37 protein-coding genes and 1 pseudogene (1 of these 38 running past the window's edge) are annotated in these 42949 nt (G+C 44.5%); 20 read left to right on the top strand and 18 right to left on the bottom strand.

All coding sequences use genetic code 11. The features are described 5' to 3' along the window. The 8 genes and pseudogenes from R7E42_RS17500 to R7E42_RS17465 form a co-directional block, all read left to right on the top strand. Positions 1-96, top strand: a pseudogene (locus tag R7E42_RS17500) (3-oxoacyl-ACP synthase); the annotation flags it as partial. 107 nt (positions 97-203) lie between these two features. Then, complete coding sequence (gene pabC / locus R7E42_RS17495; protein ID WP_151515009.1) at positions 204-1019, top strand: aminodeoxychorismate lyase; 816 nt, start codon at positions 204-206, stop codon at positions 1017-1019. Beyond that, positions 1016-2032: an endolytic transglycosylase MltG gene (gene mltG, locus R7E42_RS17490; protein WP_151515008.1), complete on the top strand. Its 1017-nt coding sequence runs from the start codon at positions 1016-1018 to the stop codon at positions 2030-2032. The genes pabC and mltG overlap by 4 nt, the downstream gene beginning before the upstream one ends. After that, positions 2029-2661, top strand: coding sequence for a dTMP kinase (tmk, locus tag R7E42_RS17485; protein WP_005387350.1), 633 nt, complete (start codon positions 2029-2031; stop codon positions 2659-2661). The genes mltG and tmk overlap by 4 nt, the downstream gene beginning before the upstream one ends. 24 nt (positions 2662-2685) lie before the next feature. Further along, positions 2686-3648 (top strand): DNA polymerase III subunit delta', encoded by a 963-nt coding sequence (locus R7E42_RS17480; protein WP_318072881.1) that lies wholly within the window; start codon positions 2686-2688, stop codon positions 3646-3648. Then, the gene (locus R7E42_RS17475; RefSeq protein WP_005372957.1) at positions 3639-4406 is read left to right on the top strand and encodes a TatD family hydrolase; all 768 of its coding nucleotides are present in this window, start codon (positions 3639-3641) and stop codon (positions 4404-4406) included. Before R7E42_RS17480 ends, R7E42_RS17475 begins: the two co-directional genes overlap by 10 nt. Positions 4407-4850: 444 nt before the next feature. Continuing rightward, the gene (gene ptsG / locus R7E42_RS17470; RefSeq protein ID WP_005372959.1) at positions 4851-6281 is read left to right on the top strand and encodes a PTS glucose transporter subunit IIBC; all 1431 of its coding nucleotides are present in this window, start codon (positions 4851-4853) and stop codon (positions 6279-6281) included. 212 nt (positions 6282-6493) lie between these two features. After that, positions 6494-6895: a hypothetical protein gene (locus R7E42_RS17465; RefSeq protein WP_005372960.1), complete on the top strand. Its 402-nt coding sequence runs from the start codon at positions 6494-6496 to the stop codon at positions 6893-6895. A gap of 68 nt (positions 6896-6963) precedes the next feature. On the opposite strand, the gene R7E42_RS17460 is transcribed toward R7E42_RS17465, so the two are convergent. From R7E42_RS17460 to R7E42_RS17450, 3 genes are all read right to left on the bottom strand, one after another. After that, entirely contained in the window at positions 6964-7059 is a 96-nt protein-coding gene (locus R7E42_RS17460; RefSeq protein ID WP_005372963.1) for a MetS family NSS transporter small subunit, read from the bottom strand. After that, positions 7056-8522 carry a sodium-dependent transporter gene (locus R7E42_RS17455; RefSeq protein WP_005372966.1) on the bottom strand — a complete coding sequence of 489 codons (1467 nt, stop codon included), beginning with the start codon at positions 8520-8522 and terminating at the stop codon, positions 7056-7058. The genes R7E42_RS17460 and R7E42_RS17455 overlap by 4 nt, the downstream gene beginning before the upstream one ends. Positions 8523-9092: 570 nt before the next feature. After that, positions 9093-9683: an outer membrane protein gene (locus R7E42_RS17450; RefSeq protein ID WP_054577649.1), complete on the bottom strand. Its 591-nt coding sequence runs from the start codon at positions 9681-9683 to the stop codon at positions 9093-9095. Positions 9684-9810: 127 nt separating this feature from the next. On the opposite strand from R7E42_RS17450, the gene R7E42_RS17445 reads away from it, so the two are divergent. Continuing rightward, positions 9811-9903 (top strand): YnhF family membrane protein, encoded by a 93-nt coding sequence (locus R7E42_RS17445; protein WP_005372970.1) that lies wholly within the window; start codon positions 9811-9813, stop codon positions 9901-9903. Between the two features lie 44 nt (positions 9904-9947). Beyond that, positions 9948-11099 (top strand): patatin family protein, encoded by a 1152-nt coding sequence (locus R7E42_RS17440; RefSeq protein WP_318072880.1) that lies wholly within the window; start codon positions 9948-9950, stop codon positions 11097-11099. Positions 11100-11207: 108 nt separating this feature from the next. Here the strand turns inward: R7E42_RS17440 and pyk are convergent, their stop codons facing one another. After that, positions 11208-12650, bottom strand: coding sequence for a pyruvate kinase (pyk, locus tag R7E42_RS17435; RefSeq protein ID WP_318072879.1), 1443 nt, complete (start codon positions 12648-12650; stop codon positions 11208-11210). Between the two features lie 410 nt (positions 12651-13060). On the opposite strand from pyk, the gene R7E42_RS17430 reads away from it, so the two are divergent. Both R7E42_RS17430 and R7E42_RS17425 read left to right on the top strand, forming a co-directional pair. Further along, positions 13061-14278: an ROK family protein gene (locus R7E42_RS17430; RefSeq protein ID WP_213871732.1), complete on the top strand. Its 1218-nt coding sequence runs from the start codon at positions 13061-13063 to the stop codon at positions 14276-14278. A 363-nt stretch (positions 14279-14641) separates the two neighbouring features. Further along, positions 14642-15595 carry a chemotaxis protein CheV gene (locus R7E42_RS17425; protein WP_005372976.1) on the top strand — a complete coding sequence of 318 codons (954 nt, stop codon included), beginning with the start codon at positions 14642-14644 and terminating at the stop codon, positions 15593-15595. Between the two features lie 72 nt (positions 15596-15667). Here the strand turns inward: R7E42_RS17425 and R7E42_RS17420 are convergent, their stop codons facing one another. The 4 genes from R7E42_RS17420 to R7E42_RS17405 all read right to left on the bottom strand — a co-directional run bounded on the left by R7E42_RS17420 (position 15668) and on the right by R7E42_RS17405 (position 21746). After that, entirely contained in the window at positions 15668-18742 is a 3075-nt protein-coding gene (locus tag R7E42_RS17420) for an error-prone DNA polymerase (RefSeq protein WP_137282259.1), read from the bottom strand. Between the two features lie 27 nt (positions 18743-18769). Further along, entirely contained in the window at positions 18770-20173 is a 1404-nt protein-coding gene (locus R7E42_RS17415) for a Y-family DNA polymerase (protein ID WP_047103405.1), read from the bottom strand. Positions 20174-20177: 4 nt separating this feature from the next. After that, the gene (gene imuA, locus R7E42_RS17410; protein ID WP_017821660.1) at positions 20178-20870 is read right to left on the bottom strand and encodes a translesion DNA synthesis-associated protein ImuA; all 693 of its coding nucleotides are present in this window, start codon (positions 20868-20870) and stop codon (positions 20178-20180) included. Positions 20871-20999: 129 nt separating this feature from the next. Then, positions 21000-21746, bottom strand: coding sequence for a YciK family oxidoreductase (locus tag R7E42_RS17405; RefSeq protein ID WP_005385821.1), 747 nt, complete (start codon positions 21744-21746; stop codon positions 21000-21002). Between the two features lie 254 nt (positions 21747-22000). On the opposite strand from R7E42_RS17405, the gene sohB reads away from it, so the two are divergent. The 8 genes from sohB to R7E42_RS17365 all read left to right on the top strand — a co-directional run bounded on the left by sohB (position 22001) and on the right by R7E42_RS17365 (position 31122). Continuing rightward, entirely contained in the window at positions 22001-23062 is a 1062-nt protein-coding gene (gene sohB / locus R7E42_RS17400; protein ID WP_005385819.1) for a protease SohB, read from the top strand. A 208-nt stretch (positions 23063-23270) separates the two neighbouring features. Beyond that, on the top strand, positions 23271-23951 hold the full coding sequence (cmk, locus tag R7E42_RS17395) for a (d)CMP kinase (RefSeq protein ID WP_021033981.1): 681 nt from the start codon (positions 23271-23273) through the stop codon (positions 23949-23951). 110 nt (positions 23952-24061) lie between these two features. After that, positions 24062-25732 carry a 30S ribosomal protein S1 gene (gene rpsA / locus R7E42_RS17390; RefSeq protein ID WP_005385817.1) on the top strand — a complete coding sequence of 557 codons (1671 nt, stop codon included), beginning with the start codon at positions 24062-24064 and terminating at the stop codon, positions 25730-25732. 213 nt (positions 25733-25945) lie between these two features. Further along, a complete protein-coding gene (gene ihfB / locus R7E42_RS17385; protein WP_005385816.1) occupies positions 25946-26227 on the top strand; it encodes an integration host factor subunit beta in 282 nt (93 codons plus the stop codon). 281 nt (positions 26228-26508) lie between these two features. Beyond that, a complete protein-coding gene (locus R7E42_RS17380) occupies positions 26509-26805 on the top strand; it encodes a LapA family protein (protein ID WP_005376663.1) in 297 nt (98 codons plus the stop codon). Between the two features lie 18 nt (positions 26806-26823). Then, complete coding sequence (gene lapB / locus R7E42_RS17375; protein ID WP_005376665.1) at positions 26824-27999, top strand: lipopolysaccharide assembly protein LapB; 1176 nt, start codon at positions 26824-26826, stop codon at positions 27997-27999. Between the two features lie 84 nt (positions 28000-28083). Further along, positions 28084-28785 (top strand): orotidine-5'-phosphate decarboxylase, encoded by a 702-nt coding sequence (gene pyrF, locus R7E42_RS17370; RefSeq protein WP_005376667.1) that lies wholly within the window; start codon positions 28084-28086, stop codon positions 28783-28785. Between the two features lie 498 nt (positions 28786-29283). Then, on the top strand, positions 29284-31122 hold the full coding sequence (locus R7E42_RS17365; RefSeq protein ID WP_213960471.1) for an extracellular solute-binding protein: 1839 nt from the start codon (positions 29284-29286) through the stop codon (positions 31120-31122). A 60-nt stretch (positions 31123-31182) separates the two neighbouring features. On the opposite strand, the gene R7E42_RS17360 is transcribed toward R7E42_RS17365, so the two are convergent. The 10 genes from R7E42_RS17360 to dsrO all read right to left on the bottom strand — a co-directional run. Next, positions 31183-31422 (bottom strand): hypothetical protein, encoded by a 240-nt coding sequence (locus R7E42_RS17360; protein ID WP_005376679.1) that lies wholly within the window; start codon positions 31420-31422, stop codon positions 31183-31185. A 206-nt stretch (positions 31423-31628) separates the two neighbouring features. Next, positions 31629-32402 carry a hypothetical protein gene (locus tag R7E42_RS17355; protein ID WP_031778929.1) on the bottom strand — a complete coding sequence of 258 codons (774 nt, stop codon included), beginning with the start codon at positions 32400-32402 and terminating at the stop codon, positions 31629-31631. 102 nt (positions 32403-32504) lie between these two features. After that, complete coding sequence (locus R7E42_RS17350; protein ID WP_256902939.1) at positions 32505-33083, bottom strand: membrane integrity-associated transporter subunit PqiC; 579 nt, start codon at positions 33081-33083, stop codon at positions 32505-32507. Further along, entirely contained in the window at positions 33083-34729 is a 1647-nt protein-coding gene (gene pqiB, locus R7E42_RS17345) for an intermembrane transport protein PqiB (RefSeq protein ID WP_213970712.1), read from the bottom strand. The genes R7E42_RS17350 and pqiB overlap by 1 nt, the downstream gene beginning before the upstream one ends. Next, positions 34722-36053: a paraquat-inducible protein A gene (locus R7E42_RS17340; protein WP_318072878.1), complete on the bottom strand. Its 1332-nt coding sequence runs from the start codon at positions 36051-36053 to the stop codon at positions 34722-34724. Before R7E42_RS17340 ends, pqiB begins: the two co-directional genes overlap by 8 nt. A gap of 303 nt (positions 36054-36356) precedes the next feature. Beyond that, positions 36357-37409 (bottom strand): c-type cytochrome, encoded by a 1053-nt coding sequence (locus R7E42_RS17335; protein ID WP_005376684.1) that lies wholly within the window; start codon positions 37407-37409, stop codon positions 36357-36359. Between the two features lie 8 nt (positions 37410-37417). After that, a complete protein-coding gene (locus tag R7E42_RS17330; protein ID WP_390904734.1) occupies positions 37418-37981 on the bottom strand; it encodes a c-type cytochrome in 564 nt (187 codons plus the stop codon). A 277-nt stretch (positions 37982-38258) separates the two neighbouring features. Beyond that, a complete protein-coding gene (locus R7E42_RS17325; RefSeq protein WP_318072877.1) occupies positions 38259-41351 on the bottom strand; it encodes a tetrathionate reductase subunit A in 3093 nt (1030 codons plus the stop codon). A gap of 17 nt (positions 41352-41368) precedes the next feature. Next, entirely contained in the window at positions 41369-42499 is a 1131-nt protein-coding gene (nrfD, locus tag R7E42_RS17320) for an NrfD/PsrC family molybdoenzyme membrane anchor subunit (protein WP_285385586.1), read from the bottom strand. After that, positions 42496-42949 carry the 3' portion of a sulfate reduction electron transfer complex DsrMKJOP subunit DsrO gene (dsrO, locus tag R7E42_RS17315; protein WP_318072876.1) on the bottom strand. Its footprint extends 314 nt past the window's final position, so 454 of the gene's 768 nt are visible here — the last part of the coding sequence; its start codon lies off the right edge, out of view; the stop codon is at positions 42496-42498. The genes nrfD and dsrO overlap by 4 nt, the downstream gene beginning before the upstream one ends.

Genomic DNA, 42949 nt, shown 5'->3' with positions numbered 1-42949 from the left:
GCGCGCAAAGTTGAAGGTATGGAGTACGCTATCTGTAACTCGTTTGGCTTTGGTGGTACAAACGGTTCTTTGATCTTCAAGAAGTTCGCTGAGTAACACTATCTAACCTAATTTAGATAAGCGAAACTTGTATTCTAACGGCTCGATGCTTAGCATTGAGCCGTTTTGTTTTATTTGTTGTCTGCTAATTTGAAGGTACGTGAATGTTTTGGGTAAATGGAGTTCCGCAAACGCATGTAGAGCTAGGTGATCGCTCATTCCAATACGGTGATGGAGGCTTTACCACCATCCTGACCCAAAATGGAGAGTTGGTTTACTGGCAGGAACATACTGAGCGCATGAGTGCTTGCCTTGACGCTTTGAAGATCTCTTCACCTGACTGGAAAGTTGTGCATGATTGGGCAAGCAAAGCGGTTTTATCTGACGCACGAGCGGGGGTGAAGATTCACGTTAGCCGCGGTATTGGCGGGCGAGGGTATAGCCCTAATGGGATTGAAAGCCCTATCGTGACGATTTCCAATTTTGCGTTTCCTTCTCATTATTCATCTTGGCAAGAACAAGGCGTGGACTTGGGCGTTTGTAATACTCGTCTAGGGATTCAACCTTTACTTGCGGGACATAAGCACAACAACCGTTTAGAGCAGATTCTCGCCAAGGCTGAAATCGACAATACAGAGTTTGCAGATGCAATAACGTTAAATGTGCAAAACCATGTCATTGAAACTACAATGGCCAACCTTTTTTGGGTTAAAGGTAATAAAGTATTTACGCCGGAGCTGACCTTATCAGGCGTTACGGGCGTAATGCGTCGTAAGGTGCTTGAGTTACTTAAAGTAAGTCATATTGAAGTCATCGAGGGGCGTTTTATACTTCCAGATTTTCTGAGTGCTGATGAGGCTTTCATGTGTAACTCAATATTAGGTGTCGCACCTATTCGCAGCATAGTGACATCGACCTCTAAGACTATATTTCCGATAGGAAAATTGACTCAACGACTGCAAGGGAATTTAACTACGTGATTAAAAAACTGTTGGCTTTTGTTGTGCTGATCGCAGTGATAGGCGCAGCAGCTGTTTTTTATATAATTTCACAGGCTAAACAATACGTTGAAAAGCCTGTTCTATTGGAACAACCTCAGCTGTTTACTGTAGAAAGTGGTACAAGCTTTCATCATGTCATGCGCGCCTTAGTTGAAGATGAGGTGATTGAAACATCGGAGTACATCCGTTTAATTCCTCACTTATATCCAGAATTGTTGCAAGTGCGAGCGGGTACTTACCAACTTGAGCCTAGTATGTCACTTTCGCAAACATTGGAGCATCTGAATACTGGAAAAGAATACCAGTTTGCGATCACTTTTGTTGAAGGCAGCCGCTTTTCTGAATGGGTAGATCAACTAAAAAGTGCTCCTTATTTAAAGCATGATTTAACCGATCTTTCAGAAAAAGAAATGGCTGCGAAGCTCGGAATTGAGAGAGAAAAGCTAGAAGGGTTGTTTTTAGCAGAAACCTACCATTACACAGCGGGTGCGAGTGAAAGCCAGTTATTAAAACGAGCGCATCGAAAACTCAATAAAATACTCGACGCTAGCTGGGAAGCTCGTCAAGAAAAGCTGCCATTACAGGATAAATATGAAGCCTTGATTCTCGCGTCTATCATCGAGAAAGAGACGGCTATTGATTCTGAGCGTGAGCGCGTCGCTTCTGTGTTTATCAACCGATTGAACAAACGTATGCGGTTACAAACTGATCCGACAGTTATTTATGGTATGGGTGACGCCTACGATGGCAACATTCGTAAGAAAGATTTGCGTACGCCGACACCATATAACACCTATACCATCAATGGTTTGCCACCAACACCGATTGCGATGGCTGGTGAAGCTTCCATTGAAGCGGCTTTGAATCCAGAAAGCAGCAACTATTTATATTTTGTAGCAAGTGGAAAGGGCGGACATGTATTCTCGAAATCCCTTGCTGAGCACAACCGTGCTGTTCGTGCCTATTTAAGAGAACTAAGAAAGAACAAATGATGAAAGCAAACTTTATTGTCGTTGAAGGCCTAGAAGGCGCGGGTAAAAGCACTGCGATTAAAACCGTTTTAGATACGCTAAAAGCGGCCGGTATTGAGGATATCGTAAATACCCGTGAGCCAGGAGGCACACCGCTAGCAGAAAAAATGCGCGCTCTGGTGAAAGAAGAGCACGAAGGCGAAGAACTTAAGGACATGACGGAGTTGCTTCTTCTGTACGCTGCACGTGTTCAGTTGGTTGAGAACGTGATCAAACCAGCTTTGGAAAACGGTCAGTGGGTGGTTGGTGACCGACACGATATGTCGTCGCAAGCTTATCAAGGTGGTGGCCGTCAGATTGACGCATCGTTAATGAAAAATCTCCGGGATACAACGCTTGGTGATTTTAAACCTGCTCTCACTCTCTATATGGATATTGACCCTCGTGTTGGGCTTGAGCGTGCACGTGGGCGTGGTGAGTTAGATCGTATAGAGAAGATGGATATTAGTTTCTTCGAGCGTACACGTGAGCGTTATTTGGAGATTGCTCATGCCGATCCTTCCATCGTTATCATTAACGCAGAACAGACGATTGAAGGCGTGTCGCGTGATATTCGGGACGCTCTAAACGAGTGGCTAGCTCGTCAATAAGTGAAACGTAAATTTAGGTGACTCATGTTAAATGATTATCCATGGCTACAGCCAATATGGGATAACCTCAAAGTAGGGTTAGAGTCGGACAGAATACCAGGTGCGCTTTTATTACAAAGCGAGCAGGGCTTGGGCATCGAAAAACTTATCGAGTTTTTTAGCCAAGCACTTCTTTGCCAAAATTACGCGAGTGAAGCATGCGGTTTTTGTCATAGCTGCCAGCTAAATCAATCTCAAAACCACCCTGATTTACACTGGATCAAGCCAGAGAAAGAAGGAAAGGCGATAACGGTGGACCAAATTCGCGCTTGTAACCGTCTTGCTCAGGAATCATCTCAGCTTAATGGTTACCGCCTATTTGTAATAGAACCGGCGGACTCTATGAACGAGTCGGCATCGAATGCGCTGTTAAAGACGCTAGAAGAGCCTGGGGCAAAGTGCTTGTTTTTGCTCGCTACCCACAATCAGGAGCGTCTGCTCCCAACGATTCGTAGCCGTTGCCAACACTGGGTTGTTGCGCCTCCGTCAGCGGAACAAGCGATGCAATGGATGCACGAACAAGGGGCGAAGCAAGTTCCTGCTTATGCCTTAAAACTGAATATGGGCTCTCCAATAAAAACATTGGATGCGTTAAATAATGGTGAGCTCGAAGCTTACTTGGCTTTTGAACGCAGTTTTATTAAGGCAATGTCTTCGCCTGTTTCAGACGTTTCTGAGTGTGCTTCTTTAATCGCTAAACACTCAGAGCAATCACTAGACTGGGCATGGTATTTACTGACAGATGCTCAGAAAGCGCAGTTTGGTGTATCAGAAGCTCAAATGCTTCCGGGCGCGACAAAGTTTCAACCGGACAACTATAACGGTTTGTACTCATCAGCGAAGGCGCTGATGAACCTAAAAGCTCAGGTGCAAGCCTTTCCTGGCCTGAACCTTGAGCTACTATCAATGAATTGGTTAATTGAATCACGAGAGGCATTATGTTCGTAGATTCTCATTGTCATTTAGACAAATTGAATTACGACGATCTCCACATCAATGTGGAAGACGTTATTAACAAAGCTAAACAAGCAAACGTAACTGAACTACTTTCTGTTGGAGTAACGCTGGATTCTTTCCCGAAAATGATGGAAATGATCGAGCCTTATGACAATGTTTATGCTTCGTGCGGTGTGCACCCACTTGATGTTGAAAGCGACTTTTCGATGGACGTATTGCGCCACCATGCGTCGAATGCAAAAGTCGTCGCTATTGGCGAAACGGGTTTAGATTATCATTACAAGCCCGAAACGGCCGCGTTACAGAAAGAGCGCTTTGAGCAACACGTTGATCTTGCAGTGGAGCTCAACAAACCTTTAATTATCCATACCAGAAACGCACGTGCGGATACTCTAGATATTTTGCGTAAGGGTGGGGCAGAGAAATGTGGTGGTGTTATCCACTGTTTTACAGAAGATCTTCCATTTGCTGAAGCTGCACTGGAGCTGGGGTTTTATATTTCTATCTCGGGGATTGTTACTTTCCGTCAAGCTACAGAGTTAAAAGAAGTGGTGAAGACTCTACCTTTAGAGAAGCTTCTTATTGAGACAGATTCTCCTTACTTGGCTCCTGTCCCTCATCGTGGCAAAGAGAATCAACCCGCTTACGTTGTCGAAGTCGCTTCTTATATTGCGCAACTCAAATCGTGCTCTCTTTCTGAAGTGGCACAAAAAACCACCGAAAACTTCCGAAATCTTTTTTTGCGATGAAAAAATAATAAGAGCATAAAAAAGGAGCTTAGGCTCCTTTTTTGTTGATAAAAACAACAGATACGCTCACGAGTTTAATGTTTACTAAAAATGTTGATTTAATAACATTCAAAAATCACAAATGTAATTTTGTTACTAAAAATAACATTGAGGCGTATTTTATTTACGCCTTAAAATTAATTATATAAATAATTAATTCCTTATAAAACAGTAACATAAGTGCAATGCAAACCTTTTCATCGGCTGTTTTTGGGTGTGATCCAAGACTTGTTTTGAAACTAAATTTCGTAACTGTGTGGAAAGTTTGAGGGTCATCAATATATATTTAGAGCCGGAAAATATAATGCAGTTGTGGTTACATTTTCATTGGGTGCTAACCTTTAGGCTACGGGGGTGTGCCGTTAGTGCCCAAATAATACTTATAAATTTATCAGGAGCATAAACATGTTTAAGAACCTTTTTGCTAACCTGCAAAAAGTTGGTAAGGCTCTGATGCTTCCAGTATCAGTTTTACCAGTTGCAGGTATTTTATTAGGTGTGGGTGCTGCCCATCTAAGCTTTATTCCAGAGATCGTTTCTAATCTTATGGAACAAGCTGGTGGTTCAGTATTCGGCCAAATGGCACTTCTATTTGCAGTAGGTGTAGCTCTAGGCTTCACTAACAACGACGGTGTTGCAGGTCTTGCAGCTATCGTTGGTTACGGCATCATGACGGCAACGCTAGGTGTAATGGCGGGCGTTATGGGTGTTGAGAAAATCGATACAGGTGTACTAGGTGGTATCCTTGTCGGTGGTGTGGCTGCTTGGGCATTCAACCGTTTCTTCAAAATCCAACTTCCAGAGTACCTTGGCTTCTTCGCTGGTAAGCGCGCAGTGCCAATCATCACTGGTTTTGCTGCGATCATCCTAGGTGTTATCCTTTCTGTTATCTGGCCACCAATTGGCGGTGCAATTTCTGCATTCTCTGATTGGGCTGCACACCAAAACCCACAGCTAGCATTCGGTATCTACGGTGTTGTTGAGCGTTCTCTAATCCCATTCGGTCTACACCACGTATGGAACGTACCGTTCTTCTTCGAAGCAGGTTCTTGTGTTAACGCTGCCGGTGAAGCTCAAAATGGTGTACTAACTTGTTACCTAGTTGCTGATGAAGCATCTCGTGCTGCTGGTAATGGCTTCGGTCAGCTAGCGGGTGGTTACATGTTCAAGATGTTCGGTCTACCAGCTGCAGCAATCGCAATTGCTCATTGTGCTAAACCAGAAAACCGTGCAAAAGTAATGGGTATCATGGCGTCAGCTGCACTGACTTCATTCCTAACTGGTATTACTGAGCCAATCGAATTCTCATTCCTATTCGTTGCTCCACTACTATACGGTATCCACGCTCTACTAGCTGGTTCTGCATACATCGTTTCGAACACTCTAGGCTTTGTACACGGTACTTCTTTCTCTCACGGTCTGATCGACTTCCTAGTTCTATCTGGTAACGCTCAGAAGATGGTGCTAATGATTGCCGTTGGTCTAGTTTACGCAGTAATTTACTACGTAGTGTTCCGTGGTGTAATCACAGCGCTTGACCTAAAAACACCTGGCCGTGAAGATGAAACGGAAAGTGCAGCTGTAACTTCTGGCTCTGATATGGGCGGTGAACTGGTTGCAGCGTTTGGCGGTAAAGCTAACATTACTGGTCTAGATGCATGTATCACACGTCTACGTGTAGCAGTTGCAGATACAGCTGCTGTTGACCAAGACAAGCTAAAACAACTAGGCGCTGCTGGTGTTGTAGTTGTAGCTGGTGGTGTACAGGCTATCTTCGGTACTAAGTCTGATAACCTAAAAACTGAAATGGATGAGTGGATTCGTAACCACGGTTAATCGCAGTCATTCATAGTAATGCATAAAAGGAGGCTTCGGCCTCCTTTTTTAGTTCCTATTTTATTAACTGACAGTTCCTTTTTAGTGTGATCCTAAACTCATCTTTACTTTTGTCAGCTTTTTCATACATCGAGCTTACCCATTGTTGACATATTGATATGCCATTATGTTTGAATAGCGAATAATGTTTTTTTGAATAATTGATAACGTGTATGAAGAACAAATTCATTTTAGTTTTGGGACTAGTTTCTAGTACGGCAATGGCGGCAAGCGAACCAACGGATCTATCAGTTGGTATGGCTGTCGATCAACAATTAAGTGTTGTTGTAGAGTTAGATAACAAATATCGTGGCATTATCGGAAACGATGGTATGGCGTTTGATTACATCGCTAAGCGTGGAACATTCGATCAAAACATGCCTGTGACTTGGTATGTCGGCGTTGGTGGCTGGTATGAATGGGATGACGAGTTTGGTGTGAGAGTACCACTTGGTGTGAACTGGGATTTATCACGCGGCTGGGACCTTTATGGCCAAATACACCCAGAGCTAGATCTTTACAAAGGTGCTGACTTGCAACTTGGCGGCGCCGTTGGCATCAAGTACAGTTTCTAGAATTGAACTAATGTATGTATAAAAAAACGCCGGTAACTACCGGCGTTTTTTATGTGGAACTTAACGTTCTATTGTTTATCCATGGCTCGCTTGATGCAAACGGCAGCGCCGCCCCAAGTGATACCTAAACCAATAACCATCATAATAATTGCGCTGATTGTCATTTTGCTGTCTCCTTGCGGTTCACTGCGTTGATCACTAGACCAAAGATAAAGAGTGCGGCGATAAGTGCCCAGCCTAAAGTTAGATCATAGCCACCGTAGCCTTCAGTAATTAGGGCGTATAGCTTGGTCGCTAAGATAATGGCGAGCATGATTGGTGTAACGAAGCGTAAGCAGATCTCGAACCATTGACCAACAGAGAAATCAGAGCGCTCGTTAACGTAATTACGTACTTCTGGCACGCGCTTCAATAGCCACGCCATCAAGACAATCTCAACCAGACCACCAACCATGATGCCAACGTTGTTCGCAAAGTGGTCTACTAGATCGAGTAGCAGCAGACCGCCATTGGTAGCAAACGCCATAGAGACAACGAAGCCAATACCAATCACAACATTTGCAGCTTTTTTACGGCTCCACTTCAGCTTGTCGATAATGGCTGAAGTTACGGCTTCCATAATTGAAATATGCGAACTTAGACCAGCAACCACCAGTGCAAAGAAGAAAAGTGGACCAAGAATATATGGGGCAGGTAGTAGGTTAATTGCCGCAGGTAAAGTAACAAAAGCCAAGCCAACGCCTGCAGATACCACCTCTGTTAACGGCTTACCTTGCTCTTGAGCCATGTAACCCAATACTGAGAAGATCATGATGCCGGCTAGGATCGAGAAGCCACAGTTGATCAACACGGTCATAAACGCGTTATTCGTTATGTCCGACTTTTCTGGTAGGTAGCTAGAGTAAGCTAGCATGATGGCGAAGCCGATACTTAGCGTAAAGAAGATCTGACCATATGCCGCTGCCCATACTTTCACATCCCAAATTTTGCTGAAATCGGGTTCGAACATGTAGTTCACGCCATCTAGAGCTCCTGGCAAGAAAATCATACGTCCGATTAAGAAAATCACCATCAAGAATAGGATTGGCATCATAATTTTAGATGCTCGTTCAATTCCTGATTTCACGCCTTTGGCAATAGCGGTGTAAGTAATTGCCCAAGCAATTACCATGGATAAAGCAATCTTCCATTGAATACTGCCTAAGTCTGTTGGTGAGTTGTCACCTAGCTTTAGGTATTCACTAAAGAAAAATGCGTTGGTATCGGTTCCCCAACCTTGAGTGAACGACAACCCAAAGTAAGAAATCGACCAACCGATAACAGCCACATAGTAAACGGCAATAACTGCAGCCACACCAACTTGGAACCAGCCAAGCCATTCAAATTTAGAATGAATTTTCGCTAGTGTTTTTGGTGCCGAGCCTCGGTATTTTTGTCCCATACTGAACTCAAGGATCATAAATGGAATACCGGCAGTGATCATGGCAAAAATGTAAGGAATAAAAAATGCGCCGCCACCGTTTTCATAGGCCATGTATGGGAAACGCCAAATGTTTCCCAAACCGATAGCAGACCCAACTGCTGCTAATATGAATCCCGCCCGGGATCCCCATTGTTCTCGCTTCATATTTGACTCCTATAAGACTCCCTGAGGAATGAAGCTCTCTACGTAACACAGTAATAATTGCGCAAACAGTTGGAAGAAAGGACCGCTGTTATCCATCAGCTTTTCTATCCTTAATTCTAACTTCTTATAATTTTATAGAGCTATATTCTGGCTACTGTAAGAGAAAGTAGATTATTAATCTTAAAATTTTGATGTGTGTTTGATAAAACTGAAATATTTATCTGTTTTCACTGATCAGACTAACTTCTAATAATACTTAGCGCAATAGAATCTAAATGTTAATTCAGATGCGTTGTCTGGTTTTAATCTTGTTAAATTTGAGTTTGATTGTGGTTTTGTGTGGGTGGGTGGTTGTTTGTCTGGAATAAATGACTGGGATCTAATAATTGCTTTGGTGTTTAAGACTATTTTGATTAATTAGGGCGTACGGCTATCTTTTGTGCACCTATCTAGATGATGCTTCGTTACTTTGCCAAACAATGGTGTTTAGACGATATCCTTTAATCGGCTCTGTGCAGGACTCGTTCAGCGTTCTTTGTGACGAGCCCTACAGAGGAACATGCATAAAAATTAGAAGCGGAAACTAAAACCAACATTTGATTGGAATTGGTTCATCCAATCAGTATCGAACTTAATGATACAGTTTGAGCCGTCATTAGGTAGAGTACAGGCGCCAGATGTATCGTTATCAACGACCGTTCCTAACCATCTCAGTTGGGCTGTTAACGCAAAGTTCTTTGAAAATTCATATTCCAGCCCTGCAAAAGCGCTAGCCGAAAATCCGTATTTTTTGTCTACCCAATCCACATCGGCGTAAGAAGCCCCCAAGCCTACACCGATATAGGTTTGCCAATTTGCTGCGACAGGATAGTACATGCTGCTTTGGAAGTGCAGATAATGGATATCTGCCGAGTTGGACAGCTTTTCAAGTTCCGTCGATTGATTGGAGTAAAACAATCCGATCCTTCCTTTTTCTAAGGGAGTCTCGACTGAAAGAGCGTAATTCACTGCGGGGTCGAGATCGTATTTATTACCACTTTCATCCTCTACTTGGCCGCCTCCTGTATAGCCTATGTATGGCGTAACGATGATATTCGCTTGTGCATTGATAGCAGTACTCATCATCATGATTCCTACTAGCCAGCTGAGTTTTTGGTTCATGCCCTATCTCCTTATTATGACTAAGCTAATTGTGATGGGTTAGTCAAAATTGCGCGACTAAATTAAGCAAATCTTGAACATATTTCACACCAGTGTTATTAATTTGTTACATATTAAGGAGGTGTTTATGGAACACGATCTAAAATCCGCATTAATCATTGTGGTGACTGTTTTTGCAGTGCTTTTGTCATTTGGCATCATTGCTATTACAACAGCTTAAGATAACCACTTTTACCAAACGTTTTAACAAAATGGCGTGAGCCTATGATACGTAACAGCGGTATAATCACAGAAAGCCATGCAGAGCTTGATGTAAAAGTTTATGAGCACTTTAGGCATGGTAAAACTGCTTTAGTCACGCAAGGTGGAGGGCAGAGAGGGATTTTTACCGCTGGCGTTTTAGACGCCTTTTTACTTTCCAACTTCGATCCTTTCGATGAATTCTATGGCACCTCTGCCGGAGCACTCAACTTATGTTCTTACTTGTGTCGTCAACATGGCATGGGCAAAGCTTTTATTACCGAGCTGACAACGTCTCCTGAATTTTTTAATCTTTTTCGCTATATCCGAAAGCAGCAGTACTTAGGTTTAGAGTGGGCATTAGAACGGATTCAAGATTTCCCATACAAGCTTGACCTTGATTTAGGGCGCAGTGCATTGGGAAAACGAGGAGCGTTTGCTGCGGTAACGAATATAGAGACGCTATCAGATCAATATCTACCAATCTTGGATGACTCGTGGTTTAACACTATGCTAGCGACGTGTGCAATTCCCAAGTTGTACCACGGACCTGTCGACGTAAATGGCAATAAGTTTGTTGATGGCGGCGTGTCTGCCTCTATCCCTGTACAAGAAGCGTGGCGTCAGAATGCTCGCAACATTATTGTCATTCGCACAGAGCCGTTTTCAGAGATTGAAGCGAGAGCCCAAAGTGAAGTGGGGGATGTGCCTGTCGAATGGTATCGAGAGTCTATCAACTCAGTACAGCAATCATGGCAGCAAAAAGTGAATCAGTGGAAGCTGGATTGGGCGTCATTCTTCCAACAAAAAATTAATTCAGCACATCAATCGAAGCTTGCAGGGAAAATGCTGTTAAATGGAGGTCGTTGGTTGTTCGGTGCCGATAACTTGTATCGTTTAAGCCACCTGATTGGTGAGAATTTTGATTCAGGTTTAGCCGACATGCTGATGATTCATTATCAAACATTTGAGCTCACTCAGGCCTTTATATCTGCTCCACCTGACGACACTTTTATTTTACAAGTTGCGCCTAAAGAGGGGCTTCGTTCTTCTTCTTTGTTAAGTGACCAAGAGTCACTAGAGCATGACTATCAACTTGGGCTTCAAGCTGGGTTTAACCTAGTTCAACTCTATGACCAGCTGGATGTTGAAATTGATGGTAGAGAGAGAGCATAAACCTTCTTACGTTCACGATGTGCGCAATATACAAAGCATATAAATAAGGCTCCATTTTCGGAGCCTTATTTGCGGGTTCTTGTGGTTAACTCTGGTTAGGTATAACGACTACGCTTGTAGAATGCGCATGCAGTTGGTTGAGCCAACAACATCCATTACATCGCCTTGAGTAATAATGACTAAATCACCTTTGTGCAAGTACCCTTGCTCTTTAAGGCTAGTAATCGCTGCTTGAGCCGTTGGTAAACCCGCATCACTTTTTGACTCGAAATATACAGGTGTCACGCCTCGGTATAATGCTGCTCGATTTAGTGTCGATTCATTCCGTGATAAGGCAAATATTGGCAAGCCAGAGCTTAAGCGAGACATCATCAACGCAGTCCTGCCGGACTCAGTTAACGAGATCATCGCTTTAATTCCTTCCATGTGATTCGCAGAGTACATGGTTGCCATTGCGATGGTTTCTTCAGCGGTTTCGAAGGTTCTATCTAAGCGATAGGTTGATAGACTTGCCTCCGACATTTTTTCTGCCCCCACACATACTTCGGCCATGGATTTGACCGTTTCTACAGGATATTTACCTGCAGCAGTCTCTCCAGACAGCATCACCGCGTCAGTGCCGTCTAGAACCGCATTGGCCACATCCATCACTTCAGCACGCGTTGGCATTGGGCTAGTAATCATGGACTCCATCATTTGTGTCGCAGTAATCACGATACGGTTTAAACTGCGTGCGCGGCGAATCAGTTTTTTCTGGACACCTATGAGCTCAGGGTCACCGATTTCTACACCAAGGTCACCACGTGCAACCATCACTACATCGGATGCGAGAATAATGTCGTCAATAGACTCATTGGTCGCGACGGTTTCTGCTCGTTCGACTTTAGCCACTAACATGGCTTCAAGGCCTGCATCTCTGGCTAAGCGTCGAGCGTAATGCATGTCTTCGCCGTTACGCGGGAATGAAATAGCAAGGTAGTCTACTTGAATTGCTGCGGCGGTAAGAATGTCGGCTTTATCTTTCTCTGTGAGCGCATCCGCTGACAATCCGCCGCCTTTTTTGTTGATCCCTTTATTGTTGGACAGTGGACCACCGACAATCACACGGGTATGAACTTTATTACCCTCTACTGTAGTAACTTGCAGCTGAACGCGTCCATCATCGAGTAATAAAATGTCATTTGGTGAAACATCTTGCGGCAGTTCTTTATAATCTAACCCTACAGATTCTTGATTGCCTTCACCTTTTGGTAAATCACTATCTAATGTGAATTTATCGCCCACATTCAAAATGACTTGGCCGTCTTTAAACGTTGATACACGGATTTTAGGGCCTTGTAAGTCACCAAGAATTGCAACCTGACGCCCAAGTCTTGCTGCAATGGTACGGACTTTGTTCGCACGTTGAATGTGGTCTTCACTGGTTCCATGTGAAAAATTCATACGGACAACGTTTGCACCGGCTTTGATGATCTCCTCAAGTATATTGTCCTTATCCGTTGAAGGACCCAGCGTAGTGACAATTTTTGTTCGTCTTAATTTGGAAGTCATAGATTCTCCGATGAATGTGTGTGTAAAGGTAACTTGAACTCTATCCTTACTTTACGCAATCGCTCTCAAGGTTAGCCTCGTTGCTGAGCCCACACCTTAAAGCTACTTGAATATAAGTATATGCACAGAATGTTTATATTAAGAGTAACCCCGGTAAAACAGACAGATATTCGACAGGCAATGGCCTTATTGATAAAAATGCGCTGCTTTAAAGGCACTACTTCATAATTTAGTGAATAAAAATAAGTTATTTTTCAAACAATTTAACAGGAGTAGATTCTTCGTTATTTGATTGAATACACAAACAAACAGGTTTATACGTGATGCTTGTCACGGGGATTTATTAATTCACTTCACAATTAGTTCGCAAAGTAAAAAAATTGTCCCGTTATAGAATTTCGGAGTGCAAGATGTACATGGCTCAACCGGGCCATATTGATCATATCAAACAGGTCAATGCTGGTCGTGTATATAAACTAATTGACCTAAAAGGTCCTATTTCTCGAATTGATTTGTCCAAGCAGAGTGAGCTTGCTCCTGCTAGTATCACCAAAATCACTCGAGAATTAATTGAAGCGCACTTGATTCATGAAACGACAGTACAAGAAGCGACGAGTCGTGGTCGACCTGCTGTCGGTTTGCAGGTCAATAATGAAGGCTGGCAATTTTTGTCAATGCGTTTGGGGCGAGGTTATTTAACCATTGCTTTGCATGAGTTAGGCGGTGATGTACTGATCGATACTAAAATCGAGATACACGAGCTTGATCAAGACGATGTGCTTGAGCGCCTGCTTTACGAAATTGATGAATTCTTTCAGACTTACGCGGATCAACTTGATCGGGTTACCAGTATTGCCCTTACGCTGCCTGGTCTCGTGAACTCAGAGCAAGGTGTCGTTTTGCAGATGCCTCATTACAATGTCGAAAATCTTGCTCTTGGACCAGAGATATACAAAGCAACAGGCTTGCCAGTTTTCATTGCCAATGACACGCGAGCTTGGGCATTAGCAGAAAAGCTTTTTGGTCATTCTCAAGATAATGACAACTCCGTTCTTATCTCTATCCACCACGGTTTAGGTGCGGGCATCATTCTGGATGGGCGCGTTTTGCAAGGCCGTCACGGTAACATTGGTGAACTCGGGCATATTCAAATTGACCCAAATGGAAAACGTTGTCATTGCGGCAATATTGGCTGTTTGGAAACCGTTGCCAGTTCTCAAGCAATTCGTGAAGAAGTCGTAAAACGAATCGCTGATGGCGAAGACTCTATTCTTGCTAAACAAGAAGAAATGAGTATTGAGAGCATTTGTGAAGCCGCTGCAAACGGTGATCCTTTGGCCGTCGATGTGATTGAAAAACTTGGACGCTACTTAGGCTCTGCAATTGCTATTGTGATCAACTTATTTAACCCTGAGAAAATCTTGATCGGTGGTGTGATTAACCAAGCAAAAGATGTGCTTTATCCTGCGGTTCGTCGCTGTATCGAAGAGCAGAGTTTACCTGTTTATCACCAAGATCTTGAGCTGGTAGAGTCTCGTTTCTATAAGCAAGCCACAATGCCTGGTGCCGCGTTGATTAAGCAAGCGTTGTACGATGGTCAACTATTGATGAAGGTTGTGGAAGGTTAAGTACTTTTTAACATGATGATGTGCCTGGCTGTTGAGACTGCATTTGTAGGTGATTTAGGGTGAGACTTAACGGCTCACCCTTTTTGATCGCCTATTACTAGAAAGGGAATTTGAGTTATGTTGCATTGCTATATCTGCGCCATTCATGTAATTTCCTAAAAAGCTCAAGTAAATAAACAAAATGGCTTTCAATGTGCTGCGTGACTTTGCGTCTGATGCAAAGAGAAGTAATACGCTAAAACTGTTGTACTTTAAAGCTGTGCTCGAAAAGCCAAATATTTTAAGGTTATTTGGTTATATAACCTTGCTGTGTCTGTACTGATTTCGAGTAAAATAAGAATTATCCATAATTTAGGTAGTAGTATGTCCGGAGTGTTAAATACGGTTGACCAGCGTACAAACTTGGTTGGTGAAAATCGACTAGAGCTTCTGCTGTTCACTTTAAATAGTCGCCAATTATTTGCGATTAATGTGTTCAAAGTGAAAGAGGTCATCAAGCTTCCACCGTTAACCAAGCTCCCTGGATCGCACTACAATATTCGTGGGGTTGCTTCTCTACGAGGTGAAGCGGTACCAGTGATTGATTTACGAGGCGCAATTGGTTTTCCTGCTTTACGTGGTGAAGCGGAAGAAGAAAATTTGATCGTGACAGAGTACAACCGCACGGTGCAGGGCTTCTTAGTCGGTCCGGTTAAAAACATTATTAATACGGCATGGACTGAAATTCAGCCGCCTCCTTCCACGTCTGGTCGCTCGAATTACCTCACGGCTATCACGCAAATCAAAGAGGGGGATGCCTCTCAAATTGTCGAAATTATTGACGTTGAAAAAGTTTTAGCAGAGATCGTGCATTACGACGTGACTATTTCGGAGGACATTCTCGATCAAGAACTGGCCCAAGCAATGGTCGGGCGTAATGTTCTGATTGTGGATGATTCCTCTACAGCTCGTAATCAAGTTCGCGATACGCTTTCTCAATTGGGTATGAATATCATCGAGTGTCGTGACGGGCTAGAAGCGTTAACGGTTTTAAAACGTTGGTGTGATGAAGGTAAAGATGTAGAAAAAGAGCTGTTGATGATGATTACGGATGCTGAAATGCCTGAAATGGACGGTTATAAACTGACCCATGAAGTGCGCCAAGACCCACGTATGTCTAAGTTGTTTATCACATTGAACACTTCTCTGAGCGGTAGTTTTAATGAAGCCATGGTACAAAAAGTAGGCTGTGATCGCTTTATATCTAAATTCCAACCGGATCTGCTGGTTGAAGTTGCTCAAGACCGATTACGCCAGATGCTTTCTAAAAGTGCATGATTAGATCTAGTGAAATCAGAGGGTGCGCACCTCTCTCTGATTTTTAACATCTCTCTCCTTAATTCCTCTGTACTAATGGAAATCCCGAGATTTACTTTGTAGATTGTTCAAGTAGTGCGTGCAATCAATCAACTTACCAGCAATGACGTGCGTGACTTCTCCCTCTCTTTCAAGAATGCCTTTCACCATTAATACTTTAGCGCCTAAATACGCTTGCTTTTGGGCTCGTGCTGTCGCTTGCCAAACGACCACATTAATGTTGCCCGTGTCATCTTCTAACGTAAAAAATGTCACGCCAGCGGCGGTGCCTGGAGATTGTCTTCCTGTTACCACACCTACCACTGTGACCAGTGACTTATGCGGTTTCTCTGTCAGTTGCCTCATGCGGGTAAAGTGAGGGAGTTTGCCCGTTTCTTCTAATAATTTAATTGGATGGCGGCTAAGAGATAGTCCCGTGCTTGCGTAATCCTCAATTAAATTTTCATATTCAGAGGGTTGAGTCTGGTAGCTAACATTGGGTTCTTCGACCTTGTGAAACAATGGTAGGTCAGATAAGGAATCCATTGCTGCCCAGCGAGCGTTATAACGATTTCCCGATAAGGCCTGAAATGCATTGGCTGAAGCCAATAATTCAATGTCACTTCGGCTTCTTAATATCTGCTTTACTTCTTGAATCGATCGGTAACCATTAAGTGGTTTGCGCTCAATAAGCCTTTGTGCGCTTTCTGCGTTAAAGCCTTTCACCAAGCGAAAACCAAGTTGCACGCCGAGCCTGCCATTCGGACGTGAGACGAGATGATGCTGATATTTTGAATGATTGACGCACACCGGCAATACTTCGATGCCATGTCGGCGAGCATCTTGTACTAATTGCGATGGGCTATAAAATCCCATTGGTTGGCTGTTCAACAATGCAGTGTAAAATTCGGCTGGGTAATAATATTTTAACCATGCAGAACAATATGCCAGCACTGCGAAAGACGCTGAATGACTTTCAGGGAAGCCGTACTCACCAAAGCCGCAAATCTGATCGAAAATGCGCTCAGCAAACGCTAAGTCATAACCTCTCTCTTGCATACCATTGATCAGTTTTGGTCTGAATTTAGCGAGATCGCCATTCTTTTTCCATGATGCCATCGCTCGACGGAGTTGATCGGCCTCGCCGCCGCTAAACCCTGCGGCTACCATGGCTAGCTTGATGACTTGCTCTTGGAAAATAGGGACGCCCATAGTCCGCTCCAGAACGCTTTTTACTTCTTCCGATGGATAATTGACAGGCTCTTTGTGATCTCGTCGTTTTAAAAAAGGATGCACCATATCACCCTGAATAGGGCCTGGACGAACAATTGCAATTTGAATCACTAAGTCGTAATAACAAGCAGGCTTTAGGCGAGGAAGCATGCTCATTTGTGCACGAGATTCAATTTGGAATACGCCTATCGTGTCAGCTTTTTGGATCATGCGGTACACGTGTGGATCATCTTGTCGGCGAGTGATCTCGGAAATCGAGAGGGATCGCTGGTGATGTTTCTCGACCAGTTGAAAGCACTTTTTGATGGCGTTTAACATGCCGAGTGCGAGTACATCGACTTTTAGTAGCTTCAAGCTTTCTAAATCGTCTTTATCCCATTGAATGATAGTGCGATCTTCCATCGAGGCATTTTCAACAGGTACCAACTCATATAAAGGGCCAGATGAAATTACAAAGCCACCTACGTGCTGAGATAAATGGCGTGGGAAGCCAATGATCTCGTTGACCAATTGGATAAACTGCTGCCCTTTGAGAGATTCTGGTTGTAAGCCAAGTTCAATAATTTGAGCTTGCCAGCCTTGGCTGCGATCTCGGCGATTAACGTTCTTAATGAAAAAATCTAATTGGGTCTCTTCAATCCCTAGTGCTTTACCGACTTCACGCACGGCACTTTTAAAGCGATAGCTGATCACTGTTGCAGCAAGTGCTGCACGCTCACGACCATATTTTTTGTAAATATACTGGATAACTTCTTCACGGCGCTCGTGTTCAAAGTCCACATCAATATCCGGCGGTTCCTTACGTTCTTTACTGATAAATCGTTCGAATAAGACAGCGATTTGTCGAGGATCGACGGCGGTAATTTCCAGGCAATAACACACCACAGAGTTTGCAGCGGAACCTCGCCCTTGGTAAAGAATGCCTTGCTGTTTCGCGAACATTACGATGTCGTGAATAGTAAGGAAGTAGTAGTGGTATTTCAGCTCTTGAATAAGCGCCAGTTCATTCTCGATGGTTTGATTGACTTCTGCTGGCACGCCTTCAGGAAAACGCAGCTTTTTACCACGTTCGACCAACATACGTAAGTAAGAGTCGGGTGTATAACCATCTGGGATCAGCTCGGTAGGATATTCGTATTTTAAATCGGAGAGCTTAAACTCGCATAAATCGGCGATGTAAGTACTTTCTTCCAGCCATTCTGGTTTGTAAATCCGAATCAACTTTTTAAAAGGACGAAGCGCTCGCTCAGTATTCGAAATACGGTCAAAACCGAGTTTATCGACGCTACACCCATGCTTTATAGCAGTAAGTACATGCTGTAATGGCAAGCGTTCAACATCATGCATGAGAACGCCTCCGCAGGCAGTTATAGGTAATTGAAATTCATGTGCTAACTGCTCGCAGTGCGCAATGTACTCAGTATCGTTGTTACTCAAATGGCGCTGAATCGCTACCCACAAACGATTAGCGTGGTGTTGATTGAGCCAGCGCCCCCAATAGTGATCACTCTCTTGATGTGTGGGCAGCCACAATACCAAACAATGTCGAACCGACATCAAATCCCATTCGAACAGTTGATAGTTGCCTTTTTCACTGCGTCTCCTTGCGTTTGTGATGATACGACACAACTCGGCATAAGCCTTGCGACAAGGGCAAAGCAGTACGATTTGGCATTCATCATTTAACCAAAACATACTTCCAACGATTTGTTTGATATCGAGTTTATGTTGTTCGATGGTCGCATGGGCTTTGACAATGCCCGCGACTGAACATTCATCCGTTATAGCTAGAGCTTGATAGCGATAGAAAGCAGCTTGGAGTACCAGCTCTTCTGCATGAGAAGCTCCAGTCAAAAAAGAGAAGTTAGACTGACAAAATAGTTCCGCGTAACTCATAATGACCCAACAAAAATAACTGTCGATTTAACAAAAATAGCCATGAAGAAACCAGTGCTTGTGCTGATCGCGAAATATCCATAACCAGCGGCCTTGCTTGGTGTGTGCAATGTAGTAATCACGCATGATCTCATCACCATCCCACCACCCAGAAACTATTCGCTCAGGTCCGTGGACCAAAGAAACTTGCTCTTGCAATACAATGGGAGTCGGTAATTGCATTGCTGGGCGTAGTATGGATGGTATGGCGTGCCCCTTTTCATCCGGAGCATCAGCAGGGCGATACTGACTGGCCTTTTCTGGTCTAGGATCGCAAGCAATATTGGGTTTTAAAACGGCACTTTTCCCCAATTTAGCTTGCAGTAAAGAAAGCAACTCTAAAGCATTCATGTTTCCTTTCTGCCCAGCAAAGAGATCGCGTGATGCACTAAGAGGCTCACCTTGACGGATGACTTTTAACGTTAGCCCTGTGACTGGGCCATTAAGCGAGAGTGATTCTAAGCTTAAACTCGCTAACTGTTGCCAACGCTGACATAGGTAATCACCTTGCGCAGAAGTGAGTTGAAGGTGCTGCTCTTGTTTCTCACGCTGGTGGAGTGTTAAACACAGTTCAAAAGCGACCTTATCTCTTAATTTAAGAAAGGTTTCGAGTTGACGAAGTAATTTGGCCAACGGTTTTTCAATCCACTGAACGTTTTCGATCTCAAACAACAGCTCTAAATAAACTCGGAAGGATTCGGTAGGGTGATAAAGGTCGACAGGGTGTTTAAACTGCCCAGTCAGTCGACCAACGTAGTTCACCAAATCGATATCAAAGCGTCGTGCGATGTCTTGCAATGGCAGTTCAAGCAGGTTTTGCAATGTGGTGACGCCTACACGTTGTAACTTCTCTACGGTAGCGCTTGATAAATCTGCCAGTGTTAACGGTAATGGTGATAGGACTTTTTGTATGGTAGATTTGTCTTCACTGATGACGTTCGCTCCTGATATTGCCATCAATTTGGCAGCAAAAGGCGAAAAACCACATCCGAATTGAAAACTCAGTTTCAGCTCCGATAAGTGAGCTCTGACTTTATTCCAATAGTTTTCAAGCCCTTCATACAGAGCGAGCATTGGAGTAGCACGCAGTAAAATACCTTGGTTTGGCATCAACACAACGTCAGATGTGATCAAATACAACCACTGAGCTACCTCTTGTAATTTATTTAATTCGGTTTGTGGATGATAAGGATGCACTTGTAAATCTCGACACAAGGACGCAGCACTGCCTAAGCCCATACCAGGCTTAATGCCTTGTTGTTCGGCAATCTCGTTGTATTGAATAATCTGGCAACGTTGGCTTTCGACAATCACCACGGGTTGTTCTTGGTTATCACCAAAGAGTGCGTCTAGCTGCAGGCGAGGGAAGTGTAAGTAAATCCACAGAGACATATCACTAACCTTGGTTCGCCAGTGGGAAGTTGACCACAGTCGAGTGCACAGTTTCAGATGATGGTTTCACCAGTTGCGGGTAATGGTGTTGGAATCCGATACTAACGCTACCTCTATTCCAGCCTCCTTTCCTTTTCAGCACTTCAACATGAATCCCTTGCTCGTCGCCTTTCAGTTTTAAACTGAGTGACACAGGCAAAGACAAGCGGTTGATAGTATCTGTTTTAAGCATAAAGAGAGGGCAACTCCCTTGTTCACTTGCTACCTGTAAGCGTTTCACTTGATGTATTTCAAGCTCTTCTTGCCATAACAAAACATTACTGCATACCCCACTTTTCAGACATTGCTCTGCAGCCCAAAGAGCGTCTTTGGGGTGAGTTGGAGTAACGACCCACACTTGGTTTATATCCAACCCGATGTAGTGTAAAAACAGAGAATTCACTAGCGCAGGTGGTTGAATAAATGCGGTCACACCATTGGTCTGAGTGGCTTTTAAATAGGGAGCGAGCAAACGCAATTCACCAATACTACCAATAGATTCCATCTCCACTACGCCATGAGGTGGAAAGCCTCCGCCGAGCAAATCATCTAATTCAGAAAAACCGGAACTAGTCTGCAACTGCTGAGGATCTGCTTTCGTTAAATTTGCTTGCCAAACAAGGTGTTGGCTTTTTAAGTTCTGAATAATATCTTGCATAATAAATACCTGTATATATATACAGTATATTTCTGTGGGAGAAAGTCGCAAGATTTTTATGAAGAGAGAAATGAAAAAAGGCAGCGTTTGCTGCCTTTTCAATCGATTATGTGAGGTAACCTGAATGAGTTATTTACGCTTCGGTTGAGCGTCGATGCACTGACCGTTCACATCGGTAACCGCAGGATCCATTAAGTGCAAATATAGCGGCATGATATCCAGTGGCGTTTTGAGAGTATTCGCATCTTCACCCGGATATGCTTTTTCACGCATGCGAGTACGAGTGGCACCAGGGTTAATTGCGTTAACGCGGATCGGTGTATCATTCAGCTCGTCAGCCAAAACTTGCATCATGCCTTCTACGGCAAATTTAGAGATAGCATATGGCCCCCAGAATGCGCGGCCAGAGTGGCCGACGGTTGAAGAGGTAAAGATAATACGCCCAGCTTCTGATTTACGCATCACAGGCAGTAGTGCTTGAGTCATTAGCACTTCGGCTTTCACGTTGATCTGCATGATATCGTCGAAGTCTTCCTCTTTGATTTGATCAAATGGACACAGCGAACTCAAGACACCTGCGTTGTGTAATAGACCATCCAAGCGACCAAACTGTCCTTCGATTGTCTCTGCCATATCAATGTAATTCTGCTGAGTTGCACCCTTGAGATCCAATGGAATGATAGCTGCTTGTGGATAGCCAGCAGCTTCAATCTCATCATAGATAGATTCAAGGTTTTGCACATTTCTACCCAAGAGAATAACAGTTGCACCGTGCTCGGCATAAGAAAGCGCGGCTTGACGGCCGATGCCATTACCAGCGCCAGTAACAAGAATGACTTTACCTTTTAGAGCATCAGCTGAAACGGAGTAGTTCACGGCGATAAATCCTTATTATTGTAAGAGGGTCCATGATAGTTAATTGACGCTAAAAAACGCCTGTTTCTCAATGGAAAATCTTGGTAATCGTGACAAGATGGTTACAATACACCAATTCATGTGTTATACCAATTCCAGAACTTTCGTTAGGTATGCTATCAATCAGAACAAGTGGTTACAAACCGCGCTGCCTTCTCGCTGATGTTTCTGCGTAACATACTAACGTCATCTGAAATGAGATAAAGGAGCTCTCGTTGGAATTTTTATTAGATTATGGTCTGTTTCTGGCCAAAATTATCACGGTGGTTGCTGCGATAATTGTTCTGCTCATTATTGCAAAATCGGCTGGTGGCAAATCGGGTGCGGCGAAAGGGGAGTTAGAGATTACCAACCTTTCAGAGCAACACAAACAATCTGTTGAGCAGTTAGAGCATCATTTACATGACGATGCTTTCATCAAGGCTCGAGATAAAGCCGTCAAGAAAGAAGAAAAAGAGAAGAACAAATCTCGCGAGAAAGAAATCAAACAAGCGAGCAAAGACGGTTCATTAGATAGCAAGCGTGAACCACACCTATTTGTTCTTGATTTCAACGGTAGCATAGACGCAAAAGAAGTCGCGTCTCTACGTGAAGAAATCACCGCTATTTTGGCTGTCGCACGTGAAGGTGATGAAGTGTTACTTCGCTTAGAGTCTGGCGGTGGTATGGTTCATGGTTACGGCCTTGCCTCTTCTCAACTGGACCGAATCAAAGCTGCGGGTCTTCCTCTGACCATCTCTGTTGACAAAGTTGCGGCAAGTGGCGGTTACATGATGGCATGTGTAGCAGATAAGATTGTTTCTGCACCATTTGCAATTGTGGGGTCTATTGGCGTTATCGCACAAATTCCTAACTTCAACAAACTGTTGAAGAAACATGACATTGAGTACGAACAACTAACAGCGGGTGAATATAAACGCACGCTAACGATGTTCGGTGAGAATACCGATAAAGCGCGCGATAAGTTTAAGCAAGAACTTGAAGAAACACATGTCTTGTTTAAAGACTTCATCCGTGAGCGTCGTCCTAGTTTGGACCTAGACAAAGTAGCCACTGGTGAGCACTGGTTCGGTACACAAGCGAAAGAGCTTGGTTTGGTGGATGACATTAGTACATCTGATGATATCGTTGTTGCGGCATGCAAAGATAAAACCGTACTTTCTGTGCATTATGTGCAGAAGAAAAAGCTGGCAGACAAGCTAGCAGGTGTGGCGGGTAAAGTCGCTGATAGTGTGATTTTAAAGTTAGCTGAGCGTGGTCAAAAACCGATTGTTTAATCGAGCTTAAGTTCATGACATTTAAAACGGCGAGGGCAGAAGCTCTCGCCGTTTTTGTTGAACTTTATGTTTATTGATGAATCCAATTACGCATTAGGTGTAATGCTTTACACGACATTTTTCCTCGCTCCAAAGACTGATTACCCGTATAATGTGCGCCTCGAAAACCGAGCAAATTGCTGAAAAGAAACTATTGGTGGAGAAGAACATGTCCTCTCAAACTCCGGTTGTAACCGTAGATGGACCTAGTGGTGCAGGTAAAGGCACTTTATGTATGTTGCTGGCGAAAAAGTTGGGTTTCCAACTCTTAGATTCTGGCGCAATTTATCGTGTACTTGCACTCGCTGCGATTCACCACGGTGTCGACACCGAGTCAGAAGATGCTCTTGTCCCACTAGCAACCCACCTAGACGTTCAATTTATCGCGGAAGGTGACTTAGTTAAGGTCATTCTAGAAGGCGAAGACGTGTCAGGGGAGCTTCGTAAAGAAGAAACGGGTATGGCAGCATCTAAAGTTGCGGCTTTGCCACGTGTTCGTGAGGCATTACTACGTCGTCAGCGTGCATTTGAGACCGCTCCGGGTCTGGTTGCTGATGGTCGTGATATGGGCACAATTGTATTCCCGAGTGCGCAAGCAAAAATCTTCCTTGATGCGAGTGCTGAAGAGCGTGCAAATCGACGCCTTAAACAGTTGCAAGAGAAAGGGTTAGATGTTAGATTTGCTGACCTTTTAAGCGAGATCCAAGAGCGTGACGACCGAGATCGTAACCGCCCAGTGGCGCCATTACGCCCTGCTGAGGATGCGCTTGTGCTAGATTCTACGTCGATGACTATCGACGAAGTAGTAGAAAAGGCACTACAATATATCGAATCGAAGCTAGCTGAGTAATAATACTCGACTAGGCTAAGAGCGTTGGTCGCAAGGATGATGACTGGCGAATTTAATAACCCCATGCGGTAGGATACCCGTGGAAGTTTAATTTATTGAAGATTAATTAAATGACTGAATCTTTTGCTCAACTCTTTGAAGAGTTTCTAAACGAAACAGAATTCCAACAAGGCAGCATCGTTAAAGGTACTGTAGTAGCTATCGAGAACGGTTTCGTTCTTGTTGACGCTGGTCTTAAGTCTGAATCTGCTATCCCTGCTGAACAGTTCAAGAACGCTGCTGGCGAACTTGAAGTTGAAGTTGGCGCTGAAGTAGACGTAGCTCTAGACGCTGTTGAAGATGGTTTCGGTGAAACTCAACTTTCTCGTGAGAAAGCTAAGCGTCACGAAGCTTGGATCGTACTTGAGAAAGCTTACGAAGAAGCTGAAACTGTTGTTGGTATCATCAACGGTAAAGTTAAAGGCGGTTTCACTGTTGAACTAAACGGTATCCGTGCTTTCCTTCCTGGCTCTCTAGTAGACGTACGTCCAATCCGCGACACTGCTCACCTAGAAAACAAAGAGCTAGAGTTCAAAGTTATCAAACTTGACCAAAAACGTAACAACGTAGTTGTTTCACGTCGTGCAGTTATCGAATCAGAGAACAGCGTTGAGCGTGACGAGCTTCTAGAAACTCTACAAGAAGGTTCTGAAGTTAAAGGTATCGTTAAGAACCTTACTGACTACGGTGCGTTCGTTGACCTAGGTGGCGTTGACGGTCTTCTACATATCACTGATATGGCTTGGAAGCGCGTTAAGCACCCATCTGAAATCGTTAACGTTGGTGACGAGATCCAAGTTAAAGTTCTTAAGTTCGACCGTGAGCGTACTCGCGTATCACTAGGTCTTAAGCAACTAGGCGAAGATCCATGGGTAGCAATCGCTAAGCGTTACCCAGAAGGTCACAAACTAACTGGTCGCGTAACTAACCTAACTGACTACGGCTGCTTCGTTGAAATCGAAGAAGGCGTTGAAGGTCTAGTTCACGTTTCAGAAATGGATTGGACTAACAAGAACATCCACCCTTCTAAAGTTGTTAATGTTGGCGACGAAGTTGAGGTTATGGTTCTTGAAATCGACGAAGAACGTCGTCGTATCTCTCTAGGTCTGAAACAGTGTAAAGCTAACCCATGGCAGTCATTCGCTGAAGCACAAGCTAAAGGCGACAAAGTTACTGGTAAGATCAAGTCTATCACTGACTTCGGTATCTTCATCGGTCTAGAAGGCGGCATCGACGGTCTAGTTCACCTATCTGACATTTCTTGGAATGTTGCTGGCGAAGAAGCTGTACGTGAGTACAAGAAAGGCGACGAGATCTCTGCAGTTGTTCTAGCAGTAGACGCTGAGCGTGAGCGCATCTCTCTAGGCATCAAGCAAATGGAAAATGACCCATTCAATGCTTACGTTGCTGACAACAAGAAAGGTGTTCTAGTTAACGCTACTGTAACTGCTGTTGACGCTAAAGGCGCTACTGTTGAAATCGCAGAAGGCGTTGAAGGTTACATCCGTGCTTCTGAAGTATCACGCGATCGCGTAGAAGATGCTTCTCTAATCCTAAGCGCTGGTGATGTTGTTGAAGCGAAGTTCACAGGTGTAGACCGTAAGAACCGCGTAATCAACCTATCTATCAAAGCTAAAGACGAAGCTGACGAGCAAGAAGCAATGGCATCTATCAACAAGCAAGATGACAATGCATTCGGTAACGCAATGGCTGACGCTTTCAAAGCTGCTAAAGGCGAATAATATACTCGCTTAAGCAAAAAAGGAGCCGCAAGGCTCCTTTTTTATATTTGGTCATATTTAAGTAGTAATACTAATGACAGTAAACTATCTTAATAAAAGGCATTTCTTCATTGCGCATTTTGCATAAAATTTGTCTAGAATTGTCAGCAAGTGTTTGTTGGAATTAGTATTACTTACTATAATAAGTGATAAAGATACTCAAAGAGGGCAACTATGACTAAGTCTGAACTGATTGAAAGACTCTGCGCTGAGCAAACACACTTATCAGCGAAAGAGGTAGAGGATGCTGTAAAAGATATTTTAGAGCACATGGCCTCTACACTAGAGAGCGGTGACCGTATCGAGATCCGTGGCTTTGGTAGTTTTTCTCTTCATTACCGCGAGCCTCGCGTAGGTCGTAACCCTAAAACGGGCGATAAAGTGGAATTGGAAGGTAAATACGTTCCACATTTCAAACCTGGTAAAGAACTTCGTGAGCGTGTAAATATTGGTTAATGCACTCTTATTAGTTTGAAAAAAGCGGCATACGTTTGTGTATGCCGCTTTTTTGTAATGTATCCAAGTTAGTCATACATCCAAGATCGTTTACTAATCTAATTGTGGATTCAGCTGTTTTCTTTGCTGCTTTCTATACCCAAATAACTTTAACTTCTAAGCATGTCTACAAACTAAGCATCTTGAGGTTACTTGGGTATAGATTATTGCTAATATACGTAGTCTGAAGAAGCATTTTCCTGCATAATCTTACCGACTTACTCCTAGAAGGGTGATGTAACATGAAAATTATAAAAATCGTTGCTGTTTTAGCTCTCTTTTTAATTGCATTGGCGTTAGGTTCCCAAAACCAAGAGCTCGTGACTTTTAACTATCTTCTAGCAAAAGGAGAGTTCCACTTATCTACGCTATTAGGTGTAGTATTTGTGGTTGGCTTTGCTTTAGCGTGGGTTATCTTTGGTAGCATCCAACTGAAAACTCAGCTACAGGTCCGTCGTTTAAAGAAAAAACTGAAAAAGTACGAACCAACTGAATCAAACAACGCTGCTGATAAGCCAGCCATTGAAAAACAGGCATAAGGATAAGGCTTAACTTTAATGCTTGAACTACTCTTCTTGTTGTTGCCTATAGCTGCTGCGTATGGCTGGTATATGGGGCATCGCAGCGCTCAGCAAGACAAGCAGAAGCAATCTCATCAAATCTCTCGTCAGTATATGACGGGTCTTAATCTGCTGCTCTCTGACCAATCAGATAAGGCTGTCGATCACTTTATTGAATTGCTCCAAGTTGATAACGAGACCATCGATACTCACCTTGCGTTGGGTAACCTGTTCCGGTCTCGTGGTGAAGTCGACCGCGCAATCAGAATTCACCAAAATCTTATTTCTCGTTCAGGCTTAACACTGGACCAAAAGAACCTCGCCCTTCAACAGTTAGCGAAAGACTACATGGTCTCTGGTTTTCTTGATCGTGCAGAGAAAATCTTCGAACAGTTAGTCGAAGAGCCAGATTACAAAGAGGCGGCTCTTCAACAATTAGTGACCATTTATCAGCAAACACGAGAATGGGAAAAGGCGATTTATTACGCGAACCAATTGGCTAAGTTAGGTAATAAACGCTCAAGGATGCGTGCAAATATTGCCCATTTTTGGTGTGAAATAGCCATGCTCGACCAAGCTGATGGGAATACTAATAAGGCAATACAGCATTTTAAAAAAGCGTTAGCGGAAGACCCGAAGTGTGTTCGAGCAAGTATTGCTTTGGGACGAATTTACCTAGAGTCTGAAGACTATAAGCACACCATCAAATATCTGACGGGGGTACTTGAGCAAGATAAAGACTTTATCAGTGATGTCTTGCCAACTATTGCAGAATGCTATCATCATCTGGGTCAGGAAGATGAACTTGTCGAGTTTCTGAGAGCTTGTATTGATAAGAAAGCAGGCGTATCAGCCGAGTTGATGTTGGCTCAATTAGTTGCTCATCACGAGAACGTTGGGGCTGCTCAAGAGTTACTGACGAAACAATTGCTGAAAAACCCAACCATGAAGGGCTTCTACCGTTTAATTGACTACCACATTGCAGAAGCAGAAGATGGTCGAGCGAAAGACAGCCTATCAACACTACAAGCGATGGTGGGTGAACAGTTAAAAGTGAAACCGCATTACCGATGCCGGAAGTGTGGATTTTCTACCCATTCCCTTTATTGGCATTGTCCGTCCTGTAAAGGATGGGGGACGATCAAGCCAATCCGCGGATTGGATGGTGAATAATTCTTAATGCAGCTGGCAGAGTTTCTGTCCGCTGCATTTTTTTAACTTTTTATTTAATAAGAACCAAAACAGTTAGGAGATGAAATGATCGACCAAAAAGTTATTGTCGCACTGGATTATGATAACCAAGCAGATGCACTTGCGTTTGTAGATAGAATTGATCCTGCGTCATGCCGACTAAAAGTTGGCAAGGAGATGTTTACGCTATTTGGTCCTGATTTTGTACGTGAACTCCATAAACGTGGTTTCTCGGTATTCCTAGATTTAAAATTTCACGATATTCCAAACACCTGCTCGAAAGCAGTTCGCGCTGCGGCTGAAATGGGTGTATGGATGGTGAACGTACACGCGAGCGGTGGTGAGCGTATGATGACGGCATCACGTGAAATTCTTGAGCCATATGGTAAAGATCGTCCACTTCTTATCGGTGTAACGGTGCTAACCAGTATGGAACAAAGTGATTTAGCTGGTATTGGTTTGAATGTTGCGCCTCAGGAGCAAGTGATTCGTCTAGCAACCTTGACCAAAAACGCGGGCTTAGATGGTGTCGTATGTTCAGCGCAAGAGTCCTCACTACTGAAGAGCGAACTAGGCCAAGAATTTAAATTAGTGACCCCTGGTATTCGACCTGCTGGCTCGGAACAAGGTGACCAACGCCGTATCATGACGCCAGTAGACGCTATCCAATCAGGTTCAGATTATCTTGTGATTGGTCGCCCTATCACTCAAGCGTCAAATCCTGCAGAAGTGCTGAAGTCGATCAATGAGAGCTTATCTAACATGTAAGCACTGTCTCGATTGTATGGAGAAAAGTGAGGCTGGATGCCTCACTTTTTATATCGAATGAAAATACTGATCGCGGTAAACAACCATTCCTTTTAACCAGCTATGTCTGATCATTTACTCGCTGTAACTGGTATATCGGGGCCAATTGAGATAAAGGTTCTGCGGTTTATTCTGAGTAAAGTAGGGCTTGGTACTATGTCGATCACACTTTTGTAACATAACTCACTGTGATGCCTCGAAAATGCAATCATGTGTTATTGATGGCTTGCGTTACAAATATCTAAAGAATACTATGGCGAAGATGCATTCACTGCGTTGTAAGGTCTAGGATGACCTAGTGAAACTCTTTGAAATTAATATAGAAGCTGGCAGGACGTCACTTCATATTACGTTCCTATTATTTCCTATCTGCGTATTTTAAATCGCAGCTTTCTGTGAGCTTTCACACGCTGTCTTCCTTGTTACGACCTTAGTGCGCAAACACAACAAGGAAGAAACATGACTAAAAAACTGCCATTTTCAGTACTAGCAACACTGACCGCTGCCAGTTTTCAACTGAGTGCGGCAGAATTGCCAGCTGATATCGAATGGATTTCAAACAACAACGAACCTCTATTTGCCTCTGAAGAAGCGGTACGAGGTGGCACCTATCGCACTTACATTCAGAGCTTTCCGCAAACATTACGAAGTGTTGGTCCAGATGCGAACTCAGGTTTGCGCCAATACTTAATGGATGGTTCACCAAAACTGGCTCAGCGTCATCCAAATACTGGCAAATGGATCCCTCAACTTGCTGAGTCATGGGCATTTGGAGAGGACAACAAAACCGTATTCTTTAAACTCGACGAAACGGCCGAGTGGTCAGATGGTGAAAAAATTACAGCAGATGATTACGTCTTTATGATGAAGTACTACACGTCAAAAGACATTATCGACCCGTGGTATAACGACTTCTTCACAAACAGTATTGTGAGTGTTGAAAAAATTGATGACTACACGATCAAAGTCAATCTTGCTGTAGCTCAAAGTCATGACTCACTTATGGTTATGATTAACATGCCAAGTAATGGTTTTCAGCCTCGTCCTGAACACTTCTTTGAAGGAGAAAAGGACGCAAATAACGATGGCATGCCTGATAACTTCGTCAGAAAGTTTAACTTTAAATCTGAGCCAACCGCAGCGCCTTACTACATTGATCAAGTGAAGAAAGGTAAGAGCGTAACATTCAAACATGTCGGTGAAGATTGGTGGGGATACAACAACCGCTACTATAAAAACCGTTATAACGTTGAAAAGGTTCGCATTAAGGTAATTCGCGATCCTGATATTGCCATGAAGCACTTTGAGAAAGGCAACTTAGACTACTTTGAGATGGTGCTACCAAGCTTTTGGCATGACAAAACCAATAGTGATGTGTACAAAAAAGGCTATATCCAAAAGTACTGGGGCTTTAACGAAGCACCGCAAGGAGCTGGTGGTCTTTGGATGAACACAGCGATGCCGATGTTGGATAACCTAGAAGTGCGTAAAGGTGTTATGGCAGCCACTGACTATGACGGCATGATTGAAAACATCATGCGTGGAGATTATTCACGTAAACCGCATGGACTCGGATTTGGTCATGGCGAATACGATGATCCTAACAATACACCGCCAAAGTTTGATGCTGATGCGGCGGTTAAACACTTCGAAAAAGCGGGCTTTGACAAAGTGGGCGCAGATGGTATTCGTGTTAACGACAAGGGCCAACGCTTGAGCTTTGCTATCACCTACGGATACAACTCTTGGACACCGCGTATTGCATACCTGAAAGAGCAAGCGAAACTTGCTGGTCTTGAGTTCACGTTAAACTTGGTGGATGGCTCATCTGCGTTTAAATACATTCTTGAGAAAAAGCATCAGCTAGCGTTTTTGAATATGGGCTCTGGTGAGATCCCTGCGTATTGGGAATACCTACACTCGGATAATGCAAATCGACCACAAACGAATGCTCACACCAACTACAGCAGCCCTGAGCTAGACAAGTTAATTGAAGCGTATGATTCTGAGTTTGATCAGGAGAAGCGTTACGACTTGTCGCATCAAATCCAAAACTATGTCAGCAAAGCGAACATCATCGTTCCTGGCTACATGGTGCCTTATTCTCGAGTTGCTCATTGGCGCTGGGTTAAAATTCCTAAAAACGGCATGACAAAAGCGACAGAATGGGTGCTTCATCCAATGGATATCGGTAATTTCTGGATTGATAACCAAGTAAAAGAAGAGACAGAAGAAGCGATGGACGAGGGTAAAACCTTCCCAGAATTAACGGTAATTGATGATCGTTACAAATTGTAAATCAGTAGTTTAGATAGAAAATGATAGCCCCGGTAATGAATTTTATCGGGGCTTTCTTTTTTACTTAATAAGGTAAGACGCTTCTAAAAGGTAGGTTTTTGCATCACCAAGCAAAGAGAACGCTTTATCGATGGTTTTAAATCGATCATCAAGCGAGTCGCTTGATATCAGCTGGCTGAATGTTTGCAACGAGAAAGCTTCGTTTGCTTTGAAGAACTGATGTACGTTTTCAAGCTGCACTTTATGAATATGCTCCACCTTATTTAGGGCGGTGGTTAAATCGGAAATGTTAATCGACATTGCTACTCGGGAACCTTATCAACAAGACCTATATGAGGTCATAGAGTGGGGTTTTATATTTTGTGACAGAGAGTAGCACCGAAGAGCAATTTATAGTCTGATGAAGATCAATTTGCCTTATTTAAGCATCTGTAACGCGGCACTAGACGTGTACCTAGAGCTAGTACACGTTACAACGCTTGAATATAGGCTAGGGTTTCACCTAATCAAAAGTAAAAGCCAAGTCCGACTAAAAGCCCTTGAGAAGCCGTATCATATTCAAATACCTCTTCATTTTTGTAATCGACCCAGGTCGACTTGTAAGCTAAGTTGAGATCAGACCATTCGTTAAAGCTATAACGAACACCAGTTTGAATGGCATAAGTGAAGTGAGTATCGTTGCCAAGTCCGGCGTCGATACTGGCATGAAATCGCCAGTTTTCGCTCAATTCATCAATGAGTCGCAAGCCAACTAAAAAATCGACCCAATCTTCTTGTAATGACAGTCTATCTTCTAGTACCCGGTTATCATTGCGATACAGTTTGCCGGTGATGTCATTGTCCCACCAACGTAATCCAAACATATAATCCAGTTTACCAAATGAATATTGTTCGCGTTGGAATGCCTTTGCTTCTAGAACACCTTGCCGTATTTCGATGTCCGCACGATAACGAGCGTTAGGCAGAGCGCCCTTGATATTATTAACATCACCACTTAAGTTCATGAAACTATAATCTATGTAGTAGCCCCACTTACTTTGGTAAATACTCTCGAATCGCAACATCGCCCCAATATCGAGGTGGTCTACGATGAACTTAGGATCGACATCCACCTCTGATGAAAAGCGACCAATACTGGTATCCCCGTGGATATTCAGTCCTAGCATGTACACTTCTATGCTATTTCGCCAACGAGATTCTTGTGTCTCGGCTGAGAGCGCTACTGATGTAGGTAATACAAGAATGAGTGAGGAGAGTGATAGCAGGTTACATGGTTTCATCCAATTTCCTTTTCGGCTTTTCGTCAGCTTTCAGCTTAGTAGAAGTCGCTACACTCTGCATAAAAAAGGGAAGCAACTTGCTTCCCTGTAATTAACATTGACTTAGAGTTGTTTGGCAATGTCTGAGGTTAGGCTTTCTAAGCCTATGGATAAAGCGTTGACGAGCGCTTCATAGCCTTCATCTTGAAGCGGCTTTGAGATTTGTATTGGCGCACTGTTTTCGACCTTACCTTCGGCATTAATGAGTAACCATTCTCCCTCAATTTCGATATTACCTTTGTAGCTGCCATTAAATTTATTTAACGTAAGCTGTAGTTTGGCTTCACCGCTTTGATCCAACAGATTATTCATTTCAGTCGGCCAATAATGACTTTGCTTGTGGCGTAGTTCCGCGACGACTCTCTGAGTGATTTGCTCAGAAATACTGTGCGCCCATTGATTGTGTTTCGCCTGAATAACTAGGGTCTCAGAGGTTCGATAAACAATGCCATTATCATTCAAATAACTCGCCAATGTCACTGGACGAACAACTAAAGTTGGGCGCTGAGCGATATCAGAAGAGCTCAGCGTCACTGGTTCCACCTTAGGTAGAAGGTACATAGCTCCTTTAGTTTGCGGAGCGCTACTGCAACCCGTTAGACCGACAAATAGCGCGATAGACAGAAAGAATACTCGTTTCATTAGTTTTGGCCTTTAATTGGTATTGGGTCACTGATTTCATCTTCTCCAAACACAAGAGAGTTTGGCTTTTCGTTTAGCTGTTTAAGTACGGGTTTAAACTCTGTCATCACGCTTTCTAATTCTTTTAGCGTGGCTTCCATTTCGCTGTACATGGTTGAGTTGGGCCCATAACCATCGAGTGTTTTTTGTAATTGCTGTAAGCTTTGGCGAATATCTGTTGGGATCTCTTGCGTCTCTTTTTGATTCAAAAGTTTATCAATACTGTCCGCCACGCGTTCTGCTGAAGCTAACGTTTTTTCAGACGTTTTTAACGTTGAATTGAGAGAATCTAGCGTTTCTTCCATCGGTAAGTTATTAATCTTATTTAGGAAGTCGTTCACTTGGCGCTGAACCTGCGCAAAACCACCACGCATGGTTGGGAAAACATCTAAATCAGCAAACTTACTCGGGACGTAAGGCTCGTCATTTGGATAGAAGTCGGCGTCAACATACAGTGCGCCTGTTAATAAGTTACCTGTTTTTAAAGTACCACGTAGGCCTTTAGCAAACTCACTCTTCAATTTATCTTTTAACATTGGTAAAGATTGGGATTGGAAATCGCCATAAACACGGCCGAGCTCGATACGTACCAATACAGGGATTTTTTTCGCAGAAAAGTTCTCTTCTGGGGTTGGAAGTCGCATTGGTACACGCATCACAGTACCAATTCTCAAGCCTCGATATTCGACAGGTGCCTTACGTTTAAGTCCTCGTACCGATTCATCAAAAAGCATAACGAATTCAATATAATCATCGTACATGCCTTCTCGAAGTTGTTTAATATCATCGTACAAGCGGAAGTTGACCATATTTTCAGTGAGCTGTTCACCGGATTCAAGACCTGGAACGGTATCGAAGGTAACACCACCCGTTAGCATGCTCTCTAATGAGCCAAACTTGACTTCGAACCCTTCAGCATTGAGCTGTAAATCTACGCCAGAATTCAGCCAGAACTTGGTACGAGTGCGCACTAAGCTGTCATAAGGCTTGAAAATAAAGAGTTGGTATAACGCTTTGCGAGTGTCAACATCAAAGCTAGTTTTCTCTACACGACCAACCGTAAAGCCTTTATAAATGACGGGGTCACCAACGCCTAGCTTACCCGCCTCGCGGTGTGTTAACACAAGGCGTAACCCCTCTGCATCAGGAGAGGCCACTGGGGGAACATCTAAGACCGTAAAGCGCTCTTTCTCTATTTTAGATTTACCCGGCTGAAGTTGGATATAAGCGCCAGAGAGCAAGGTCTCTAAACCTGAAACGCCATCACGGCCAATACGAGGCTTCACCACCCAAAACATGGTGTCATCTCGCAGCATGCGTTCTGCATCCTTGTTCATTTGTGCCTTAGCGATGATGTGATCGTAATTTTCACTGAGAGTGACTTCAGTAATCAGTCCGACTTTTACATTCAATGCTCGGATTTCGGTTTTGCCAACCTCAATCCCATCTGCGGTTGGCAGTTGGAGAGTAATTTGTGGGCCTGTACTGTTGATATATTGGAACAGCATCCACGCTCCCATGGCTAGCGCAAGGATCGGGACAATCCATATCGCAGAAATCTGCTTTTGCGGTTTTATTTGAGCGGTTACGTTGTTCTCATCACTCATATTTGGCTTTCTCGTTTAAGTTGTCAGAAATCGGCTCCTGCACTTCGTTTTGTGGCAATTGCCACAACAAACGTGAGTCAAATATCATTGCAGAAAGCATAGTAAAAATGACCACTGCCGCGAAAGAGAGCGCAGCAGGACCTGGATAAATCGCCATTAAGTTTTGCAGCTGAACCAGTGCAACTAAGATCGCGACGACGAAGATATCGATCATGGACCAACGACCAATAAACTCAGTTATGCGGTAGATCTTTAAGCGTGAAATACTCTCTTCGTGCGGAAGATATCGCGCTTTTTGCGCATTGTAATACAGCCACGCGAGTGCCAGCATTTTCGCCATTGGAATAAATACGCTAGCAAAGAAAATTACCATCGCAATAGGGTAAGAACCTAAATGCCAAAGCAATATTACCCCCTCCATGATAGTTGAACCTTCTGCATGTCCAAGGCTTACGGTGTACATCATAGGGTAGAGGTTCGCAGGGATATAGAAAATGACTGAAGCAAACAAAAGCGCCCAAGCTTTTTGTAAATTGTCTGCGGGGTTGTATTTGTGAATAGGGCTTTTACAACGAATGCAGTGTTGGTGTTTTTTAGCTTCAATAGGGTTGAGCTGGTGGCACGTATGACAACCAATATGGTTGTGGTTATGGTGCGTATCACCCTCTTTTACATCATGTAGCTCGATAGCTGGAATAAAGTGCCCCCAGAGCCAGCTTTTGTCGACAATTGATATGCATTTGACTACCAGAACGGTATATACACAAAACGCCCAGAATGAAGTGCCCATTCCTATGTCTGCGAGGGAAGCGATTTTAATTAAGCTGACCAACACGCCAATCAAAAATACATCCACCATTAACCAAGGTTCGACTCGAAACAGAAGACGGCATAAAACTTTTGCCATTCGTTGCTGCTTTTTAGAGGGGGTATGTTTACGTGCTTTTAATGCTTCAAGGTGAAGAAAGAGAATGAGACCAACATAGATTGCAGGCAAAACGATAACTGTTGCGAGTAGCAGCACACCCAAAAGCACATTTTGAAACTCAGCCAGCATTTTGGCAGCGTGCAACAAGGTGATTTCTTGCGACAACCCTTGCACGCTGAACGACATAAAAGGGAAAGAAATGCTTAGCACTAACATGATCAAACATGCCGATGATATGGCGATCACGCTTTGGTAAGGCTTGGCATTCACTTTAGTCAGCGAATGCGAACATCGAGGACATTGTGCTTTTTGCCCCTGTTCGATATCGGGAATGCGAACAACAAGGCCGCACTCTTCGCATGAAATTAACTGACGGGAATTAGGTTGAATACTCATCGGGTAGGTTTTAGATTCATTTGCTTTAAGAATACTCTTTTTTCACTAGGCACGCTTGTTTTGATTCAGGAGTTTACGAGTTTCTTACTTTTGGCATTAGAGGATATGGGAGATCTAAGACATAAACGAAGTCGCGTTTGGTACAAGATTTTACGGCGAAGATGAGTATGTTGGAAGTCGAAAATAATGTGATATTGCTTGTCTGTGGAGGGGGGTAATTACTTGTTTTTAAGGGTAAGTAACCCTGCCCAGATAATCAGAGCAGGGAAAAAGAGCATTTTATTTAAGGTACTTAGTTGTACTTTACTTGACCGTTCCGCTCTTAAAGGCATTGGAGCCGACTTGCGTACCGTTGAGCGTTTTGCCGTAATAGCCTTGGTGCTGGTGATATTTCTCCGCGTTTGCGGTGACATTGCCTTTGAATCGAGGATCTTGTGGACGCTCATGGCTGTTGACGTATGCTGCGACATCCCAAGCTTCTTGCTCTGTCAGCTGCACACTTTTCCCAAGCGGCATGTTTTCGTAAATAAAATAGGCCGCTGTGTTAATCCGGTGCATACCTGCGCCCCAGTTATACGCATATTCGCCCCAAAGTGGTGGAATGTATGAATGGTCGTTGGTGTCTTTGATGCCTGAACCGTCGGCGCGATGGCAAGTTTCACAGTTCTTTTCGTAGACCAATGCGCCTCGCTCTATTGATGGTTCTTGCTCAGGGGCGGCGATTTTTGGGTAGCCACGCCCAGAGAGATTACCCCGCTTTTCAATTGGTAATGCTTGTGCGATGGCTTCGGGCAACGGGAAGTCTTTTGCTTTTCCACCAATTTGCAACGTTTTTGCGTCTAGTTCTGGAATGGGTTCATCCGCCATACCATGTTTGTCAAGCAAGCCGCCCATCGCTAACCAGTAGGCGTAAGCACTAAGGGCAACAATTTCTGTCGAATCGTAAGCGGGCGCTTTACCGTTCATGGAATACTCGAAACAACCTTGGATACGGTCAGCATAGCTGTTTACGCGATCGTTTTTCTTACGATATGCCGGGTATGCCATGTAAGCTGCCCACAGTGGCGCAGCGTTTGCTTTTCGTCCTGCCTCCATATGGCAGTTCACACAGTTTTGTTCGTTGCCAACGTATTTTCCGCGCATTTGTTGTGAGTTAACAAAGAGCGAGTAACCGCGTTTTACTTGCTCACCAAATGCGGTGTTTGGGATTGTGCTGAGATCACGCGGTTTTAAGTATTCACCGTGCTTTTCTTTTTCTATCGCAGGTAGCTCTTTCTGGCGGTCCGGTAATGGAGCGTTAGCTAGTACGAGCGTAGAAATGAAAGGCAGTGCGAACAAAGAATAGAAACGTTTCATGACTGCTCCTAGTAACGTAATGAGGCAAAGTAGTAAGCAAGATTTTCGATCTCTTTGTCAGTGAGATTTTTTGCGATGGTCCCCATCATATTGAGCGGGTCGCCACTGCGAGTGCCGTTTTTCCATGCCATCAATTGCGTTTTTAAGTAATCAGCATGTTGGCTTGCGAGGCGAGGGAACTTGTCGACGCCCATACCGCTGGCTCCATGACAAGTTGCGCAAGCTGGAATATTTCTATCCCAATCGCCTTGGAAAATTAACTTACGATACGGGTTACGAATATCAGCTTGGTCGCCGCGTTGTTCTGGATTCGTGAACTCATAGCTCGGGAGGTTAGCAAAGTACTCCATAACTTCCTTACGGCCTGCGGGATCGCTGAGTTCCTTCGCCATGCCTTGCATGACCAGATTTTGGCGTTCGCCACTAAGGAATAGTTCGATTTGAGTGTTGAGATAATTCGCGTTTAAACCAGCGATCATCGGCGCGATATTTGGCTGTCCCATGCCATCTTGGCCGTGACAACCGCTACATACGCTGGCTTTTTCCGGAATAGACGAGGCGCTTGCGCCCATAGTGGTTGCTAACAAACAGGCCACCACCACTGGAAGAATTTTTGACATGCTGACTCACTTTAATTTTTATTAATATGTCTAAGTGCTACTTGGTAGTCACTTGGACAATATTGTCGGCCTTGTCAATAATGAAAGGTATTGTGGATTTCCACATATTTAATAAGTGTAAATGGCCGTATTTGTTTTTATTGGTTGTTCTATAAGCGATAAAAACAAAGTGGTGAAGAGCTGCACAAATCGGCAGCTCTAAGTGGTAGAGACGTCTTAACGTGCGGCGTTACGCTTTGCGGATTTTGGCCGGCAGGGACTGACGTGCCGCCGCGCCCACTACCCAATCCAACAATACACCTTTACCTTCTCGGGTAGGATCAATTAAGCCAATGTCGTTAATGTTGACGCCATCTTGGCTGCGCGTTTTTACGGGTTGTTGTTTATCGCCGATCCAGTGCGAGCGTTGTCCTAGCTCGGTATGACCAAACCCATGTTCAAATCCGAGTGTGCTAGGGCGAATCCCGCTGACTATCATCGCAAGTGCTTTGGTGCTTGCAGATGGTGTCTCGATAACAAACTCATCACCCGTTTTAATGCCCGCACGCTCGGCATCGATTGGATGGATGTACACTGGGTTTACGCCTTTAATCGAGTTCAACCTTGGCGATAGGTTGGATACCGCACTGTGAATGTTGGATTTAAAGTTCGTCAGGCTGAAAGGCCATTCTGAGCTTGGGAACTGGTCTTCCATTGATGTGCCATCGGCCAGTTTTTGTGGATGCCATGTTGGGCAACCCGTGTAGAAATCACCGGTCATGGTGTTTCTTGCGCTGCCGACACGTTCATTCCATATCGCGACAGGTCGTGTCCATTTGTGCTTCATTTGCTCACCTTGATACGCTTCGGTTGCATTTTCAAAACGTCCACCGCGAGCAAAAATAAACGCCACACGTTTCATCTCATCCGCTGTCAGCGTCTTCTGCATGGCTGGCATTAAACGCTCTAGGCCGGACCACGCAATGTCTTCTGCCGAAACTTCAGGCACCCCGCCTTTCACATAAGCCAAGTTTGCCGCGGAACGTAAGTAGAAATCTTCAGCGCTGTGGAGAGCGTGCCAATTCCCTTGCGCATCTTGAATCGCGTTGTCACCAAAGCCGCCCAGTTGCATTTTCTTGGCGACATCAATCAAAAAGTTTTCTAAGCAAATTGAACGACCATCGGCGGTTTTCTCTGTTCGCGCTCCCACAATCGGCCAGCGAGCGGTGACGGTTTTCACCGGAACGTCGTGCCAAGGCGTTGCCATACCCCAGCTTTCGTAGGTGACCGTGTCAGGTACAATATAATCCGACAACGCGGTGGTTTCGTTAATGAACGCATCAATAGACACAATCAAACCGAGTTGTTTTGGATCTTTAAGCTTGTCTTCCAGCAGCGTTTTCAAACCGGGTACACCATACATTGGGTTCGCCATGTGATTGATCCACGCTTTTACGCGGTATGGATAACCATCAATAGCCGCAGATAGGTGCTCTGTCAGCAGTGGCGCGGCAAACGGATACCAAGGCGCGCGAGTTGGATAAGGGGATTCACCAGCCTCAACGCGACGTTTGTATTCGCTTGTTTTGTGGTAGGGGAATTTACTGCGCGACAAAAAGACGCCTTTCGGGCCGACTTTGCCAGCAAATTTGGTGAAGTCGTAACGAGGACCCGCAGCGGAAGTTGGGTAGCCACCCGCTTTGGCCATCGCGCCGCCTTTCATATTTATGTTACCAATCAACGCATTGAGCATCATGATGGTAAACGAGTTATAGAACCCATTGGTGTGCATGTTGCCACCGTGGGTATCGACCACCGCTTTTGTTCCGTGACTGGTAAAGCGCTTTGCTAGTTCAACAATTTGTTCGACAGGGATTTCACATTGTTGGCTGTAGAACGCAAGGCTGTATTTGAACGCCTCTTCTTTGAGTCTTTGTAGAGACGATTTTACGCGCACTTCGCCCGATGCAAGCGAAACCGTTTTATCGATAAACAGTGCCGCTTCCTCAGCTTGGGTATGAACACCAAATTCGCCTCTTTGCTCATCCACGATGACGTACGGGTCGGAGTCAGACAACGCTTCGCCCTCAAATGGCAGGTTCAGATCAGATGCGCGTAAAAACGTGCCGTTTCTCGGGTGCTGCTCATCGCTGATTACCAAGTGCGTGGCATTACACCAGTGCGCGGTGCCGGCTCGCTTCATCGCGTTTGCCCCCGGCTGCGCCAAGAAGGTTTTGTTGTAGCGTTGGTTTTCGATGATCCACTGGATCATGCCAAGCACGAGGGCAGAGTCGGTGCCCGGTTTGATTGGTATCCAGCGGTTGTTGTCACCGGCGGCCAAGCTCGATGAACCCGCAGGCAAACTTGGCGTGATGATGGTGTATTCCAAGCTACCTTCTGTTCGCGCATTGGCGAGTTGGCGCGCCTGACGCTTAAAAGGGTTGCCAGCTTGCGCAGGCGACATACCGATGAAGATGATGTATTCCGCATTATCAAAATCTGGCTTTAAGTGTGCGTTCTTATCTAAGTCGTTCATAAATGCGCCGCTGCCAGCACGAAATGCGTAGCCGCAGTAAGAGCCGTGATGCCCAAAGTTACGTGTACCATAGCTGTTGAACGCGAAGCGTTTGAATATGTCGTCTCGGCCTTCGTTACCGGCGTTGGTCATTAACAATTGGTTGGCTTTCGGTCCATATTCTGGGTTTTCAGGATCTACGGGCGTTGTTAAATCGTGAATGTCGCGTAAACCATCAACATGGCCTTCACCAAATAAATCACCACCTTCTACGATTTCTTCTATCAATTGCTCGTAGCTGATCGGAATCCATTTTCCTTCGCCGCGTTTTCCAACTCGTTTCAGTGGCTGAGTAATGCGGTACGGGCTGTTGCGAATTTCTAGCATCCCATTGCCACGTGCGCATGCTGTTGAACGACCGTCAAGGCCCGCTTCTCCTGCCAAACTTAAATAAGCATCTTTGACTGGCGTTTCGAACGGAATGTGTTGCTGATGAGAGAGTGGGTGATATGGGTTGCCAGTAATACGCAAAATATCGTCGCTGCGGTTATCAATGCGTACACGCAATCCGCACAGTGACCAACAACCAAAGCACATCGATGGCGCAACGCGCTGATTTGGATTAGGGATTAGGTTGCCTTTGCTGTTGACCGTGTACTCTGGTTCAAGCGAGTTACCGTGGTGAATATCACGCGTTTTTTCTCCCGCAGTGCCTTCGAGCGCACCTTCGACCATATGTTTGGTGGTGGTGGCGTAACCCGCAGCGAATGCGCCAAGCCCACCCACTGCAATGCCTGATTTCAAAAACTGACGGCGTTTGTTATCCATGATGAAATCCTCTTTGATTAGCGTTCAGTTAAGGTGAGTGATGAAGCTTTTACTTCGATATTTTGTTTTGGCTGAACCAGCTCCGAACCGAGCAGTGCCAGTGCAAGCCATAATCCGAGCATGCCGATAAGGCCTATCCAGCCATTTCCATCCATAGTGAGTTGGTATGGATACAGCCCTGCATCGAACTTGGCGATGGTTTGCACTTCCATGATGGTAAACCAGCGGATCAGCCATGCACTTGCCAGTGCGGCAGCAGACACAAAACTGAGCACTATGACGTGACGAAATCTGGCTGATGTGGACTTTTTGGTATCGCGAAAGAAGATGAAAGCGAGCAAAACACAACCTAAAACGACAAAAGTGAGCAGGGCAATGTTGTGGATCCATTGTTCGCTAGAATAGAGCGAAAATGCGGAATTGTTGGATGCCCAAATGGGTAGGAGAATCAGCGTCAGAACGCCGCTCGTTACCAGTGACTTCTTGAGTAAATTGCTATCACCAGAAGTGAGGGATTTCGATTGGCTAGGCAGCAGTAACCAAATCAGCAGAGAAAATCCGACCGCGCCCATAAATGCAGTGACAAACCAAAGAACCGGCGACGCGGGTTGGTGCCATAAAGAGCGCGATTTAACGACCGCAATTTCAGCGCCTGTGTAGACTGCAATGGTGATGCCTGATAGCACCGTGATGGCAGATACCATAAGCATGACTCTACGAGAGAGCGCCCAGTCACCCAGTGACAGCTTTGAAATTAGAGGCAGTACTTTCCCAGGCTGATTACGTAAGTTGATCAGATCCTCGCGGAGATACAGCCATGCAGTCACTACCGCTAAACCTGTGAAAACGGGCAAGAAAAGCGACCCTAAAGACATCCATGACCACGGAGTGATGTGTGCGTAAAAATGCCATGCGCGTCCCGGTTGGTGAAGGTCGCCAGTTAACGCTAATGGCCCCACGATGGCGCCAATGGCCAGCGTCAGCACAAGTGCAGCGCGCAGTCTGTGGCTGGTGTGTTTTTCAAATAATAGGGCGATTAGGAATAAAATAGCGGCCGCATAAGCCGAACCGATGTAGAAGAAATACTGCACCGCCCACGGGAGCCAAGCCATCGCTTGAGGTTGGACTAACACTTCGGTGATGTTCATGCGCGATCTCCTTGTGGGTCGTAAATAGCAGGTTGTCCGTCGATGTGGCTGGTGAAGCGTTCATCCATGCCGATGTAAAACACGTGAGGCTTGGTGCCTTCATTGGGTTTTAGCACTTTGATATCGTCTTGGTGCTTCGTAATTAAGCGGCGGACTTCACTTGATGGATCATTCAAATCACCAATCACACGTGCTCCGCCAACACAGGTTTCCACGCAGGCAGGCAATAGACCTTTTTCTAGACGGTGAGCACAGAAGGTACATTTATCTGCGGTGAGGGTGTCTTCATTGATAAAGCGAGCATCGTAAGGGCAAGCTTGTACACAATACGCACACGCTACGCAGCGACTGTTATCCACCATGACAATGCCATCTTCGCGCTGAAAGGTTGCTTGAACCGGACACACTGCCACGCAAGGTGGGTTGTCGCAGTGGTTACAAAGGCGCGGT

The organism is Vibrio sp. Vb1337 (genome assembly GCF_033338715.1).
Taxonomy (GTDB): Bacteria; Pseudomonadota; Gammaproteobacteria; order Enterobacterales; family Vibrionaceae; genus Vibrio; species Vibrio alginolyticus.
The sequence above is the reverse complement of the archived record's forward strand: the minus strand, read 5'-3'. Positions and strand labels throughout refer to the sequence as shown.

Coding starts and splice junctions, on each gene's coding strand:
- pabC (WP_151515009.1), top strand. CDS start 204: ATGTTTTGGGTAAATGGAGTTCCGCAAACGCATGTAGAGCTAGGTGAT.
- tmk (WP_005387350.1), top strand. CDS start 2,029: ATGATGAAAGCAAACTTTATTGTCGTTGAAGGCCTAGAAGGCGCGGGT.
- R7E42_RS17480 (WP_318072881.1), top strand. CDS start 2,686: ATGTTAAATGATTATCCATGGCTACAGCCAATATGGGATAACCTCAAA.
- R7E42_RS17475 (WP_005372957.1), top strand. CDS start 3,639: ATGTTCGTAGATTCTCATTGTCATTTAGACAAATTGAATTACGACGAT.
- ptsG (WP_005372959.1), top strand. CDS start 4,851: ATGTTTAAGAACCTTTTTGCTAACCTGCAAAAAGTTGGTAAGGCTCTG.
- R7E42_RS17465 (WP_005372960.1), top strand. CDS start 6,494: ATGAAGAACAAATTCATTTTAGTTTTGGGACTAGTTTCTAGTACGGCA.
- R7E42_RS17460 (WP_005372963.1), bottom strand. CDS start 7,059: ATGACAATCAGCGCAATTATTATGATGGTTATTGGTTTAGGTATCACT.
- R7E42_RS17455 (WP_005372966.1), bottom strand. CDS start 8,522: ATGAAGCGAGAACAATGGGGATCCCGGGCGGGATTCATATTAGCAGCA.
- R7E42_RS17450 (WP_054577649.1), bottom strand. CDS start 9,683: ATGAACCAAAAACTCAGCTGGCTAGTAGGAATCATGATGATGAGTACT.
- R7E42_RS17445 (WP_005372970.1), top strand. CDS start 9,811: ATGGAACACGATCTAAAATCCGCATTAATCATTGTGGTGACTGTTTTT.
- R7E42_RS17440 (WP_318072880.1), top strand. CDS start 9,948: ATGATACGTAACAGCGGTATAATCACAGAAAGCCATGCAGAGCTTGAT.
- pyk (WP_318072879.1), bottom strand. CDS start 12,650: ATGACTTCCAAATTAAGACGAACAAAAATTGTCACTACGCTGGGTCCT.
- R7E42_RS17430 (WP_213871732.1), top strand. CDS start 13,061: ATGTACATGGCTCAACCGGGCCATATTGATCATATCAAACAGGTCAAT.
- R7E42_RS17425 (WP_005372976.1), top strand. CDS start 14,642: ATGTCCGGAGTGTTAAATACGGTTGACCAGCGTACAAACTTGGTTGGT.
- R7E42_RS17420 (WP_137282259.1), bottom strand. CDS start 18,742: ATGAGTTACGCGGAACTATTTTGTCAGTCTAACTTCTCTTTTTTGACT.
- R7E42_RS17415 (WP_047103405.1), bottom strand. CDS start 20,173: ATGTCTCTGTGGATTTACTTACACTTCCCTCGCCTGCAGCTAGACGCA.
- imuA (WP_017821660.1), bottom strand. CDS start 20,870: ATGCAAGATATTATTCAGAACTTAAAAAGCCAACACCTTGTTTGGCAA.
- cmk (WP_021033981.1), top strand. CDS start 23,271: ATGTCCTCTCAAACTCCGGTTGTAACCGTAGATGGACCTAGTGGTGCA.
- rpsA (WP_005385817.1), top strand. CDS start 24,062: ATGACTGAATCTTTTGCTCAACTCTTTGAAGAGTTTCTAAACGAAACA.
- ihfB (WP_005385816.1), top strand. CDS start 25,946: ATGACTAAGTCTGAACTGATTGAAAGACTCTGCGCTGAGCAAACACAC.
- R7E42_RS17380 (WP_005376663.1), top strand. CDS start 26,509: ATGAAAATTATAAAAATCGTTGCTGTTTTAGCTCTCTTTTTAATTGCA.
- lapB (WP_005376665.1), top strand. CDS start 26,824: ATGCTTGAACTACTCTTCTTGTTGTTGCCTATAGCTGCTGCGTATGGC.
- pyrF (WP_005376667.1), top strand. CDS start 28,084: ATGATCGACCAAAAAGTTATTGTCGCACTGGATTATGATAACCAAGCA.
- R7E42_RS17365 (WP_213960471.1), top strand. CDS start 29,284: ATGACTAAAAAACTGCCATTTTCAGTACTAGCAACACTGACCGCTGCC.
- R7E42_RS17360 (WP_005376679.1), bottom strand. CDS start 31,422: ATGTCGATTAACATTTCCGATTTAACCACCGCCCTAAATAAGGTGGAG.
- R7E42_RS17355 (WP_031778929.1), bottom strand. CDS start 32,402: ATGAAACCATGTAACCTGCTATCACTCTCCTCACTCATTCTTGTATTA.
- R7E42_RS17350 (WP_256902939.1), bottom strand. CDS start 33,083: ATGAAACGAGTATTCTTTCTGTCTATCGCGCTATTTGTCGGTCTAACG.
- pqiB (WP_213970712.1), bottom strand. CDS start 34,729: ATGAGTGATGAGAACAACGTAACCGCTCAAATAAAACCGCAAAAGCAG.
- R7E42_RS17340 (WP_318072878.1), bottom strand. CDS start 36,053: ATGAGTATTCAACCTAATTCCCGTCAGTTAATTTCATGCGAAGAGTGC.
- R7E42_RS17335 (WP_005376684.1), bottom strand. CDS start 37,409: ATGAAACGTTTCTATTCTTTGTTCGCACTGCCTTTCATTTCTACGCTC.
- R7E42_RS17330 (WP_390904734.1), bottom strand. CDS start 37,981: ATGGGCGCAAGCGCCTCGTCTATTCCGGAAAAAGCCAGCGTATGTAGC.
- R7E42_RS17325 (WP_318072877.1), bottom strand. CDS start 41,351: ATGGATAACAAACGCCGTCAGTTTTTGAAATCAGGCATTGCAGTGGGT.
- nrfD (WP_285385586.1), bottom strand. CDS start 42,499: ATGAACATCACCGAAGTGTTAGTCCAACCTCAAGCGATGGCTTGGCTC.